Origin of the sequence: Enterobacter cloacae complex sp. IR5412, assembly GCF_049237385.1 — a bacterium.
GTDB classification, from domain to species: Bacteria; Pseudomonadota; Gammaproteobacteria; order Enterobacterales; family Enterobacteriaceae; genus Enterobacter; species Enterobacter intestinihominis.
The window spans coordinates 1-47,851 of the sequence record NZ_JBMKHQ010000021.1 but is presented as its reverse complement, the minus strand read 5'-3'; the positions used below and the strand labels follow the sequence as shown (position 1 = coordinate 47,851).

The 47,851-nt window shown below is 54.3% G+C and carries 45 protein-coding genes; 16 read left to right on the top strand and 29 right to left on the bottom strand.

The annotated features are described in order from the left end of the window. Positions 1 to 226: 226 nt before the first annotated feature. Complete coding sequence (gene gmhB, locus ACOTX2_RS23600; RefSeq protein WP_022647122.1) at positions 227 to 793, bottom strand: D-glycero-beta-D-manno-heptose 1,7-bisphosphate 7-phosphatase; 567 nt, start codon at positions 791 to 793, stop codon at positions 227 to 229. Between the two features lie 188 nt (positions 794 to 981). On the opposite strand from gmhB, the gene metN reads away from it, so the two are divergent. The 6 genes from metN (at position 982) to proS (ending at position 6,561) form a co-directional block, all read left to right on the top strand. Continuing rightward, the gene (gene metN, locus ACOTX2_RS23595; protein WP_006810022.1) at positions 982 to 2,013 is read left to right on the top strand and encodes a methionine ABC transporter ATP-binding protein MetN; all 1,032 of its coding nucleotides are present in this window, start codon (positions 982 to 984) and stop codon (positions 2,011 to 2,013) included. Further along, the gene (locus ACOTX2_RS23590) at positions 2,006 to 2,659 is read left to right on the top strand and encodes a methionine ABC transporter permease MetI (RefSeq protein ID WP_003856130.1); all 654 of its coding nucleotides are present in this window, start codon (positions 2,006 to 2,008) and stop codon (positions 2,657 to 2,659) included. The genes metN and ACOTX2_RS23590 overlap by 8 nt, the downstream gene beginning before the upstream one ends. Before the next feature lie 40 nt (positions 2,660 to 2,699). Beyond that, complete coding sequence (gene metQ / locus ACOTX2_RS23585) at positions 2,700 to 3,515, top strand: methionine ABC transporter substrate-binding lipoprotein MetQ (RefSeq protein ID WP_006810023.1); 816 nt, start codon at positions 2,700 to 2,702, stop codon at positions 3,513 to 3,515. Between the two features lie 106 nt (positions 3,516 to 3,621). Beyond that, positions 3,622 to 4,026, top strand: coding sequence for an Rcs stress response system protein RcsF (gene rcsF / locus ACOTX2_RS23580; protein ID WP_003856133.1), 405 nt, complete (start codon positions 3,622 to 3,624; stop codon positions 4,024 to 4,026). Continuing rightward, the gene (tsaA, locus tag ACOTX2_RS23575; protein ID WP_063148462.1) at positions 4,023 to 4,730 is read left to right on the top strand and encodes a tRNA (N6-threonylcarbamoyladenosine(37)-N6)-methyltransferase TrmO; all 708 of its coding nucleotides are present in this window, start codon (positions 4,023 to 4,025) and stop codon (positions 4,728 to 4,730) included. Before rcsF ends, tsaA begins: the two co-directional genes overlap by 4 nt. Positions 4,731 to 4,842: 112 nt before the next feature. Beyond that, on the top strand, positions 4,843 to 6,561 hold the full coding sequence (proS, locus tag ACOTX2_RS23570; protein WP_063148461.1) for a proline--tRNA ligase: 1,719 nt from the start codon (positions 4,843 to 4,845) through the stop codon (positions 6,559 to 6,561). Between the two features lie 46 nt (positions 6,562 to 6,607). On the opposite strand, the gene nlpE is transcribed toward proS, so the two are convergent. The 3 genes from nlpE to ACOTX2_RS23555 are packed head-to-tail and all read right to left on the bottom strand — an operon-like array spanning position 6,608 to position 8,304. Then, complete coding sequence (nlpE, locus tag ACOTX2_RS23565; protein ID WP_006810026.1) at positions 6,608 to 7,306, bottom strand: envelope stress response activation lipoprotein NlpE; 699 nt, start codon at positions 7,304 to 7,306, stop codon at positions 6,608 to 6,610. 39 nt (positions 7,307 to 7,345) lie between these two features. Then, positions 7,346 to 7,762: an alternative ribosome rescue aminoacyl-tRNA hydrolase ArfB gene (gene arfB / locus ACOTX2_RS23560; RefSeq protein WP_022647119.1), complete on the bottom strand. Its 417-nt coding sequence runs from the start codon at positions 7,760 to 7,762 to the stop codon at positions 7,346 to 7,348. After that, the gene (locus tag ACOTX2_RS23555) at positions 7,759 to 8,304 is read right to left on the bottom strand and encodes a YaeQ family protein (RefSeq protein WP_022647118.1); all 546 of its coding nucleotides are present in this window, start codon (positions 8,302 to 8,304) and stop codon (positions 7,759 to 7,761) included. Before ACOTX2_RS23555 ends, arfB begins: the two co-directional genes overlap by 4 nt. 195 nt (positions 8,305 to 8,499) lie before the next feature. On the opposite strand from ACOTX2_RS23555, the gene ACOTX2_RS23550 reads away from it, so the two are divergent. Then, a complete protein-coding gene (locus tag ACOTX2_RS23550) occupies positions 8,500 to 8,700 on the top strand; it encodes a YaeP family protein (RefSeq protein ID WP_003856146.1) in 201 nt (66 codons plus the stop codon). Continuing rightward, the gene (gene rof, locus ACOTX2_RS23545; RefSeq protein ID WP_023305471.1) at positions 8,687 to 8,947 is read left to right on the top strand and encodes a Rho-binding antiterminator; all 261 of its coding nucleotides are present in this window, start codon (positions 8,687 to 8,689) and stop codon (positions 8,945 to 8,947) included. Before ACOTX2_RS23550 ends, rof begins: the two co-directional genes overlap by 14 nt. A 26-nt stretch (positions 8,948 to 8,973) precedes the next feature. On the opposite strand, the gene tilS is transcribed toward rof, so the two are convergent. The 20 genes from tilS to rpsB all read right to left on the bottom strand — a co-directional run bounded on the left by tilS (position 8,974) and on the right by rpsB (position 32,454). Continuing rightward, positions 8,974 to 10,260 carry a tRNA lysidine(34) synthetase TilS gene (tilS, locus tag ACOTX2_RS23540; RefSeq protein WP_063148460.1) on the bottom strand — a complete coding sequence of 429 codons (1,287 nt, stop codon included), beginning with the start codon at positions 10,258 to 10,260 and terminating at the stop codon, positions 8,974 to 8,976. Between the two features lie 58 nt (positions 10,261 to 10,318). Continuing rightward, positions 10,319 to 10,708 (bottom strand): VOC family protein, encoded by a 390-nt coding sequence (locus ACOTX2_RS23535; protein ID WP_022647115.1) that lies wholly within the window; start codon positions 10,706 to 10,708, stop codon positions 10,319 to 10,321. 66 nt (positions 10,709 to 10,774) lie between these two features. Further along, positions 10,775 to 12,907 carry a lysine decarboxylase LdcC gene (locus ACOTX2_RS23530; protein WP_058677790.1) on the bottom strand — a complete coding sequence of 711 codons (2,133 nt, stop codon included), beginning with the start codon at positions 12,905 to 12,907 and terminating at the stop codon, positions 10,775 to 10,777. 100 nt (positions 12,908 to 13,007) lie between these two features. Further along, complete coding sequence (gene accA, locus ACOTX2_RS23525) at positions 13,008 to 13,967, bottom strand: acetyl-CoA carboxylase carboxyl transferase subunit alpha (protein WP_003856154.1); 960 nt, start codon at positions 13,965 to 13,967, stop codon at positions 13,008 to 13,010. Positions 13,968 to 13,979: 12 nt separating this feature from the next. Next, complete coding sequence (gene dnaE, locus ACOTX2_RS23520; protein ID WP_063148459.1) at positions 13,980 to 17,462, bottom strand: DNA polymerase III subunit alpha; 3,483 nt, start codon at positions 17,460 to 17,462, stop codon at positions 13,980 to 13,982. A 38-nt stretch (positions 17,463 to 17,500) separates the two neighbouring features. Further along, positions 17,501 to 18,097, bottom strand: coding sequence for a ribonuclease HII (gene rnhB / locus ACOTX2_RS23515; protein ID WP_022647112.1), 597 nt, complete (start codon positions 18,095 to 18,097; stop codon positions 17,501 to 17,503). Continuing rightward, positions 18,094 to 19,242: a lipid-A-disaccharide synthase gene (gene lpxB / locus ACOTX2_RS23510; RefSeq protein ID WP_063148458.1), complete on the bottom strand. Its 1,149-nt coding sequence runs from the start codon at positions 19,240 to 19,242 to the stop codon at positions 18,094 to 18,096. The genes rnhB and lpxB overlap by 4 nt, the downstream gene beginning before the upstream one ends. After that, entirely contained in the window at positions 19,242 to 20,030 is a 789-nt protein-coding gene (gene lpxA / locus ACOTX2_RS23505; RefSeq protein WP_045333698.1) for an acyl-ACP--UDP-N-acetylglucosamine O-acyltransferase, read from the bottom strand. The genes lpxB and lpxA overlap by 1 nt, the downstream gene beginning before the upstream one ends. A 3-nt stretch (positions 20,031 to 20,033) precedes the next feature. Continuing rightward, positions 20,034 to 20,489, bottom strand: coding sequence for a 3-hydroxyacyl-ACP dehydratase FabZ (gene fabZ / locus ACOTX2_RS23500; protein ID WP_003856165.1), 456 nt, complete (start codon positions 20,487 to 20,489; stop codon positions 20,034 to 20,036). A gap of 104 nt (positions 20,490 to 20,593) precedes the next feature. Next, entirely contained in the window at positions 20,594 to 21,619 is a 1,026-nt protein-coding gene (gene lpxD, locus ACOTX2_RS23495) for a UDP-3-O-(3-hydroxymyristoyl)glucosamine N-acyltransferase (RefSeq protein ID WP_063148457.1), read from the bottom strand. A 3-nt stretch (positions 21,620 to 21,622) separates the two neighbouring features. Beyond that, positions 21,623 to 22,117 (bottom strand): molecular chaperone Skp, encoded by a 495-nt coding sequence (gene skp, locus ACOTX2_RS23490; protein WP_006810039.1) that lies wholly within the window; start codon positions 22,115 to 22,117, stop codon positions 21,623 to 21,625. A gap of 123 nt (positions 22,118 to 22,240) precedes the next feature. Next, positions 22,241 to 24,658 (bottom strand): outer membrane protein assembly factor BamA, encoded by a 2,418-nt coding sequence (bamA, locus tag ACOTX2_RS23485; RefSeq protein ID WP_022647109.1) that lies wholly within the window; start codon positions 24,656 to 24,658, stop codon positions 22,241 to 22,243. Positions 24,659 to 24,689: 31 nt separating this feature from the next. Then, on the bottom strand, positions 24,690 to 26,042 hold the full coding sequence (gene rseP / locus ACOTX2_RS23480; RefSeq protein WP_022647108.1) for a sigma E protease regulator RseP: 1,353 nt from the start codon (positions 26,040 to 26,042) through the stop codon (positions 24,690 to 24,692). A gap of 11 nt (positions 26,043 to 26,053) precedes the next feature. Continuing rightward, positions 26,054 to 26,911, bottom strand: coding sequence for a phosphatidate cytidylyltransferase (cdsA, locus tag ACOTX2_RS23475; RefSeq protein ID WP_023299368.1), 858 nt, complete (start codon positions 26,909 to 26,911; stop codon positions 26,054 to 26,056). Positions 26,912 to 26,923: 12 nt separating this feature from the next. Next, the gene (gene ispU / locus ACOTX2_RS23470) at positions 26,924 to 27,682 is read right to left on the bottom strand and encodes a (2E,6E)-farnesyl-diphosphate-specific ditrans,polycis-undecaprenyl-diphosphate synthase (protein ID WP_003856176.1); all 759 of its coding nucleotides are present in this window, start codon (positions 27,680 to 27,682) and stop codon (positions 26,924 to 26,926) included. Between the two features lie 185 nt (positions 27,683 to 27,867). After that, on the bottom strand, positions 27,868 to 29,067 hold the full coding sequence (gene ispC, locus ACOTX2_RS23465; RefSeq protein ID WP_023299367.1) for a 1-deoxy-D-xylulose-5-phosphate reductoisomerase: 1,200 nt from the start codon (positions 29,065 to 29,067) through the stop codon (positions 27,868 to 27,870). A 92-nt stretch (positions 29,068 to 29,159) separates the two neighbouring features. Further along, positions 29,160 to 29,717 carry a ribosome recycling factor gene (gene frr, locus ACOTX2_RS23460; protein ID WP_003856180.1) on the bottom strand — a complete coding sequence of 186 codons (558 nt, stop codon included), beginning with the start codon at positions 29,715 to 29,717 and terminating at the stop codon, positions 29,160 to 29,162. A gap of 167 nt (positions 29,718 to 29,884) precedes the next feature. Next, entirely contained in the window at positions 29,885 to 30,610 is a 726-nt protein-coding gene (pyrH, locus tag ACOTX2_RS23455; RefSeq protein ID WP_008501910.1) for a UMP kinase, read from the bottom strand. 149 nt (positions 30,611 to 30,759) lie between these two features. Further along, positions 30,760 to 31,611, bottom strand: a complete 852-nt coding sequence (gene tsf, locus ACOTX2_RS23450; RefSeq protein WP_015572722.1) for a translation elongation factor Ts — start codon at positions 31,609 to 31,611, stop codon at positions 30,760 to 30,762. 117 nt (positions 31,612 to 31,728) lie between these two features. After that, positions 31,729 to 32,454 (bottom strand): 30S ribosomal protein S2, encoded by a 726-nt coding sequence (gene rpsB, locus ACOTX2_RS23445; protein WP_022647105.1) that lies wholly within the window; start codon positions 32,452 to 32,454, stop codon positions 31,729 to 31,731. 321 nt (positions 32,455 to 32,775) lie between these two features. Between rpsB and map the strand changes: the two genes are divergently transcribed. From map to ACOTX2_RS23425, 4 genes are all read left to right on the top strand, one after another. Then, positions 32,776 to 33,570, top strand: coding sequence for a type I methionyl aminopeptidase (gene map / locus ACOTX2_RS23440; protein WP_022647104.1), 795 nt, complete (start codon positions 32,776 to 32,778; stop codon positions 33,568 to 33,570). A gap of 62 nt (positions 33,571 to 33,632) precedes the next feature. Further along, positions 33,633 to 36,308, top strand: a complete 2,676-nt coding sequence (glnD, locus tag ACOTX2_RS23435; RefSeq protein ID WP_032676702.1) for a bifunctional uridylyltransferase/uridylyl-removing protein GlnD — start codon at positions 33,633 to 33,635, stop codon at positions 36,306 to 36,308. Positions 36,309 to 36,340: 32 nt separating this feature from the next. After that, on the top strand, positions 36,341 to 37,165 hold the full coding sequence (gene dapD, locus ACOTX2_RS23430; RefSeq protein ID WP_023299365.1) for a 2,3,4,5-tetrahydropyridine-2,6-dicarboxylate N-succinyltransferase: 825 nt from the start codon (positions 36,341 to 36,343) through the stop codon (positions 37,163 to 37,165). A gap of 111 nt (positions 37,166 to 37,276) precedes the next feature. After that, entirely contained in the window at positions 37,277 to 37,666 is a 390-nt protein-coding gene (locus ACOTX2_RS23425) for a DUF3461 family protein (protein WP_022647102.1), read from the top strand. Positions 37,667 to 37,755: 89 nt separating this feature from the next. On the opposite strand, the gene ACOTX2_RS23420 is transcribed toward ACOTX2_RS23425, so the two are convergent. The 3 genes from ACOTX2_RS23420 to dgt all read right to left on the bottom strand — a co-directional run bounded on the left by ACOTX2_RS23420 (position 37,756) and on the right by dgt (position 42,140). Next, the gene (locus ACOTX2_RS23420) at positions 37,756 to 38,913 is read right to left on the bottom strand and encodes a CdaR family transcriptional regulator (protein WP_003856217.1); all 1,158 of its coding nucleotides are present in this window, start codon (positions 38,911 to 38,913) and stop codon (positions 37,756 to 37,758) included. Between the two features lie 146 nt (positions 38,914 to 39,059). Next, positions 39,060 to 40,493 carry a serine endoprotease DegP gene (gene degP / locus ACOTX2_RS23415; protein WP_022647101.1) on the bottom strand — a complete coding sequence of 478 codons (1,434 nt, stop codon included), beginning with the start codon at positions 40,491 to 40,493 and terminating at the stop codon, positions 39,060 to 39,062. Positions 40,494 to 40,625: 132 nt separating this feature from the next. After that, on the bottom strand, positions 40,626 to 42,140 hold the full coding sequence (dgt, locus tag ACOTX2_RS23410) for a dGTPase (RefSeq protein ID WP_032625565.1): 1,515 nt from the start codon (positions 42,138 to 42,140) through the stop codon (positions 40,626 to 40,628). A gap of 82 nt (positions 42,141 to 42,222) precedes the next feature. On the opposite strand from dgt, the gene mtnN reads away from it, so the two are divergent. Genes mtnN through ACOTX2_RS23395 form a run of 3 tightly spaced genes read left to right on the top strand, consistent with a single transcriptional unit; the run spans position 42,223 to position 44,370 of the window. Continuing rightward, complete coding sequence (gene mtnN / locus ACOTX2_RS23405; protein ID WP_003856223.1) at positions 42,223 to 42,921, top strand: 5'-methylthioadenosine/S-adenosylhomocysteine nucleosidase; 699 nt, start codon at positions 42,223 to 42,225, stop codon at positions 42,919 to 42,921. After that, complete coding sequence (gene btuF / locus ACOTX2_RS23400) at positions 42,914 to 43,723, top strand: vitamin B12 ABC transporter substrate-binding protein BtuF (RefSeq protein ID WP_023299362.1); 810 nt, start codon at positions 42,914 to 42,916, stop codon at positions 43,721 to 43,723. The genes mtnN and btuF overlap by 8 nt, the downstream gene beginning before the upstream one ends. A 23-nt stretch (positions 43,724 to 43,746) precedes the next feature. Further along, positions 43,747 to 44,370 carry a TRIC cation channel family protein gene (locus ACOTX2_RS23395; protein ID WP_003856227.1) on the top strand — a complete coding sequence of 208 codons (624 nt, stop codon included), beginning with the start codon at positions 43,747 to 43,749 and terminating at the stop codon, positions 44,368 to 44,370. Between the two features lie 57 nt (positions 44,371 to 44,427). Here the strand turns inward: ACOTX2_RS23395 and erpA are convergent, their stop codons facing one another. Beyond that, entirely contained in the window at positions 44,428 to 44,772 is a 345-nt protein-coding gene (gene erpA, locus ACOTX2_RS23390; RefSeq protein ID WP_003856230.1) for an iron-sulfur cluster insertion protein ErpA, read from the bottom strand. A gap of 85 nt (positions 44,773 to 44,857) precedes the next feature. Further along, positions 44,858 to 46,258 carry a H(+)/Cl(-) exchange transporter ClcA gene (gene clcA, locus ACOTX2_RS23385; protein WP_022647097.1) on the bottom strand — a complete coding sequence of 467 codons (1,401 nt, stop codon included), beginning with the start codon at positions 46,256 to 46,258 and terminating at the stop codon, positions 44,858 to 44,860. Positions 46,259 to 46,435: 177 nt separating this feature from the next. Here clcA and hemL point away from each other — a divergent pair, with 177 nt between their 5' ends. Further along, complete coding sequence (gene hemL, locus ACOTX2_RS23380; protein WP_063148456.1) at positions 46,436 to 47,716, top strand: glutamate-1-semialdehyde 2,1-aminomutase; 1,281 nt, start codon at positions 46,436 to 46,438, stop codon at positions 47,714 to 47,716. Positions 47,717 to 47,851 lie beyond the last annotated feature (135 nt).

The window sequence follows — 47,851 nt, the reverse complement described above, 5'->3', positions numbered from 1 at the left end:
CAGTTGCGACGCGCTTCAGCGCTCTGTCGCGAGGTGGCGTATATTACGCTTTCCTCTTTCAGAGTCAACCCGTTATTTCAGGATTTTTTCTCTTCAACCGACCGGGTAGTCTGTGAAGTGATTCACATCCGCCGTGTCGATGGAGGCGCATTATAGGGAGCCGCCGAGGAATGACAAGCGGAAAAATGCATTTTTATTTCAACCGCTCACCTTTTCACCAAAACGTCTATTTTTGGTGCTTTTTAATCTCTTTTGGCAGATCTGCCAGACTAGTTATCACCCAGTCAGCTGCATTTTCTGCTTCTGGGGTGACTGGTTTACCGGTCCGCACTAATACTTTGGTTCCCACACCTGCCGCCGCCGCTGCCTGCATATCCTCCAGTTTATCGCCCACCATAAAAGACGCGGCCATATCAATGTGCAGGAATTCCTGTGCAGAGATAAACATGCCCGGGTGTGGCTTACGGCAATCACATGTCTGACGATACGCTTCTACTGTTCCCTGTGGATGATGCGGACAATAATAGATGCCATCAAGATCGACGCCACGATCGGCCAGAGACCAGTCCATCCATTCCGTCAGCGTCTCGAACTGCGCTTCGGTGAATTTACCCCGGGCGATACCGGACTGATTAGTTACCACCACCAGCGCATAGCCCATCTCTTTCAGCTGGCGCATGGCATCTATTACGCCCTCAATAAATTCGAACTCATCAATCTCATGGACGTAACCGTGATCCACATTAATTGTGCCGTCACGATCGAGAAAAATTGCGGGTACAGATTTTGCCACCGGTTTGCTCCTGAAAAAGGCTTGTTCAGCTAGTATCTCATGAATCGCAGCGCAATAAAGTGCTCATCGCACAGAGGTGGATTGATTTAGACGTCTGGATGCCTTAACATCCATTTTGTTTACGGTCATTCCCCGTATCTGGCAGAAGAAAATGCCACGGCTAACTTACATACGATAAAAATAATCTAATGATTAAACTTTCCAATATCACCAAAGTGTTCCAGCAGGGGAACCGAACCATTCAGGCGCTGAACAACGTCAGCCTGCATGTGCCTGCTGGTCAGATTTATGGCGTCATTGGCGCATCGGGTGCGGGTAAAAGTACGCTGATCCGGTGTGTTAACCTGCTTGAGCGCCCGACCCAGGGCAGCGTAGAAGTTGGCGGCCAGGAGCTTACCGCTCTCTCAGAAAAAGAACTCACCAAAGCGCGTCGCCAGATTGGCATGATTTTCCAGCACTTTAACCTGCTGGCCTCACGCACGGTTTTTGGAAACGTGGCGTTGCCGCTGGAGCTGGATAACACACCAAAAGAAGAGGTTACCCGACGCGTCACCGAACTGCTGGATCTGGTTGGGCTGGGTGATAAACATGACAGCTACCCGGCCAACCTCTCAGGCGGGCAAAAGCAGCGTGTAGCAATCGCTCGCGCGCTGGCAAGCAACCCAAAAGTGCTGCTGTGTGATGAAGCCACCAGCGCGTTAGATCCGGCCACCACGCGTTCTATCCTGGAACTGCTGAAAGACATTAACCGTCGTCTGGGCCTGACTATCCTCCTTATCACGCACGAAATGGACGTGGTGAAGCGTATCTGTGACTGCGTCGCCGTCATCAGCAACGGTGAGCTGATTGAGCAGGACACGGTCAGCGAAGTCTTCTCGCACCCGAAAACGCCTCTGGCTCAGCAGTTCATTCAGTCCACACTGCATCTGGATATTCCGGAAGATTATCTGGAACGTTTAAAAACAGACGCAACGCCTGACAGCGTCCCGATGCTGCGCATGGAGTTCACGGGCCAGTCCGTTGACGCACCGCTGCTGTCCGAAACCGCGCGTCGCTTTAACGTGAATAACAACATTATTAGCGCGCAGATGGACTACGCCGGTGGCGTGAAGTTCGGCATTATGCTGACGGAAATGCACGGCACACAGGAAGAAACCCAGGCGGCAATTGCCTGGCTGCAAGAACATCACGTAAAAGTAGAGGTGCTGGGTTATGTCTGAGCCGATGATGTGGCTACTGGTTCGCGGCGTTTGGGAAACGCTGGCAATGACCTTCGTATCGGGCTTTTTTGGTTTTGTGATTGGGCTGCCGGTCGGCGTACTGCTGTACGTCACGCGCCCGGGTCAAATTATTGAAAACGCGAAGCTGTATCGCACGCTCTCTGCGCTGGTGAACATTTTCCGTTCTATACCGTTTATTATCCTGCTGGTGTGGATGATTCCCTTTACACGCGTTATTGTCGGGACGTCGATTGGTTTGCAGGCGGCAATTGTCCCGCTAACCGTAGGCGCCGCGCCGTTTATCGCCCGTATGGTGGAAAACGCCCTGCTGGAAATCCCAACAGGCCTGATTGAAGCTTCCCGCGCTATGGGTGCGACGCCAATGCAGATCGTTCGCAAAGTTCTGCTGCCTGAGGCGCTGCCTGGGCTGGTGAATGCAGCAACCATCACGCTTATCACCCTGGTCGGTTATTCCGCGATGGGCGGCGCCGTGGGTGCTGGCGGTTTAGGCCAGATTGGATATCAGTACGGCTATATTGGCTATAACGCTACCGTAATGAATACCGTTCTGGTATTGCTGGTTGTGCTGGTTTACTTAATCCAATTCTCTGGCGATCGTATCGTCCGGGCTGTTACGCATAAATAACGTTACAAACAACACAAACTCGACGAGTTAAGGATATAACATGGCGTTTAAATTTAAGACCTTTGCAGCAGTAGGCGCACTGATTGGTTCGCTGGCACTGGTGGGTTGCGGTCAGGACGAAAAAGATCCGAACCACATCAAAGTAGGCGTTATCGTCGGTGCAGAGCAGCAGGTTGCTGAGGCCGCGCAGAAAATCGCGAAAGAAAAATATGGCCTGGACGTTGAGCTGGTGACCTTCAACGATTACGTTCTGCCGAACGAAGCGCTGAGCAAAGGCGACATTGACGCTAACGCCTTCCAGCATAAACCGTACCTGGATCAACAGATCAAAGATCGCGGCTACAAGCTGGTTGCTGTCGGTAACACCTTCGTTTACCCGATTGCCGGTTATTCCAAGAAAATTAAATCTCTGGATGAACTCCAGCCGGGTTCACAGGTTGCCGTCCCTAACGACCCAACCAACCTTGGCCGTTCGCTGCTTCTGCTCCAGAAAGTGGGCCTGATTAAACTGAAAGAAGGTGTTGGCCTGTTGCCGACCGTTCTGGACGTGACCGAAAACCCGAAAAATCTGAAAATTGTTGAGCTGGAAGCCCCTCAGCTGCCACGTTCTCTGGACGATGCACAGATCGCGCTGGCCGTTATCAACACCACTTACGCCAGCCAGATCGGTTTGACCCCTGCGAAAGATGGCATCTTTGTTGAAGACAAAGATTCCCCGTACGTCAACCTGATCGTGACTCGCGAAGACAACAAGGACGCGGAAAACGTGAAGAAATTCCTGCAGGCATATCAGTCTGAAGAAGTTTACCAGGAAGCCAATAAGGTGTTTAACGGCGGCGCGGTTAAAGGCTGGTAATCTCACCTCAGTGTAATATCATCAAGACGGGCATTTGCCCGTCTTGTCATTTGTGCGGTCAACTGCTTCAATATCTGACGTTTTGATTATCCACTGAGGAACTATTATGCGTGCTTTACCGATCTGTCTTTTAGCACTGATGCTGAGCGGCTGTTCTATGCTAAGCAGATCTCCTGTTGAACCCGTTCAAAGCACTGCAACCCCGCCAAAAGCGGAGCCAGCAAAACCGAAAGCGCCTCGCGCTGCGCCGGTACGTATTATTACCAAAGCCGACGAGCTGGTCGGTAAGCCATTCCGTGAACTGGGCGAAGTGAGCGGCGAATCCTGCCAGGCAACGAATCAGGACTCCCCTCCAAATATCCCAACAGCCCGCAAGCGTATGCAAATCAACGCGTCGAAAATGAAAGCCAACGCGGTGCTGCTGCACAGTTGCGAGGTCACCAGTGGTACGCCGGGCTGCTACCGTCAGGCGGTATGTATCGGTTCTGCGCTTAACATCACGGCGAAATGAGTTCATTTCAGTTCGAGCCGATAGGCGTGATCCGCTCCCCTTATAAAGAAAAGTTCGCCGTGCCGCGTCAGCCGGGACTGGTCCTTAACGGCGGCGGCGAGCTGCATCTTGTCGCGCCGTATAATCAGGCCGATGCAGTGCGCGGGCTTGAGGCATTCAGCCATTTATGGGTGGTGTTTGTGTTTCACCAGACCATGGAAGGCGGCTGGCGTCCTACCGTGCGTCCTCCTCGTCTGGGCGGAAATGCCAGAATGGGAGTTTTTGCCACCCGCTCAACGTTCCGACCGAATCCAGTCGGGATGTCGCTGGTCGAACTGAAAGGGATACGCTGTCAGAAAGATCGGGTGATCCTGGAGATAGGTAGCCTTGACCTGGTTGATGGCACGCCGGTCATCGATATTAAACCTTACCTGCCCTTCGCCGAAGCGCTGCCGGATGCCCGTGCAAGCTATGCTCAGGACGCCCCACAGGCAGAGATGCCGGTTTACTTCACATCTGAAATAACGACGCAAATCAGCCAGCTGGAAAAGCGCTATCCTCGTCTGCGTGACTTTATCGTCGAAGTCCTGGCGCAGGACCCTCGTCCCGCCTACCGCAAAGAGGAAGACGCAGGAAAAACGTACGCCGTCTGGCTGCTGGACTTTAACGTGCGCTGGCGCGTAACTGATGCAGGTTTTGAAGTGTTTGCCCTGGAACCCAGGTAATTTTGTTCTCCTCTCTTTTGGCATCTTTGCCACACTGGTAAACTAAACCACTTTTTTTGTGTCAGGCTGGTGTTTCAGCCTGTTCCAATCGTCGAAATGGAACCGTAACAACATGCGTACTAGCCAATATCTGCTCTCCACTCTGAAGGAGACACCTGCCGACGCCGAGGTGATCAGCCACCAGCTGATGCTGCGCGCCGGGATGATCCGCAAGCTGGCCTCCGGGTTATACACCTGGCTGCCGACCGGCGTGCGCGTCCTGAAAAAAGTCGAAAACATCGTGCGTGAAGAGATGAACAACGCCGGTGCTATCGAGGTGTTAATGCCGGTCGTTCAGCCTTCTGAACTGTGGCAGGAGAGCGGTCGCTGGGAGCAGTACGGTCCTGAACTGCTGCGTATTGCCGATCGTGGCGATCGTCCATTCGTCCTCGGCCCAACGCATGAAGAAGTGATCACCGATCTGATCCGTAACGAGCTGAGCTCTTACAAACAGCTGCCGCTGAACTTCTTCCAGATCCAAACCAAGTTCCGTGACGAAGTGCGCCCACGCTTTGGCGTTATGCGCTCTCGCGAATTCCTGATGAAAGATGCCTACTCTTTCCATACTTCTCAGGAATCACTGCAAGAGACCTACGACAAAATGTACGTGGCCTACAGCAAAATCTTCTCCCGCATGGGGCTGGATTTCCGTGCTGTACAGGCTGATACCGGTTCAATCGGCGGTAGCGCCTCTCATGAATTCCAGGTTCTGGCGCAGAGCGGCGAAGACGATGTAATTTTCTCTGACTCCTCTGATTACGCCGCCAACATTGAGTTCGCAGAAGCGCTGGCACCAAAAGAACCACGCGGCGCGGCAACGCAAGAGATGACGCTGGTTGATACGCCAAACGCGAAAACCATCGCCGAGCTGGTTGAACAGTTTAATCTGCCGATCGAAAAAACCGTGAAAACCCTGCTGGTGAAATCGGCTGAAGGCAGCGCTTACCCGCTGGTAGCCCTGCTGGTCCGTGGCGATCACGAGCTGAACGAAGTGAAAGCCGAGAAGCTGCCGCAGGTTGCCAGCCCGCTGACCTTCGCGACGGAAGCCGAAATCCGCGCCGTGGTGAACGCAGGCCCAGGTTCTCTGGGTCCGGTGAATATGCCTATTCCTGTAGTGATTGACCGCACCGTTGCGGCGATGAGCGACTTCGCTGCAGGGGCAAACATCGACGGTAAACACTACTTCGGCATCAACTGGGATCGTGACGTGGCGACGCCGGAAGTGGCTGACATCCGTAACGTGGTCGCAGGCGATCCAAGCCCGGACGGCAAGGGTACCCTGATGATTAAACGCGGTATCGAAGTAGGCCACATCTTCCAGCTGGGCGATAAGTACTCGCGCGCAATGAACGCTGCCGTTCAGGGCGAAGATGGTCGTAACCAGGTTCTGACCATGGGCTGCTACGGCATTGGGGTAACGCGCGTTGTTGCGGCCGCTATCGAGCAGAACTATGACGAACGCGGAATCGTCTGGCCGGATAACATCGCGCCGTTCCAGGTGGCGATCCTGCCAATGAACATGCACAAGTCTTACCGCGTGCAGGAGCTGGCAGAGAAACTCTACGCTGAGCTGAGCGCGAAAGGTATCGACGTGCTGATGGATGACCGTAAAGAGCGTCCTGGCGTGATGTTTGCTGATATGGAACTGATCGGTATTCCACACACCATCGTCATCGGCGACCGTAACCTCGACAGCGACGAGATTGAATACAAGTACCGTCGCAACGGCGAAAAACAGATGATCAAGACGGGCGACATTCTTGATTACCTGGTGAAAGCCATCAAAGGCTAAGAAACAAAAAAACCCCGCCAGTGCGGGGTTTTTTAATGGCTATAACTTATTTGCTTTCGCAGTCTTTACCCGCAGCAAACTTCGCGTCTTTATCTGCCACCAGCGTTTTCACCAGCTCACCGCTATCGGGGTTTGGCTCCAGCGTAAAATGCCCTTCAACCGTCAGCAACACTGGTTTGCTGTCGTTACCGCGCGCGACGGCATAGTCACGCTCCAGCTGGGCATTGTTCGCCACGCTGACTTTCTTCCCGGTCGCACAGTCCGTGAAGATCGCCGCATCCGCCATGTAGAAATACATCCCTCGCATCGCCATTGGGGTTGCAGGCAGGGTCGCTTTTACCGGGGCCAGCGTGTAGTTGAACTGGGATTCAATCGGATTGCCTTCGCGATCGAGCATCTCCATCCCCTCGCCTTTGGCGCGGAAATACGTTTTATCGCCCGTGGTATCAGTCAATACCAGCTTTTCAGCCGTACGCGCCCATGTTCCGTATGTTGCAAAAGAAGACGGCTCTTTCGCCCCCTGATAGCGCTGGTTCATCACCCAGGTGCCATCTTTTTGCAGGAACAGAGAGGTTTCGATGCCTTCACAATCTGCACATGGCAATACGCCGCGCCAGCTCTGCTGCATCGGCTTCAATTCTTCGTTTTGCGTTGGCTGTAGTACCTGTGTTTCTGAACGGTTGTTACAGCCAAAAAGCGCGAACAGGCTTGTCACGGCCAGCGCTGATAATAATGCTTTTTTCACAATACATTCCTTATGAAAAAGTGTGTCCCTTTCGTCACATTACGGATGACGGACTTTGCCACGCAGTGACTTTACGGTGGATTTCTGCGCCTTCGATGACAACCGACGTTCTTTCGATGCCCGCGTTGGACGTGTTGCCCGGCGACTTTTTTGTACAGCCGTCAGCTCTTTTATGACCGCCGCCAGTCTGGAAAGTGCCGCTTCCCGGTTCATTTCCTGGCTGCGATATTCCTGCGCTTTAATCACAATCACACCTTCACTGGTGATCAGATGATGGCTGGCGGCGAGCAGGCTTTCTTTATAATACTCTGGCAGGCTGGAGGCCCGGATGTCAAAGCGCAAATGGATAGCCGTTGAGGCCTTGTTAACGTGCTGCCCCCCTGCGCCCTGAGCACGGATGGCGGTGATCTCCAGCTCGTGATCAGGGATGCTGACGTTTCGGGACAACTCAATCATGATACGGGCTGCCAGGCCGTGAGATGAATTTCCAGATTATTCTGAGAATCGGAAAGCCAGATGGCGCCGTCCTGAATCGTTGCCTGAAGCGCCATTGTCCGGCTGGCGAATGCGCTCAGCTGTGCCAGTTGTTCATCATCCAGATACCAGACGGTAAGATTTTTGAACTGCGCACATTTATTTTTGTTTTGCTGCCACCAGATCTCCGCCGCGCGCTGGTTATAGGCAAACAACGCCACTTCAGCTGACTGGGTGCACGCCTTTTTGATCCGGCGTTCATCCGGCAGGCCAAGCTCAATCCATAAATCGATACCCAGATGATCGTTGCGCAGCCAGGCTTCCGGTTCATCTTCCGCGCTTAAACCACGGGTAAATTGCAGACGCTCGTCGGCATACTTAATCCACGCCAGCAGGCGCAGCATCATGCGCTCCTGGGTTTCAGAAGGGTGACGCGCCAGCGTCAATGACGCATCCAGAAACTGGTTACGGTCAAGATCCGCCACATTGACCACAGCTTTATAAATTGTCGCTTTCAGCGCCATGAGAGAACTCCTTTCGAATCAGGCGTACATTGTAGCGAAAACCGCAGCAAAAGGCTGTTACGAGGTGGTGGCACCCCGTTATCAAGGCGCTGATATTGCTTAAATGAGTATGGTATAGTCACCTTGCTAAACCGAGTTTAACTTCGTAGGCTTAATGATATCTCACAGTAAGTCAGTACGCTGGCAGGAGGTGATGTGAATAATTATTGTGAGTTGATTCGCAGACGGTATGCGGAAATTGCCAGCGGAGATCTGGGGTACATCCCGGATGCGTTGGGCTGTGTATTGAACGTGCTGAATGAAGTGGCCTCTGATGAGAGCCTTTCTGAATCGGTCAGGGAAAAAGCAGCGTATGCTGCGGCGAATTTACTGGTGAGCGATTATGTCGATGAATGATATCTATCAACCCATCAATTGTGATGACTATGACAACCTCGAACTCGCCTGCCAGCATCATTTAATACTGACGCTGGAGCTAAAAGATGGCGAAGTGCTAAAGGCAAAGGCCAGCGATCTGGTTTCCCGTAAAAATGTGGAATACCTGGTTGTGGAAGATGCAGGTGCAACGCGTGAGCTACGCCTCGACAAAATTGCCAGTTTCAGCCATCCGGAAATCGGCACCGTCGTGGTGAGCGAATCCTGATAACCAACGGGCAGCCAGGCTGCCCGTTACGCTTTCCATTCAAAATTGACACCCGCTTCAGCCCACCCTTCCTGGGTAATAAACACACCTGCCGCCGCGATGAGCGTGTCGCCGTAAAACAGAAGCGGCGTGGTATCACGTCGCCAGGGCGGAACGTTCTGTTCCTGCCAGATTTTCTTCAGTTTACGCCCGCCGTTACGCCCAACGATATGCAGCATGCCGCTGGCCCTGAAGCGTATGGTGACGTTCTCGTCCGGCTCAGGTAGACGCACATTGCCCGAATGGCTTAACGCAACGACACCGGCATTCAACGGTAGCGTTAATGCTTTTTCCGGCGACGGCCAGTCAAGCACAACGTCAGCCAGCGACGGCACAGATTTCACCCACCAGAGTTGCTCTTTATAGCGCCTGACGTCATAACCATTCAGGCGTATACACGGTGCGGCATCTTCCCGCGCCTGTGCAACTTCTTCCCAGATACGGTTGAGCATCGCCCGGGACGGCATAACCGCACGGTGGGAAGCCAGCCAGCGACGAATCAGAGCAGCCCGACGCACGGGGTTCATCACTTTCAACGGCGCAATGTTCAGGGCACCGTCAGCGGTAGTCAGCGTATTCAGCTCCCCGCTCAGCAACTCATCCAGCAAGCTTTCCTGTTCAGCACAAAGCATGGCACTTCTGGCCACCGCTTCGGAAAAATGGGCCCAGCGCTCACTCAGCAGCGGTAAGACGCGCAGGCGCAGGAAGTTACGGTCGTAACTGTCGTCCTGATTGCTTTCGTCTTCAATCCAGCGCAGATGATGTTGCTGCGCCCAGGCTTCCAGTGATGCGCGCGTCTCACCCAGTAGCGGGCGGATGAGCTCTGTTTCAGCAAAACCAGCACGCTCAGGCATGGCGGATAAACCCGCAGGCCCGCTGCCCCGCTTGAGCGCCAGTAAAAACGTCTCGCACTGGTCGTCCAGATGCTGCGCGGTGACCAACGCTTCTCCAGGCTGTAACGCGCCGGAAAACGCGGCGTAGCGGGCTTTGCGCGCCTGCGCCTCAATACCCAGCCCTTCATCCTCAAGCGTGACGCGTTCAACGATTAGCGGGATCGCCCACCCTGAGCACACCGCTTCGCAGTGCGCCACCCAGTCGTCGGCATGGGGGCTTAAGCCGTGATGGATATGCATCGCCCGCAGCTGGACGTCAGGCTCACGGTCGCGCCAGAGCTTAAGACGGTGCAGCAAAACGGTGGAATCCAGGCCACCGCTGAACCCCACCAGCAGCTGGCGGTAGGGTGAAACGGCGTGCGCGATAGCGGGTAAGGTCATAGGAAATTACACATAAAAAATGCCCGAACTGAACGGGCATTATCACACATGACGGCGATTACTGCTGATAAAGCTCCAGCGGCAGACCGTCCGGATCGTTGAAAAAAGTGAAACGTTTATCGGTGAAGGGATCGATGCGAATTGCTTCACAGGCCACGCCGTGGGCTTCCAGATGCTTTACCGCGCTGTCCAGGTTATCGACGCTGAAGGCCAGGTGGCGCAGGCCGCAGGCTTCCGGGCGCGAAGGACGCGCTGGCGGGAAAGGAAAAGAGAACAGTTCAATCACATATTGTCCGTTTAACGCCAGATCGCCTTTCCAGGAATCGCGCTCCTCGCGGTAGGCCTCGCTCAACAGCGTAAAGCCGAGAATGTCGCAGTAAAAGGCCTTACTTTTCGCGTAATCGGTGGCAATGATCGCAATATGATGAACAGCTTTTAAACCCAGCATAGTTTCTCCTTTTTATGGTGCCCTGAACGTTACAACCGACAACCCGCCCCTGGCAAGCGGCCCCTTTTATTTTAGGACTCTCACCCAGTACACGCCGTTATCATCGCGTTTCGCACCGTGAATATCCGTCTCAAAGCCCGGATAGTGGCGCCCTATCGAACAGAGCATCAGCAGGAAATCGAGCACCGCCCGGCTCTCCTCGGTGATCATCTCGCCCGGCATCAGCAGCGGTACGCCCGGCGGATAAGGCAGGATCATGTTGGCTGATACCCGCCCGACCAGGTTCTCCAGCTCAATGGTTTCAACCTCCCCTTTCACCTGGCGCTGCCACGCCCTGTGCGGCGTCAGCTTCATTTCAGGCAGAACATCAAATGCCTGCAGCATCAGGCGCGGCAGATCGTGCTGGCGGATCAGCCTGTGGATCCCCTGGGCCAGATCCTGAATACGCATATTGCGGTAGAAGTCAGGATCTTCCGCGTAGAGATCCGGCAGCATATTCTTCACCCGCAGGTTAAGATCGTATGCGCGCTTAAACTCCATCAGTCCGCGCAGCAGCCCCATCGCGCGGGTTTTATCGATCCCGATACTGAACAGGAACAGCAAATTATAGGGGCCGGTTTTCTCCACCACCACGCCGCGTTCATCAAGGAACTTCGCCACCAGCGCAGCCGGGATCCCTTCCTCACCCATCACACCCTGCTCATCCATACCCGGCGTCAGGATCGTCACCTTAACCGGATCGAGGAACATGTGGTCTGCATCAGCATCCCGAAAACCGTGCCAGCTCTCCCCCGGCGCGACGGGCCAGCATTCTGCTTCATCAATCTCTTCCGGCTGCCAGATATCAAAGAACCAGCCGTCCGCTTCATCTTTAAGTCGCTGAACCTCTTTTCGGAAATGCAGCGCCCGCTCCACCGAACGATTAATAAGGCGTTTCCCGGGATTGCCGCGCAGCATCGCCGCCGCCGTTTCGATGGACGCCACCAGCGGGTAGCTGGGCGACGTGGTCGTGTGCATCATGAAGGCTTCGTTGAAGGTGTCCTCGTCGTATTCGCCCTTGATGTGAATGAGAGACGCCTGGGAAAACGCGGCCAGCATTTTGTGCGTCGACTGCGTCTCGAAGAACACCTTGCCCGGCACCCGCTCGCCGCTCATCCCACTTTTACCCGAGTAAATCGGGTGGAAATTGGTGTAAGGCACCCACGCGGAGTCAAAGTGAATCGACGGCACGTCCAGCGTCTGCTTGATCCAGTTCGTGTTGTAAAGCAGCCCGTCATAGGTGGAGTTGGTGATCACCGCATGCACAGGCCAGCTTGCCTCGGGGATCGCCGCGATCTTATTTTCAATGGCTTCATGCGCGAACTCACGGCGAGGAATGCCGCCGAGGATCCCCAGCGCATTACGCGTGGGAGACAGCCAGAGCGGCACGACGTCACTCATCATCAGCAAATGCGCCAGTGATTTATGGCAGTTCCGGTCAATCAGCAGGGTGCTACCGGCAGGCGCGGCATACATCCCGACGATCTTGTTCGACGTCGAGGTTCCGTTGGTCACCATGTAGCTCTGCTCGGCACCAAAGGTCCGGGCGATGTACTCTTCGGCTTCCAGATGCGGGCCGGTATGATCCAGCAGCGAGCCCAGCTCGGTCACTGAAATCGACACGTCCGCCTTCAGCGTATTGCCGCCAAAGAAATCGTAGAACAGGCACCCTACCGGGCTTTTTTGATAGGCCGTTCCCGCCATGTGGCCTGGCGTACAGAAGGTGTACTTCCCTTCATTCACATAGGTGAACAGCGCACGCGTAAACGGCGGGGTGATGTTATCAAGGTATTCACCGGTGTACTGCTGAATGCGGGTCGCAATGTCCTCGGCAACGCCGAGTGAGTATTCGAAGAACCACAGCGCCATACGCATATCGTGTGCGCTGACGTCCATGGTCGAGTGAGTGTTGATAAAGGCGTACAGCGGAAGATATTCGTTGAGCTTATTGATCTCGCTGCACAACTCCATGTCGTATTCGTCCCAGTCGAATATCACGCCACAGATGCGCGGATTGTGTTCGATGAATTTCAGCAGGTCGGCGCTGTTTTGCGGCCAGATTAGCTGATATCCGCGTGCTTTAAGGGCTTGCTCCAGCTCCTTGATGGGTTCGTCTTTATAAAAGACGCCGTGTGGCCCCATGATGGCAATGATGTTCATGGTTTACCTCCTTGAAAAACATCAGATAAGCATAGTTAAGGTAAACGGCAGGTATAAAAAAAGCCGCAACAATGTGCGGCTTTTAGGATAATTGTGAGGCTTACGCGTAACCGTAGGTCATCAGGCGCTGATAACGACGGTTGAGCAGATCTTCTGTGCTCAGCACGTCCAGATCCGCCAGATCTGCCAGCAGCTGCGCTTTCAGGGAAGCAGCCATCACTTCCGGCTTACGGTGCGCGCCACCCAGCGGTTCAGGGATAACGGTGTCGATCAGCTTCAGCTCTTTCAGACGTGGAGCAATGATGCCCATCGCTTCCGCAGCCAGCGGCGCTTTATCGGCACTTTTCCACAGAATGGAGGCACAGCCTTCCGGAGAGATAACGGAATAGGTGCTGTACTGCAGCATATTCACTTTATCGCCCACGCCAATTGCCAGCGCACCGCCGGAACCACCTTCACCGATAACGGTACAGATGACCGGCACTTTCAGGCGAGACATCTCACGCAAGTTGCGTGCGATGGCTTCAGACTGACCGCGCTCTTCTGCGCCAACACCCGGGTAAGCACCCGGTGTGTCGATGAAGGTGATGATTGGCATATTGAAACGCTCAGCCATCTCCATCAGACGCAGGGCCTTACGGTAGCCTTCTGGTGCTGGCATACCGAAGTTACGACGGATCTTCTCTTTGGTTTCACGGCCTTTCTGGTGACCAATGATCATCACCGGACGTCCATCCAGACGCGCGATACCGCCGACGATAGCTTTATCGTCAGCGTATGCGCGGTCGCCTGCCAGTTCGTCAAATTCGTCAAACGCCAGGCGGACATAATCCAGGGTGTACGGACGCTGTGGATGACGCGCCAGCTGGGCGATCTGCCATGCGCCGAGATCGGCAAAGATTTTGCGCGTCAGTTCTACGCTTTTTTCACGCAGACGATGCACTTCTTCGTCGATGTTAATATCCAGTTTTTCATCCTGACGGCTTACGGCTGTCAGAGAATCGATTTTCGCTTCCAGCTCTGCAATCGGCTGTTCGAAATCAAGGAAATTCAGACTCATAGTATTCCTGTATTAGTCAAACTCCAGTTCCACCTGCTCCGAACCAATGAGGCCACGGAGATCGTTCAGTAAACGATCGCTCGGAGAGACACGCCACGTTGCACCAAAGCGCAACCGCGCACGTGCATCCGCCCTCTGATAGTAGAGATGTACTGGAATGGTCCCCGAGCGGTGGGGTTCCAGAGACTGACGGAGTCGGTTTAAAAGCTGGTCATCAATTTGCCTGTCCGTCAGCGAGATAGCAAGCCCGCGAGCATATTTTTCCCGGGCTTCGTCAATGTCCATCACTTCGCGGGCGGTCATTTTAAGCCCCCCGCTGAAGTCATCAAAGCTGACCTGTCCGCTGACGATAAGTATGCGGTCTTTTTCCAGCAATTGCTGGTATTTATCCAGCGCGTCGGTGAACAACATCACCTCCAGACGCCCGGAACGGTCATCCAGGGTACAGATGCCGATACGATTGCCGCGCTTGGTGACCATTACCCTTGCAGCAATCACGAGCCCCGCAGCCGTGGTGATTTTACCACGTTCTGTCGGATGCATGTCTTTAAGCCTGTGGCCGCCGACATAGCGCTCAATTTCTTTCAGATATTGGTTGATCGGGTGTCCCGTCAGGTACAGGCCTAACGTCTCACGCTCCCCATCCAGCACCACCTGTTCTGGCCACGGCTGGCAGTTGGAATAGGACTGCTCGATCTGCTCTGGCTCTTCCGCCAGCACACCGAACATATCCGCCTGACCAATGGCTTCCGCTTTAGCATGCTGATCGGCCGCTTTCAGCGCATCGCCGAGCGAGTTCATCAGCGCGGCGCGGTGTGGCCCCAGCCGGTCAAACGCACCGGACATGATCAGTTTTTCCAGCACGCGCCGGTTCAGTTTTTTGGTATCGGTGCGGGCGCACAGGTCGAACAGCTCGCGGAAATAGCCGCCGTTGTTACGCGCTTCGATGATCGCCTCGATCGGCCCCTCACCCACGCCCTTGATCGCGCCGATCCCATAGACGATTTCCCCGTCATCGTTGACGTGGAAATGGTACAGGCCCGAGTTAATATCCGGCGGCAGGATCTTCAGCCCCATGCGCCAGCACTCGTCCACCAGGCCAACCACCTTTTCGGTGTTGTCCATATCGGCGGTCATTACCGCCGCCATAAACTCAGCGGGATAGTGAGCCTTCAGCCACAGCGTCTGATACGAAACCAAAGCATAGGCGGCGGAGTGGGATTTGTTAAATCCGTACCCGGCGAATTTTTCCACCAGGTCGAAGATTTTCATCGCCAGTTCGCCATCGACGCCGTTTTTCTTCGCCCCATCTTCAAAGATGGAACGCTGCTTGGCCATCTCTTCCGGCTTTTTCTTACCCATCGCACGACGCAACATATCTGCGCCGCCAAGGGTGTAACCAGAAAGCACCTGGGCGATCTGCATGACCTGTTCCTGATACAGGATGATGCCGTAGGTTGGCTCCAGTACCGGCTTCAGGCTTTCATGCTGCCACTGCACATCCGGATAGGAAATCTCTTCGCGCCCGTGCTTACGGTCGATAAAGTTATCTACCATCCCCGACTGCAACGGGCCCGGACGGAACAGGGCCACCAGCGCGATCATATCTTCGAAGCAGTCTGGTTGCAGACGCTTAATCAAATCTTTCATGCCGCGGGATTCAAGCTGGAAGACGGCTGTCGTCTCGGAGCGTTGCAGCATGTCGAAACTTTTCTTGTCATCAAGCGGGATAGCCGCAATATCCAGCGGCGGCTCGCCGTTCTTCTCACGGCGGGCGTTGATCATCTCCAGCGCCCAGTTGATGATGGTCAGCGTACGCAAACCAAGGAAGTCGAACTTCACAAGCCCGGCGTATTCAACGTCGTTCTTGTCGAACTGGGTGACCGGATGCTGGCCCGCTTCATCGCAGTACAGCGGCGCGAAGTCAGTGATTTTGGTCGGGGCGATAACCACGCCCCCCGCATGCTTACCGGCGTTACGCGTGACGCCCTCCAGCTTGCGCGCCATGTCGATCAGCGCTTTCACCTCTTCGTCGGCTTCGTAGATTTCCGGCAGCTGAGGTTCAGCTTCAAAGGCTTTCGCCAGGGTCATGCCCGGATCGGGCGGCACCAGCTTAGAGATTCGATCGACAAAACCGTAGGGGTGGCCCAGAACGCGGCCCACGTCGCGGATAACCGCTTTCGCCGCCATCGTACCGAAGGTAATGATCTGTGAAACCGCATCACGACCGTACATATCGGCCACGTGCTCAATCACCTGGTCGCGTTTTTCCATGCAGAAGTCGACGTCAAAGTCGGGCATGGAGACACGTTCCGGGTTGAGGAAACGTTCGAACAGCAGGTCGAATTCCAGCGGATCGAGGTCGGTGATTTTCAATGCGTACGCCACCAGCGAGCCGGCACCTGAACCACGGCCCGGGCCAACCGGTACGCCGTTATCCTTCGACCACTGGATGAACTCCATTACGATCAGGAAGTAGCCAGGGAACCCCATCTGGTTGATCACCTGGAGTTCAATATCCAGACGCTCGTCATATTCAGGACGCTTCTCTTTACGGACCGCTTCATCCGGGAAGAGGAATTCCAGACGCTCTTCAAGGCCCTCTTTCGATTTCATGACCAGGAAATCTTCCGTGGTCATGTCGCCCGTCGGGAACTGCGGCAGGAAATATTCGCCGAGACGCACGGTGACGTTGCAGCGCTTGGCAATCTCTACGCTGTTTTCCAGCGCTTCCGGGATGTCGGAGAAGAGCTCACACATTTCCTCTTCGCTGCGCATGTACTGCTGCGATGAGTAGTTGCGAGGACGTTTCGGATCGTCGAGGGTGAAGCCGTCGTGGATAGCGACGCGAATTTCATGCGCGTCAAAATCGCCCGGCTCAAGGAAGCGCACATCGTTGGTGGCTACCACAGGCAGGCCACGCGCTTCCGCCAGGGCGACGGCCGCATGCAGATAGCTCTCTTCATCCGCACGCCCGGTACGGATTAGCTCCAGGTAATAGCGATCCGGGAAATACTCTTCGTAGAACGAGACGCACTGATCCACCAGCACGTTGTTCCCGCGTAGCAGACATTTGCCGACATCACCCATACGGCCACCGGAGATCAGCAGCAGACCTTCGTTCAGCTCCGCCAGCCAGTCGCGGTCAATCCATGGACCCAGCGCGCTGTAGCCGCGCTGGTAGGCTTTTGAGATCAGCAGAGTGAGGTTCTGATAGCCCGTGTTATTCATGGCTAACACGGAAATTTGCGTCATCTCATCGCCGAGCAGGTCGCTCTGCACGTGGAAATCCGCGCCGACGATGGGCTTTAATCCTGCTCCATGCGCCGTTCCGTAGAACTTCACCAGGCCACACAGGTTGGTAAAATCGGTGATCGCCAGCGCAGGCATGCCAAGCGAGGCCGCCTTCTTTACCAGCGGCCCGGTCTTTGCCAGCCCATCGATCATGGAGTAGTCGCTATGCACCCGCAGGTGTACGAAACGTGGTTCAGCCATCTTCAGATCCCGCGTTACTTAATTGCTTGCGTCTTGATTCAGGACACCAGTCCCAGCGCGCGTTTCACCGGGCCAAAGCTGCGCCGATGATGTTCAGTTGCGCCATGTTCAGCCAGCTTTTCCAGATGGAAAGCCGTTGGATATCCCTTGTGCTGGGCGAAACCATACGCGGGATAAGTGAGGTCCAGCGCGGCCATTTCGGCATCGCGCGTCACTTTGGCAATGATTGACGCCGCACTGATTTCTGCGACGCGGCTATCGCCTTTAACAACAGCCATTGAAGGCATCGGCAACGCCGGGCAACGGTTACCGTCGATCAGCACATACTCAGGCACAATCTTCAGGCCAGCAACGGCACGCTGCATCGCCAGCATGGTGGCGTGCAGAATGTTCAGATCGTCGATCTCATCCGGCTCTGCGCGCCCGAGACTCCAGGCCAGCGCCTTCTCTTTAATTTCATCGAACAGCGCCAGGCGGCGCTTTTCGCTCAGTTTTTTCGAGTCGTTCAGGCCAGGGATCGGGCGGGCTGGATCGAGGATCACCGCCGCGGTCACAACGGCACCCACTAACGGACCACGACCGACTTCATCCACACCGGCAACGAGGTGGGTATGGGGATAAATAAATTCCATCATTGTGCTAACTCCAGCACCGCATCGGCCGCCTGCTCATCAGCATTACAGCGGATCAGTTGATGCAGTTCACGGAAAGTATCATGCATCTGGTGGCTGGTTTTACCGTTGGCCAGCAGCGGCAGTAATGCATCAGCCAGTGCATGCGGCTGGCATTCATCCTGCAAGAGTTCTTTCACCAGCTCGCGACCTGCAAGCAGGTTTGGCAGGGATACGTAGTCTGTTTTTACCAGACGTTTTGCCAGCCAGAAGGTAAACGGTTTCATGCGATAACCGACCACCATTGGGCATTTTGCCAGCATACACTCCAGCGCAGCCGTGCCGGAAGCCAGCAGTGCGGCATCGCTCGCAAACATGGCTTGCCGCCCTTTCCCGTCCAGCAGGCGGACGTGAAGATCCGGGGCAACCTCGGCTTTGATACGCTCAAACTGCTCGCGGCGTTTGGCATTCACCAGCGGCACGACCACTTCAAGGTCTGGGTACGTCTTGCGGAGAATTTGCGCCGTTTTCAGGAAATCGGCACTGAGCATTTCAACTTCCGCACCCCGGCTCCCTGGCAGCAGCGCCAGACAGTGCACATCATGCGGGATGCCCAGTTCGTCACGCGCCGCATTTTTATCAGGGTCCAGCGGCATGGCATCCGCCATGGTATGACCGATAAAACGGCACGGGACATTAAACCTGTCGTAAAACGCTTTTTCGAAAGGCAGAAAAGCCAGCACCAGATTGGTGGACCGTCCGATTTTGAAAACGCGTTTCTGTCGCCACGCCCACACGGACGGGCTGACGTAATGGATAGTTTTGATCCCCTGCTTTTTCAGGTTCCCTTCAAGGGTAATATTGAAATCAGGTGCATCAATGCCGACAAAGACATCGGGCTTGAGGTCGGTAAAGCGGCGGGTAAGATCGGCGCGAATATGCAGCAGGCGACGCAGGCGGCCCAGCACCTCGACGATGCCCATCACAGCCAGCTCTTCCATTTCATACCAGGCTTCACAGCCTTCGGCCTGCATCAGCGGCCCAGCCACGCCCACAAAGCGGGCATTGGGTACACGGGCTTTAAGCGCGCGGATAAGACCTGCACCAAGAATATCGCCGGAGGTTTCTCCGGCGACCAGGGCGATAGTAAGCGGACGACTGTCGACCATTAACGAATCAGACCACGGGTTGAACGTTCAAAGAATTCCATGAACGTTTTCACTTCAGGGTGCTTATTCGCCAGCTCGGCAATTTCCGGCTTCGCCTCTTCCAGCGTTTTACCGCTACGGTACAGCAATTTGTACGCGTTGCGGATCGCGGTAATCGCTTCGCGGCTAAAGCCACGACGCTTAAGGCCTTCAATGTTCACGCCAAACGGCGTGGCATGGTTGCCCTGCGCAATCACAAACGGTGGGACGTCCTGCGCCACACCGGAGCACCCGCCAACCATCACGTGTGCACCGATGATGCAGAACTGATGGACTGCGGTCATGCCGCCAATAATTGCGAAATCATCGACCGATACGTGCCCCGCCAGCGTTGCGTTGTTGGCGAGAATACAGCGGCTACCCACGGTACAGTCGTGCGCAATATGCGCATTAACCATAAACAGGTTGTCGCTGCCCACCTTCGTCAATCCACCGCCTTGCGTTGTACCACGATGAATGGTGACGCTTTCGCGAATGCGGTTACGATCGCCGATTTCCACGCGGGTCGGTTCGCCAGCATACTTAAGATCCTGGTTAACTTCGCCGATGGAGGCGAACTGATAGATCTCATTGTTGCAGCCAATGGTGGTATGACCATTCACGACAACGTGAGATTTCAGTACTGTACCCTCACCAATTTCGACATGGGGTCCAACAATACAAAACGGGCCAATGTGGACGTTTGCGCCAATGATGGCACCCGTTTCCACAATGGTGGTAGGATGAATAAAGGCGGATTTATCAATCACGTATCAGGCCTCCCGGCTACGCGCACACATCATTGTCGCTTCGCAAACAACTTTGCCGTCAACCATAGCTACGCCTTTGAAGCGAGTCAGGCCGCGACGCGTTTTTTCAAAAGTGACTTCCATGATCATTTGATCACCAGGCACGACCGGACGCTTGAAGCGCGCCTCATCGATACCCGCGAAGTAATAGAGTTCACCCGGCTCCAGTTTACCTACGCTTTTAAACGCCAGAATACCGGTAGCCTGTGCCATCGCTTCCAGGATCAACACACCCGGGAAGATAGGTTTACCAGGGAAGTGCCCCTGGAAGAATGGCTCGTTAACGGAGACATTTTTCACTGCGCGCAGAAAACGACCTTCTTCAAAATCCAGCACACGGTCTACCAGTAAAAACGGGTAGCGGTGCGGCAGAAGTTCTAAAATCTCTTCAATATGCAGAGTATGAGTGTCAGTAGTCAAAATACTCTTCCTGTCAAATGTACTAAGTAGCAATAATAACACGGCCTGCCGGTTTATAAACAAAGCCGACAGGCCGGGAAATTTAGCGTTAAACGGATGAACGCTTAGTCTTGTTGATCGATTTTGCGCTCAATCGCTTTGAGTCGCTTGCTCATATCATCAATATTCATCACCAGTGCAGCTGTTTTACGCCATACCTTGTTCGGTTGCAGCGGGATACCGGAGGAATAAACGCCGGGCTCAGTGATGGGACGCATCACCATACCCATCCCCGTCACCGTGACTTTGTCGCATATTTCCATATGGCCATTGATCACGCTGGCACCGCCTATCATGCAGTAACGGCCTATTTTCAGGCTGCCTGCCATGATAACACCACCCGCAACTGCGGTATTGTCGCCAATCACAACGTTATGTGCAATCTGGCACTGGTTGTCTATGATAACACCGTTACCAATAATGGTGTCGTCAAGTGCACCACGGTCAATGGTTGTGCAAGCGCCGATCTCAACGCGATCGCCGATAATCACGCGACCCAGCTGCGGGATCTTAACCCAGTTACCCCGATCGTTGGCGTAACCGAATCCGTCAGAACCAATCACCGTGCTGGACTGTACGAGGCAATTCTCGCCAATCTCAACCTCATGGTAGACAGAAACATTGGCCCAAAGACGAGTCCCTGCGCCAATTTTCGTATTTTTTCCAACAAAGCAGCCTGGCCCAATCACCACGTTATCACCCAGCACAACGCCGGATTCGATAACGGCGTTTGCGCCGACTGCCACGTTGTTACCCAGCTGAGCCGTTGGATCAATCGCAGCGCTGGCTGCAATGTTCTGCGCCGGCTGCGGCGTGGTATCAAGAATTTGGGCGATACGTGCATAGGTCAGGTAGGGATTTTTCACTACCAGTGCAGCGTTAGTGGCAAACGGAAGATCGTCCTGCGTCAGAACAACGGCAGACGCCTGGCACTGAGCCAGGTGTTCACGGTACTTAGGGCTTACCATGAAGGTAATAGTGCCTGCTTTAGCAGATTGCATGGACGCAACAGCGGTGATGACGATATCGCCATCACCGTGTAATTCTGCATCCAACTGCTGAGCTAAATCAGCCAGTCGAATTGAAGGCATTACTTATTTAACCTGTTTCAGAACATCAGCGGTGATGTCTTTAACATCGCTGCTGTTGAATGCAACGGCGTTCGCATCAACAACCAGATCGATGCTCTGATCGGCTGCTACTGCTTTAACGGCAGACTGAATACGCGTCACCAGCTTGCCACGCTCTTCGTTAGAACGACGCTGACGATCCTGCTCGAAAGCCTGCGCTTTCTGAGAGAAGGTCTGGCGCTGAGACATGACGTCTTTTTCCAGTTTGCTGCGCTCGCTCGCTTTCATGGTAGAACCATCACGCTGTAAACGCTGCATCTTGGACTGAAGATCACCTTCCATACGTTGCAGTTCGCTCGCACGGCCTTTGAATTCGTTTTCCAGCGTTGCAGAAACGCCCGTTTTCTGTGCAACTTGCTGGAACAAATTACCCATGTTGACGATTGCAATTTTGTCCGCTGCCTGAGCAGAAGTTGCCATCGCTAAACCGAGACCTGCAGCTAATAACCACTTTTTCACAATTAACTCCTTACCATCCCATTGGCACCCGAGGGGTGCCGTTCTTTGCGTGGCAAGGCGACCGTTTTACCGATCGCCGGTTGTCAGCGCTACACTGCCAACGCATTCCATTGCAGCGGATTATTACCAGGTTTTACCAATGTTAAACTGGAACTGCTCCGCTTTGTCTCCATCGTATTTCTTGAACGGCTGGGCGTAGGAGAAGACCAACGGCCCCAGCGGTGACATCCATTGTAATGCGATACCTGCGGACATGCGAATGTTGCCCGGATCGCTGTAGTCCGGAACGCCCGCTGCACGCATCTGGGCGGTATTCTCCCAGTTGGTATCCCACACCGTACCTGCATCCATAAAGAAGGAGGTACGGACAGAGTTCGCGTACTTATCACTGATAAACGGCGTCGGCGTGATGAACTCGAGGCTCGCCACGGCCATGGCGTTACCGCCTACCGCATCATCAGAGCTACAGACTTGTTTTGAATCGCGGCTTGCGCAGTTATCTTCGTCATTACCGCCGTAGTAAACCGCTTTCGGACCAATGTTATTGGACTGGAAGCCACGAACGGTGCTTGAACCACCGGCGTAGAAGTTCTCATAGAACGGCAGCTCTTTGCTTCCGATACCGTCACCATAGCCCCAGCGGGTACGACCCAGTACGACCCACTTGTGGTCGTCATCAATTGGGAAGTAGGACGCCGTATCCAGAGTGACCTTGTAGAACTCGTTATCCGAGCCCGGGATCGTCACCTTACCGTTCAGGTTAACGCGTGAACCTTCCGTCGGGAAGTAGCCACGGTCAAGACGGTTGTAGGTCCAACCGTAGTTGAAGGTGAAGTCATCCGCGGCGAAACCGTTGTCATCGCTGGACGTACTTGCAGACTGACCGATGGAGTCCAGGTAACGCCACATCGCCACCTGCGGTTGCATGTTAGACAGGTCGTTATGCACGTACCCTAAACCTGCACGCAGGGTGTTGTATTCGTTAACCGGGAAGCCGAGCGTACCATCCAGACCGTAACTCTTGTTGGTATACGAGGAGAGGTCCGCGTCGTCCGCTTTAAAGTCGTTATAGAAGATACGACCACCCAGGCTTACACCGTCCACGGTGAAGTATGGGTTGGTAACGGAGAACTCAGAGTAGGTCTGGTAGTCGTTTTTCGTCCCGTTGATACCGACAGAGTAACCCGTACCCAGCCAGTTATCCTGCTGAACGCCGACCTGGAAGCTCACGCCACTTTCAGTACCGTAACCAATACCGAAGTTGAAACTACCGGTATTACGTTCTTTAACTTTATAAACAACATCCACCTGATCCGGACGACCTGGTACACGCTGAGTATCGGTATCGACCGTTTCGAAGTAGCCCAGACGGTTCAGACGCTCTTTACCCTGGTCGACCAGATCGCTTCCCAGCCATGCCCCTTCCATCTGGCGCATTTCACGGCGCAGAACGGAGTCTTTAGAGGTATCGTTACCTTCGAAGCGGATTTTACGCACGTAGAAACGGTTGCCCGCATCAACGTTAACGTGAAGCTTAACAGTCTTATCCGCGTCGTTAATTTCCGGCTGCGTTTGCACACGCGGATACGCATAACCATAACGGCCGAGCAGCTTCTTAATGCTGTCTTCCATTTTGGTGACTTTAGATCCGCTATACAGATCGCCCGGCTGAATTTTGGTCAGAGATTCAATTTCAGCAGAATGTCCTGCCAGGTTGCCGCTGACTTCAACACCTGAAAGCGTGTATTTATCGCCTTCTGTGATGTTAACGGTAATGTAGATACCTTTCTTGTCCGGAGTCAGACTCACCTGAGTTGAATCGATGTTGAAACGGGCGTAACCGCGATCCAGATAGTAGCTGCGCAGGGTTTCAAGGTCACCCGCCAGTTTCTGTTTCTGGTATTTACGATCGCCTACCACGTTCCACCACGGCACTTCGTCACGCAGCTGGAAGTTGGAGATCAATTCGTCGGTGCTGAACGCGTGGTTACCCACGATGTTGATCTGCTGGATCTTCGCAGAAACACCTTCCTGGAAGACCAGTTTCAGGTCAACACGGTTACGTGGCAGCGGTGTAACAACCGCTTTAACGCTCGCGCTGTATTTACCGACGCTGTAATAGAAATCTTCCAGACCTTTTTCAATGTCTGCAAGGGTTGTGCGGTCCAGAGATTCCCCCACACGAACCCCCGATGCCTCAAGGTTCTGCTTGAGCATGTCATCTTTCACCGACTTGTTGCCGGAGAAAGTGATGCTGGCAATCGTTGGACGTTCTTTTACCTGAACCACCAGCGTATCACCATCGCGCAGGACGCGGACGTCCTCAAAGTTGCCAGTGGCAAACAGAGCACGGATGGTGTTACTGATATCTTCATCATTAACCGTATCGCCGGGGCGCACAGGCATACTGAGGAGGGCCGCACCAACGGCGACACGCTGAAGGCCTTCGAAATGAATATCTTTCACTACGAACCCGTCAGCACCGTATACGGTCGCGCTGCTAAACAGCAGCGACGCTATGAGCAACTTTTTCATCGCCATCGTTATTATGCGTTCTTCCTAACTAACTCTCTTACAACCGAGAGAAATCATTGAAAAGTGCAAGCCCCATTAACAGCACCAGCAAAATCGAGCCAATGCGATAACTAAAGTCTTGAACTCGCTCGGATACCGGTCCGCCTTTTAGCTTTTCAATCGCTAAAAACAGCAGATGGCCCCCATCTAATACGGGAAGCGGGAACAGGTTGATTATCCCCAGGTTCACGCTAATCAGCGCAAGGAACATGAGATAGTAAATCACCCCGAACTCCGCTGACATCCCAGCCCCCTGAGCAATCGAAATTGGCCCACTGAGGTTGTTCAGTTTCACATCACCGGTTATCAATTTCCCCAACATGTTGACCGTAAGCTTCATCAGCTGCCATGTTTTATCCGTGGCCTCAACGATGGCGCTAAACGGCCCATACTGGCGTATTGTCTTGTACTCATCTGGCAGTGGGATCACTTTCGGCACAACGCCGGCAAACCCTTCCGCCTTACCGCCGCCCGATTTGGTATCCGGGGTGAGGGTCAGTGAGAGCGAACTCCCCTGCCTTTCCACTTCCAGCGCGAGCGGCTTGCCTGGATTATCGCGCACCAGAGTAACAAAGGTCATCCATTGTGTTAATGGCTGACCATCGACTTTAACGATCCTGTCACCCGCTTGTAAACCTGCTTTACTCGCTGCCGAATTAGACTGTACTTCGGCTAACACCGGCTCGATCTGCGCGCTGCGCGGGCGAATCCCCAATGTAGCGACTGGATCCTCTTTGTCTGGCTCAAAGCGCCAGTGGCGTAAATCCAGCACTTTTTCCTGCCGCTGGTCGGAACCAAAAGGCGATACGCTGACGGTTGTCTGCTCATCACCGATTTTCGCAACCAGTTGTAACCTCACGGCATCCCAATCAGGGGTTTCGATACCATCAATCGCTTTAAGTTCCATTCCCGGTGTAATTTGCGCCGTTGCCGCAATGGAACCCGTGGTGATTTCACCCACAACCGGGCGTACGCCAGGCACGCCGATAATAAACACCAGCCAGTAGGCGAAGATAGCGAAGATGAAATTGGCTACCGGTCCGGCAGCGATGATGGCAGCACGTTGGCCAACAGTTTTATTGTTGAACGCGCTATGTCGAAGTTCCGGGGCGACAGGCTCAACGCGTTCGTCGAGCATTTTGACATAGCCGCCCAGGGGTATCAGAGCAATGACAAACTCGGTGCCATGCTTATCGGTGCGCTTCCAGAGCGATTTGCCAAAGCCAATCGAGAATCGCTCTACCCGCACACCACAGCGCCGGGCAACCCAGAAATGGCCAAATTCATGCACGGTAATCAGTACACCCAATGCAACAATGAACGCCGCCAGATTCCAGAGAATGCTCAGCATAAAACCTTCCGTTATATCGTCCCAAACACCAGTAAAAGCAGGCAAGCAAATACGGGAACAGCCGCGGTAAGGCTGTCAATGCGATCCAGTATTCCGCCATGTCCTGGAATCAGGTGACCACTGTCCTTAATCCCTGCTTCACGCTTAAACATGCTCTCGGTTAAATCACCCAGTACCGATGCCAGCGCCGCGAAAATCGAACATATCAGCAGCGTGGAGGGGGCAACCTCAAGATTCGCCCAGACGCCATAGCCCCAGGAGATAATCGCTGCCGTAAACAGGCCGCCGATGAAGCCTTGCCAGGTTTTGCCCGGAGAAACCTTTGGCGCCAGTTTATGTTTGCCAAACAGTTTACCAAACATATAGGCTCCGGAGTCAGCCCCCCAGACGAGAATCATCACATAAAGCAGCCATATTGCGCCGCTGTAGTGGTTTTCGTCATAGTGCCAGGCGCGCAGCGCAACCATACCCCAGAAGAACGGAACAATCGTGAGCAGACCAAAAATAAGGCGCAACACTTTAGAGTTACGCCAGATCGCCGCAGAGCCCGGGTAGAAAAGCACTAAAACAAGCGCAGCAATCCACCAGGCCAGCGATATCCATAAGGATCCGGCAACCAGCGGCTGGTGAACATCGTGATGATATTCAGGCAAGGTATACAGCATCAGGGCCAGTAAAAAACCACAGAGTACCGCCAGCCATACCCGCTGAGTGCGCGAGGTAAAGCCGCTAAGCTGCCCCCATTCCCACGCGGCGAGCATACACACCACCAACGTAACAATAGCGAATCCCACCGGAGGCAGTAAAAACAGCGCTGCGATAACGACGGGTATTAATACAAAAGCGGAAATCAGGCGATACTTCAGCAAAAGCTACCCCCATCAGGCGTTATCGCCACCAGGCTCGGTGCCGCCGAAACGACGCTCTCGATTGGCAAAGGCATGCAGCGCACCTTCAAAGTCTTGTTCATCAAAATCTGGCCAAAGAACATCCGTAAAGTAAAGTTCAGCGTAGGCAATTTGCCACAGCAAAAAGTTACTTATGCGATGCTCCCCCCCTGTCCTTATAACCAAATCCACGGGAGCCAGTTCATTCATGCAGATTTGCTGACTCAGCGCCTCTTCATCAATCTGGTCGGGTCTTAACAGCCCTTCCTGAACCTGCTCAGCCAAATGCCGAACCCCCTGGATAATATCCCAGCGTCCACCGTAATTCGCCGCGATATTGAGCGTCAGGCCGGTATTATTTTCCGTCAGCGCTTCAGCTTTGCGAATCCGTTCCTGCAAACGTGAGTTAAAACGACTGGTTTCGCCAATAATACGCAAGCGGACGTTGTGGCGGTGCAGGCTTTTTACTTCACTATCGAGCGCCCACACGAACAGTTCCATCAACGCAGTCACTTCTTGCGCAGGTCGATTCCAGTTTTCACTGCTAAAAGCATAGAGCGTTAACGCATCAATGCCGTTATTGGCGGCAAAAGAAACGGCGCGGCGAACAGATTTCGCCCCGGCTTTATGCCCAAAGGCTCGTATCTTCCCTTGTCTTTTCGCCCAGCGGCCATTGCCATCCATGATGATTGCAACATGGCGACAGCCATGTGCTGGCAAGTTTTCGCTTATTGGTTGATTCGCAGACAACATAACGCGTTTTTAGTCCCTGAAAGGATTTAACGGTACACAGGAATACTGAAGCCTATACATAAAAAAGCCGTGTCATACCACGGCTTACCTGACCACTTAAAGCCAAATACCTGCGATCAGGTGGCGCAGACTATATCACTGAAGCCCAACGCTAACAAATAGCACGACGACTAGTGCTTGCTTTATCACCAGCTTGCGAGACGTGTCACCTGTTTACGCGCAACAATACGTGCCTGTTCATCCACGGCCAGCACCTCTTCCACACTCTGCGGCTCACGCAAATCCATCATCTCCAGCACGGATAAATTCAACGCGGCGATATCAGTAAAGCGGATCTGCTGATTCAGGAATGCTTCAACGGTCACTTCATTGGCTGCATTAAGCGCCGTTGTCGCCGCCTGCCCCTGATCGAAGGCCGTCATCGCCAGTTTCAGGCAGGGATAACGGTCGTAATCAGGCTCGCTAAACGTCAGTGAACTCAGCTTGCAAAAATCGAGAGGCTTAACGCCCGATTTTACGCGGTTTGGCCACGCCATCGTATGAGCAATAGGCGTACGCATATCCGGCTCGCCCAACTGGGCCAGCACGCTGCCGTCCTGATAGCGCACCATCGAGTGAATCACCGACTGCGGGTGGATCAGCACTTCCATCTGTTTCGCCGACGCATTGAACAGCCAGCGAGCTTCAATGTATTCCAGACCTTTGTTCATCATGGTGGCCGAATCGACAGAGATCTTACGCCCCATTGACCAATTCGGATGACGACACGCCTGATCCGGCGTCATTGCGCTCAATTCAGACAGTGGCGTTTCACGGAACGGGCCACCAGACCCGGTAAGCAGAATCGACACAACGCCATTCTGCTCCAGGTCAGCGTACCCCAGGTTTTGTTGAAAAGGTTGGGGTAAACTCTGAAAAATCGCGTTGTGCTCGCTATCGACCGGCAAAAGACGCGCCCCACGCTGTTTTACCGCCTCCATAAAAAGGCGTCCGCAGGTGACCAGCGACTCTTTATTTGCAAGCAGAACATCTTTTCCCGCATCAATAGCGGCAAGCGTCGGCAGAAGACCCGCCGCCCCGACGATTGCCGCCATTACCTGATCAACTTCATCAAGCGAGGCCATATCGCAAGCCGCCTGTTGCCCGCTGAGCACTTCGGTACGACAGCCCTTCTCCTGCAACAGCGCTTTCACCTGGCGGGCGCTCTCTTCATCATCCATCACCGCAAAACGAGGGGTAAACTCCATGCACTGTTCGACCATTCGCTGCACGTTTTTTCCGGCCACAAGTGCGGTCACGGTGTAGCTGTCGGGATTATGACGTACGACGTCGAGAGTGCTGCAACCGATAGAGCCGGTCGAGCCGAGGAGAGTGAGATGCTTCATGAGATGCCCAAAAGTTAGACCAGATAAAAGCAAAACGCCGCCAGCAAGACTCAATGTCCTTCTGAACGGCGTTTATCAGTGTATAGCGAAAATCAGAACTGCATCAGTTCCGCTTCTTTTTCTGCCAGCGCCGCATCAATTTTCTTGATCGCCGCGTCGGTCATTTTCTGAATGTCGTCCTGAGAACGACGATCGTCGTCTTCGCTGATCTCTTTTTCTTTCAGCAGGGCTTTCACTTTATCGTTCGCATCGCGACGCACGTTACGCACGGAAACGCGACCCTGCTCTGCTTCACCGCGAACGACTTTGATCAGGTCTTTACGACGCTCTTCCGTCAGCGGAGGCAGTGGAACGCGAATATCCGCGCCCGCTGAGCTTGGGTTCAGACCCAGGTCAGATGCCATGATCGCTTTTTCAACGGCCGGGCTCATTGAGCGATCGAACACGTTGATTTTCAGGGTACGGGTATCTTCTACCGTCACGCTCGCCAGCTGACGCAGTGGCGTAGGCGTACCGTAGTATTCTACGATGATGCCATCCAGCAGGCTTGGGGAAGCACGGCCAGTACGGATTTTGCTGATTTGGTTTTTGAACGCTTCTACGCATTTGTCCATGCGTACTTCAGCATCTTTTCTGATGTCGTTAATCACGATACGAATCCTTGAAAACTTGTCTCAGGCAGACTATCCGCCAGCACAGCGCTACAGGTGTGCTAAGTATAGTCGCGTTTAATTCATGACAGCGCCAAAGGCGCGTCCAGGTAAGATACCACTACAAAGTAAAGCGGAATCTTACCTGTATTTATCGCCGACGGAAATTATTCCGTGATCAAAGTGCCTTCTTTTTCGCCCATCACGACGCGACGCAGCGCGCCAGGCTTGTTCATGTTGAAAACACGGATCGGCAGTTTATGGTCGCGAGCCAGCGTGAAGGCGGCAAGATCCATCACTTTCAGCTCTTTATCCAGCACTTCGCTGTAGCTCAGCTGATCGTACATGGTCGCTGAAGGATCTTTTGCCGGGTCGGCAGTAAACACGCCATCTACTTTGGTCGCTTTCAGCACCACATCGGCTTCGATTTCGATACCGCGCAGGCAGGCTGCGGAATCGGTGGTAAAGAACGGGTTACCCGTACCGGCGGAGAGGATCACCACGCGGTTGTTGCGCAGCAGGCTGATAGCCTCTGCCCAGCTGTAGTTATCGCATACGCCATTCAAAGGAATAGCGGACATCAGGCGAGCGTTCACATAGGCGCGATGAAGCGCATCACGCATCGCCAGGCCATTCATCACGGTTGCCAGCATCCCCATGTGGTCGCCCACTACGCGGTTCATCCCCGCTTTCGCCAGACCAGCACCACGGAAAAGGTTGCCACCGCCAATGACCACGCCAACCTGAATACCCAGTTCGACCAGTTCTTTGATTTCCTGTGCCATGCGATCAAGGATGCTTGCGTCAATACCGAAGCCTTCCGATCCTTGCAGCGCTTCGCCACTCAGCTTAAGCAGAATGCGTTTGTACACGGGTTTTGCATTGGTAGCCATGTTTCTTTCCTGAGACTGTCAACGATTAAGATGGGGTTAATTCTGGCGACATGATATGTCGCAAATCAGCACAGCGATACTGGAGCCTGTCTGATTTCGTGAGACGGGTGACAAAAAGAAGCCGCCCTCAGGCGGCTCCTTTTCAATCATTAAGACTGCTTGGACATGGCAGCAACTTCTGCTGCGAAGTCAGTCTCAACTTTCTCGATGCCTTCGCCCACTTCGAAGCGGATGAAGCCAGTCACGTCAGCGTTGTGCTCTTTCAGCAGCTGAGCAACAGACTTGCTTGGATCCATTACGAAAGGCTGGCCAGTCAGAGAAACTTCGCCGGTGAATTTCTTCATGCGGCCTTCAACCATTTTCTCTGCGATTTCTTTTGGCTTACCAGACTGCATCGCGATGTCCAGCTGAACCTGGTACTCTTTCTCTACCACTTCAGCAGACACGTCTTCTGGCTTAACGAATTCTGGTTTGCTTGCAGCGATGTGCATTGCCAGCTGTTTAACCAGCTCTTCGTCAGCGCCTTTAGCCGCAACCAGAACACCGATACGCGCGCCGTGCTGGTAAGAGCCCAGAACATCGCCTTCCAGGGAAGATACGCGACGGATGTTGATGTTCTCACCGATTTTAGCAACCAGCGCAACACGCTCTTCTTCGAACTGTGCTTTCAGCACTTCAACGTCAGTGATTTTGCCTGCAACCGCTGCGTCCAGAACTTTGTTAGCAAATGCCTGGAAACCAGCATCTTTAGCAACGAAGTCAGTCTGGCAGTTAACTTCCAGAATGATGCCGTAGTTGCCGTCGATTTTGGTGATGATCACGCCGTCAGCAGCAACGTTGCCTGCTTTCTTAGCTGCTTTGATCGCACCGGATTTACGCATGTTTTCGATTGCCAGCTCGATGTCGCCGTTCGCTTCGGTCAGCGCTTTTTTGCAATCCATCATGCCTGCGCCAGTACGCTCACGCAGCTCTTTTACCAGGGATGCGGTAATTTCAGCCATTCTTAAATCCTCGGGAGATGTGAACTGCCCGGCCGGGAGCCAAACAGTATAAATTGAAAAAAGGGGCCGATAATGGGCCCCTATTCATACACGGTACTAATAAGGGGTAAAACCTTATTATTCAGCTTCTACGAAGCTTTCTTCCGCCTGAGAAGCCAGATCCTGGGAACGGCCTTCACGAACGGTAGCAGCTACAGCGCTCAGGTACAGGCTAACAGCACGGATTGCGTCGTCGTTACCCGGGATAACGAAGTCAACACCGTCCGGATCGGAGTTGGTATCAACGATAGCGAATACCGGGATACCCAGGTTGTTAGCTTCTTTGATTGCGATGTGCTCGTGGTCTGCATCGATTACGAACAGCGCGTCTGGCAGGCCGCCCATATCTTTGATACCGCCCAGGCTGTTTTCCAGCTTGTCCAGTTCACGAGTGCGCATCAGCGCTTCTTTCTTAGTCAGCTTATCGAAAGTACCGTCCTGAGACTGGGTTTCCAGATCTTTCAGGCGCTTGATGGACTGACGAACAGTTTTCCAGTTGGTCAGCATGCCGCCCAACCAGCGATGGTTCACGAAGAACTGGTCGCAGCTGTTAGCAGCATCTTTCACAGCTTCGCTTGCAGCGCGCTTAGTACCAACGAACAGAATCTTACCTTTACGGGAAGAGATCTTGCTCAGCTCAGCCAGGGCTTCGTTGAACATTGGTACAGTCTTCTCAAGGTTGATGATGTGAACTTTGTTACGTGCGCCGAAGATGAAAGGCTTCATTTTCGGGTTCCAGTAACGGGTCTGGTGACCGAAGTGAACACCAGCCTTGAGCATGTCGCGCATGGAAACAGTTGCCATGTTTAAAACCTCTATATTGAAAGTTGGGGTTATGCCTCCACGTATCCCATATTACCGACCCCGAAGGGCACCCCGGAATATGTGCCGATACGTGTGTGTTGTTACACAAAGTGAGATTTGTCGCTCCCGTCCAGCCTGTGTATCTGAGATGGATCGGAAGTCCGGCGCGCTTTATATCACAAAACACGGCCAGAAACCAATAATTGTTGGCGGAGTGTGCTGTTAATGATTCTCAATTTGGCACGGGGTGCGCCTGACTGATACCATTGACAACACTTACACTAGTATTGTCGAAAAAATCGACACCGATGGACAGATTACATGGCTATCTCTATTAAGACACCTGAAGAAATTGAAAAGATGCGCGTCGCCGGTCGTCTGGCCGCTGACGTGCTGGAAATGATCGAACCGTTTGTGAAACCGGGCGTCAGCACTGGCGAACTGGATCGCATCTGTAACGACTATATCGTCAACGAGCAGCACGCGGTCTCCGCCTGCCTTGGCTATCACGGTTTTCCAAAATCCGTCTGCATCTCTATCAATGAAGTGGTTTGCCACGGCATTCCGGATGACGAGAAGCTGCTGAAAGATGGCGATATCGTCAACATCGACGTGACCGTCATTAAAGACGACTACCACGGTGACACCTCTAAGATGTTCATCGTTGGCAAGCCAACGATTCTGGGCGAGCGCCTGTGTAAAGTCACCCAGGACAGCCTCTACCTGGCGCTGAAAATGGTGAAGCCAGGCATCCGCCTGCGCACCATCGGCGCCGCAATCCAGAAGTTTGTGGAAGCGGAAGGTTTCTCCGTGGTGCGTGAATATTGCGGTCACGGTATTGGTCGTGTGTTCCATGAAGAACCGCAAGTTCTGCACTATGATGCAGACGACGGTGGCGTAGTGCTGCAAAAGGGCATGACCTTCACTATTGAGCCAATGGTCAACGCGGGCGATTACCGCATCCGTACCATGAAAGATGGCTGGACGGTAAAAACCAAAGACAGAAGCTTGTCTGCCCAGTACGAGCATACTATTGTGGTTACAGACAACGGCTGCGAAATTATGACGTTGCGCAAGGATGACACCATCCCGGCGATACTGACGAACATTGAGTGATAAGAAGCCGGCGAATGCCGGCTTTTTTAATGGCGATAGCTTTTTCTTATGGGTGGCGCACGATGAGTAATCTCTTACCCGAACAGTATGCTAACACAGCACTTCCCACCCTCCCCGACCAGCCTGACAACCCGGGCGTCTGGCCACCGCATGAGCTGACCTGCGCACATATCAAATCCCATATGGCGGTTTTCCATCGCTGGCTGGGTAGCGCATTTGATGCAGGCGTCTCAGCCGAACAGCTCATTGAAGCGCGCACCGAATTTATCGACCAGCTCCTGCAACGTCTGTGGATCGACTACGGTTTCGGGCAGGTGAGCGACGTCGCGCTGGTTGCTGTCGGCGGATATGGCCGGGGTGAACTGCATCCGCTCTCTGATATCGACCTGCTAATCTTAAGCCGTAAAAAACTGCCGGACGATCGGGCGCAGAAAATCGGTGAGCTGTTGACCCTGCTCTGGGACGTGAAGCTGGAAGTGGGTCACAGCGTGCGCACGCTGGAAGAGTGTCTGCTGGAAGGGTTATCTGACCTGACCGTCGCCACCAATTTAATTGAAACCCGCCTGCTGATTGGCGACGTGGCGCTGTTCCTCGAACTGCAAAAGCACATCTTTAGCGACGGCTTCTGGCCTTCAGAAAAATTCTTCGCCGCGAAAGTCGAAGAACAAAACCAGCGCCACCAGCGCTATCACGGCACCAGCTATAATCTCGAACCGGATATTAAAAGCAGCCCCGGTGGCCTGCGCGATATCCACACGCTGCAATGGGTCGCCCGTCGCCATTTTGGGGCCACCTCGCTGGACGAAATGGTCGGTTTTGGTTTTCTGACCGAAGCCGAACGTAACGAACTCAACGAGTGCCTGCATCTGCTCTGGCGCATCCGTTTTGCGCTGCACCTGGAGGTCACCCGCTACGATAACCGCCTGCTGTTTGACCGGCAGCTTAGCGTGGCGCAGCGCCTGAATTACCAGGGCGAGGGCAACGAGCCGGTCGAGCAAATGATGAAGGATTTCTTCCGCGTCACTCGCCGCGTCTCTGAGCTGAACCAGATGCTGTTACAGCTGTTCGATGAGGCGATCCTCGCGCTGACGGCAGACGAAAAACCGCGTCCGATTGATGACGAATTTCAGCTGCGCGGCACGCTGATCGATCTTCGCGACGAAACGCTGTTCATCCGCGAGCCGGAAGCGATCCTGCGAATGTTCTATACCATGGTGCGCAACAGCACGATCACCGGGATCTACTCCACTACCCTTCGCCATTTACGCCATGCGCGGCGTCATCTGAAGCAGCCGCTGTGTTACATCCCGGAGGCGCGCTCGCTATTCCTGAGCATGCTTCGTCATCCGGGCGCCGTCAGCCGCGGTCTGCTGCCGATGCACCGACACAGTGTATTGTGGGCCTATATGCCACAGTGGTCGCATATTGTCGGGCAGATGCAGTTCGACCTGTTTCACGCCTATACGGTGGATGAGCACACGATCCGCGTCATGCTGAAGCTGGAAAGTTTTGCCAGAGAAGAGACGCGATCCCGCCATCCGCTGTGCGTTGATTTGTGGCCACGCCTCTCTCACCCGGAACTGATCCTGATCGCCGCCCTGTTCCATGATATCGCCAAAGGTCGCGGCGGCGACCACTCCGTACTCGGTGCCCAGGACGTGCTGAAATTTGCCGAGCTGCACGGCCTGAACTCACGTGAGACGCAGCTTATTGCCTGGCTGGTTCGCCATCATCTGCTGATGTCGGTTACCGCTCAGCGTCGTGATATTCAGGATCCGGAAGTGATCAAGCAGTTCGCCGAGGAAGTGCAAACGGAGAACCGCCTGCGCTACCTGGTCTGCCTGACGGTAGCCGATATCTGCGCTACCAACGAAACCCTGTGGAACAGCTGGAAGCAGAGCCTGCTGCGCGAACTGTACTTCGCCACCGAAAAACAGCTGCGTCGCGGGATGCAGAACACCCCGGATATGCGCGAGCGCGTGCGCCACCACCAGTTGCAGGCGCTTGCCCTGTTGCGCATGGATAACATTAACGAAGAGGCACTACATCAGATTTGGGCGCGCTGTCGCGCCAACTACTTTGTGCGCCACAGCCCAAACCAGCTTGCCTGGCACGCCCGGCATCTGCTGAAGCACGACCTGACGAAACCAATGATTCTGCTCAGCCCGCAGGCCACGCGTGGCGGAACGGAGATCTTTATCTGGAGCCCGGACCGGCCTTATTTGTTTGCGGCGGTCTGCGCCGAACTGGACAGGCGTAACCTGAGCGTTCACGACGCGCAGATTTTTACCACCCGCGACGGCATGGCGATGGACACCTTTATTGTACTGGAGCCGGATGGCAGCCCGCTGTCGTCGGACAGGCATGAGGGGATACGCTTTGGCCTCGAGCAGGCGATTACGCAGCGCAGCTGGCAACCTCCGCAGCCGCGACGTCAGCCAGCAAAACTGCGCCACTTTACCGTCGATACCGAGGTCAATTTCCTGCCGACCCATACCGACCGTAAATCGTTCCTTGAGCTGATTGCGCTCGACCAGCCAGGGCTGCTCGCCCGCGTCGGCCAGGTTTTTGCCGATCTGGGAATTTCGCTTCACGGCGCCCGAATTACAACCATTGGCGAACGAGTAGAAGATTTATTTATAATCGCGACGGCCGACCGGCGTGCCCTTAATAATGACCTGCAACTTGAAGTGCAACAACGGTTGACAGCAGCCCTCAATCCAAACGATAAAGGGTGACGTGTTTTTTAGTGAAATGGAAAGAGTAAACAATGCAGCAGTTACAGAACGTTATTGAGTCCGCTTTTGAGCGTCGCGCCGACATCACTCCGGCAAATGTGGATACCGTGACCCGTGAAGCGGTAAACCAGGTTATTTCCCTGCTGGATTCCGGCGCGCTGCGCGTGGCAGAAAAAATCGACGGTCAGTGGGTTACTCATCAATGGCTGAAGAAAGCTGTGCTGCTCTCTTTCCGTATCAACGATAACCAGGTTATCGACGGAGCAGAAAGCCGCTACTTCGATAAAGTGCCAATGAAATTTGCGGATTACGACGAAGCGCGCTTCCAGAAAGAGGGCTTCCGCGTAGTACCACCGGCAGCCGTTCGTCAGGGTGCATACATCGCACGCAACACCGTGCTGATGCCATCCTACGTGAACATCGGCGCCTACGTTGACGAAGGCACCATGGTGGACACCTGGGCTACCGTCGGCTCCTGCGCGCAGATCGGTAAAAATGTTCACCTGTCCGGCGGCGTCGGCATTGGTGGCGTTCTGGAGCCACTTCAGGCTAACCCAACCATCATCGAAGACAACTGCTTCATCGGCGCACGTTCCGAAGTGGTTGAAGGCGTGATCGTCGAAGAAGGTTCTGTGATCTCCATGGGCGTGTACATTGGCCAGAGCACCCGTATTTACGATCGCGAAACCGGTGAAATTCACTACGGCCGCGTTCCAGCCGGTTCCGTTGTGGTTTCCGGCAACCTGCCGTCTAAAGATGGCAAATACAGCCTGTACTGCGCGGTCATCGTGAAAAAAGTGGATGCGAAAACGCGCGGTAAAGTGGGCATCAATGAACTGCTGCGCACCATCGATTAATCGGGTATAACAAAAAGCGGGGGCAACCCCGCTTTTTTTATATCCGAAGGTGGCGAAAATAGATTTTTTCGTTAATTATTCATAGGTTATGTTGAGATCAAGGGTACCGCTATGTACGATAATCTGAAAAGTCTGGGCATTACCAATCCTGATGAAATTGATCGTTATAGTCTCCGCCAGGAAGCCAATAACGATATTTTGAAAATCTATTTTCACAAGGACAAAGGAGAGTTCTTCGCCAAAAGCGTGAAATTTAAATACCCACGCCAGCGTAAGACCGTTGTCGCTGACGGTATCGGTCAGGGATATAAAGAAGTACAGGAAATCAGCCCTAACCTGCGCTACGTTATCGACGAACTCGATCAAATCTGCCAGCGCGATCGCAGCGAGGTCGATCTGAAACGTAAGATCCTCGACGACCTGCGTCACCTGGAAAGTGTTGTTACCCATAAGATCAGCGAAATTGAAGCTGATCTTGAGAAATTGACGCGTAACAAATGAGCCGTTTTATTGCCCGGTGGCGCTTCGCTTACCGGGCCTACGAACGCATGTAGGCCGGGTAAGGCGAAGCCGCCACCCGGCAAAAAGCATCATCTTTGTTCATCCAGCTGCAACGCCACATACAGCAGTAGCCGGTCGTCAAAATTCCCTAAATCCAGCCCCGTCAGTTCCGAGATCCGGTTTAACCTATACTCCAGCGTATTACGGTGAATAAACAGCGCTTTTGACGTTGCCAGCGGCTGCACGTTATGCCGGAACCACGCCTGCAACGTACGGCGCAGCAGCCCGTTGTTGTCCATCGCTTTCAGACGCACCAGCGGGCGCGCCAGCTCGTTGGCCTGCCAGCCGCCGCGCAGGCTGTCGAGCAGAACCGGCAGCATCAGATCCTGATAGAAATAACTGCGGCTCTCCGGCATGCGCTGTTTACCCACCATCATGGTAGTGCGCGCCGTTCGCCATGAACGGGCGATACTTCCCGGCCCGGTAAAGTAATTTCCCAGCGCGACGCGAAAACGGAGCTGTCCGTTCTCCTTCATGCGCTCGATGAGCAGCTCAACGCGGCGACGATGATCTTCCGCGTCCCAGCGGCCAAACTGATTAAGCGCAGGCTTGAGCACCACCATTTCCGTCAAAGAGACGATTGCCACCAGGTTGTTACGCTCCGGCGTCGCCAGCATATTTTGCAGCTGCTGTAGCTCCACCATGGCGCTGTCCACGCCAAGCTGGCCGCTATCCACCTCAATAACGGCGACCACGCGCGGCTGATTCAGGTCGATACCCAGACGCTGCGCCCACTCGCTCAGGGCAGGCGTGTGCTCCTCCGCCTGGATCAAATTCATCACCAGCTCTTCACGCAGGCGGCTGTCCTGGGCGAGCAGGTGCATCAGACGCGACTGCTCCAGCATCATCTCCGCCGTCATGCAGACCAGCTCGCCGTATTTACGCAGCGATTCAGGATCGCCGGTCAGACCGATAACGCCAACAATCTCTCCTTCCAGACGCAGCGGCAGGTTGATCCCCTGACGGACCCCGTGCAGATGTTTCGCCACGGCGTCATCAATGTCGACCACGCGCCCCTGAGAGAGCACCAGCAACGCCCCTTCGTGCAATTCACCAATACGCTCACGATCGCCGCTGCCGATAATGCGCCCTCGGGCGTCCATTACGTTGATATTGGTATCGATGATTCGCATGGTGCGCGCCACGATATCCTGCGCCATTTTGGTATCAAGATGCCAGCCAGCCATATAACCCTCCCGTGAGCAGAGCTCAAGCATAGGGAAGTTCAGCTAAGGCTGCATTGTGCAGATGCCCAAAGGCAGAGAGAGATGTATGGAGTTGTGGGAAAGGTCACAGAAAAGAGAAAGCCCCTGCGAACAGGGGCTTAAGAAGATTACTGCATCAGGAGATAAATAGAGGTATCACCACGCTGAATATTCAGTGCCAGCACGGACGGCTTGCTGTCGAGAATTTTGCGCAGTTCAGCGATGTTTTTCACCGGCTGCTGGTTAGCGCCCATGATCACATCACCTTTTTTCAGGCCGATACGGGCAGCAGGTGAGTTCGCTTTCACGTTGTTCACCACCACGCCTTTATCTGCCCCTTTGTTGCTCATCTCAGCACCTTCAATACCGCTGAAGATGGTGCTGGAATCCACCTGATTCTGACTGCTCTGTTGCAGTTCCAGGCTCACGTTAACTGGCTTACCTTCACGCAGCAGGCCGAGGGTCACTTTACTGCCGATTGGCATAGAACCCACTTCCGCACGCAGGGCGGCAAAGCTGCTGATCGGTTTACCGTTCAGAGAGGTGATCACGTCACCCGCTTTAATGCCGGCTTTCGCCGCTGAAGAGTTCGGCATGACCTGGCTCACGAATGCGCCGCGCTGAGCGTCCACTTTCATCGCTTTCGCCAGCTCGGAGTTCAGCTCGGTCCCCATGATACCCAGCTCACCGCGTTTCACCTGTCCATATTGCACCATCTGCGCAGTCAGGTTTTTCACCATGTTGCTCGGGATAGCAAAGCCGATACCGATGTTGCCACCGTCCGGTGCCAGGATAGCGGTGTTGATACCGATCAGTTCACCGTTCAGGTTAACCAGCGCACCGCCGGAGTTACCGCGGTTAATGGCCGCATCCGTCTGGATGAAGTTTTCATAGTTTTCCGCATTCAGGCCGCTACGTCCCAGCGCGGAGACGATACCCGAGGTCACGGTTTCGCCCAGACCAAACGGGTTACCGATGGCGACAGTGTAGTCACCCACGCGCAGCGCGTCAGAGTCGGCAAGCTTAATCGCCGTCAGGTTCTTCGGATCCTGAATTTGAATCAGTGCGATATCGGAGCGCGGGTCTTTACCGACCACTTTGGCATCGAATTTACGGCCATCGCTCATCTGAACCTTAATGGTGTTAGCATTATCTACCACGTGGTTATTGGTCACCACGTAGCCTTTCGCTGCATCAATAATAACGCCCGAGCCGAGTGCCATGAATTTCTGCTGCTGGCCGCCGCCCTGACCGTCATCCCCTGCGCCGCCGCCCTGACAGAACGGGGAGCTCTGGAATGGCGAACCGTCCTGGCAGAATGGCGAATTGTCGCCGAAGAACTGCTGGAAATTACGCGGCATACGCGGCGTATTGACGGTTGTGCTGCCCTCAACGTTAATACTCACCACCGATGGCATCACTTTTTCGAGCATCGGGGCCAGGCTTGGCATCTGCTGTGCAGTCGCTGCCGAGGAAGCTGTCTCGGCCGCCGTCGCCAGAGGGGACAACGCTAAACCTAAACTCAGAGCCAGTGCACTCATTGCTAATGTGGTTTTTTTCATGTTTCTCAATCTCGATTTACCAGATAACGCAAAATTGCTGTGTAACTCAGATTCGTTTTATACCGCTTAGTTCCGGGATTAAGTTTATGGAAAAAGTAAAAATTTATTGGTCGTCTTTACAAAACTCATGGCTTATTCAACGGCCATAAGCTTGCGGTATTCATCCCAGGCATACAAATCTGTCATCCCGCTGATATAGTCCTGGATAAGACGACAGCGATAATAATATTCCATGACTGGCCATTGGGAAGAATGACGATCTATTTTACTGACGGCCTCAATGTATGCCAGCCGGTGACGGGTTGAAAGCTTCTGATAGAGACGAGATTCAATCGGCAGGCGGCGAACACGTTCATTTTCGACCAGCTCGCAAAACTCATCGACCATCAGCTGGAGCAGCGGGCCATAAATTTCCAGCAAACCGCTGATAACCCGGTATCCTTGCAGCTCCAGCTGTTCGACATCCGGGTGGCTGAAAACATGGCGAACAGCCACGTTTTTATATAATTCAAGCAGCTGACTAAAACTGCTCTCATCTTCCAGCAGGGCGTGATTAAATTCCCCGCTAAATATCATCGGCAAATTATCAATGAAACGGGCGGCCGCATACGGCACCAGTTTATTCAGCGTATTGACCCGCAAATACATAAAGAACTGATCTTCGGTACTGCGGCTCAGCGAATTTGAACGCGATTTATCCCAGGCATTCTCGACGACCTGTGCAAACAGAGAACCTTTTTCATGCTCTCCCCAGGCATCGTGAAGATGCTGATACAGCTCCTCGACGCTGAATATTCTTTTTTCCACTGCGTCTTCCAGATCGGCCACGCAATAAGAAATGTCATCAGCCGCTTCCATAATCCACGTCAATGGAAAACGGCCATTCGGCGTTAGCGAAAGTTCTTTACGCAACCGTTCAATGTACGCTTCTTCCGACAGGTAATAGCCCGGTTTTTTCATCAGGTAGCTATGGGTGGCAGGCGTTTCCCCCATCCACCACGCGGGACGCGTGTATTTGAGAATACAGCCCACCTGCGCCCAGGTCAGATTCATGCGCATCAGGGAGTGCACCAGACGGATCCCCTGCGCGTTACCTTCGAAATGACACAGATCCTGACGCACCTTGCGGCGCAGATCGTTCAGGCTATCTTCGCCCTCACGCAGGCGTAAATCGCGTACCACACAGCGGTCATCGCTGAGCGGCTGGCTTATGGCGTCAGAGGGAAAAAGCCGCTGTTTAAACCAGTCATTGATGGCGGCCTCGCCGAAATGACCAAAGGGAGGATTGCCGATATCGTGCATCAGGCAGGCCATCTCAACGATGCTTTCGAACGGCCCGGTCAGTTCATCCAGCCCGTAGGTTTCCAGCAGACGTTGCTCTTTGAGACGGCTGAGGATCTCTTTTGCAATGTAGCGCCCCACCTGCTGCACTTCCATGGAGTGCGTTAACCGCGTACGCACCGCGGCGTTACGCTCCAGCGGGAACACCTGGGTTTTTTGCTGTAACCGGCGGATGGCGGGCGAATTGATGATGCGTCCGCGATCGCTTTCAAAAATGCGCAGGATCTCATGTTCGCTCTTATCGCCCTGTGGCGAACGGAAACGTCGGTGCCAGTTAATTTTGGTGCGAAAATCGATTGGTGCCATGTGCTCCCCCGCGTGAGAATGCGTTTCCCCTTAACCGCATGATAGACTATGCATCTTAACAAGGCACATCGCGAGTAAATCTATGAAAATCGGCATTATTGGTGCAATGGAAGAAGAAGTTACGCTGCTGCGTGACAAAATTGAGAACCGTCAGACCCTCTCCCTTGGTGGCTGTGAGATCTACACCGGCCAGCTGAACGGCGTTGACGTGGCTCTGCTGAAATCAGGCATCGGTAAAGTTGCAGCGGCACTGGGCGCGACCCTGCTGCTTGAGCGCTGCAAGCCTGACGTTATCATTAATACAGGTTCGGCGGGCGGTCTGGCGCCGACGCTGAAAGTGGGCGATATCGTGGTTTCCGACGAAGCGCGTTACCACGATGCAGATGTCACCGCATTCGGCTACGAATATGGTCAGCTTCCGGGCTGCCCGGCCGGGTTTAAAGCGGATGATAAGCTGATTGCCGCCGCTGAAAGCTGCATTAACGAGCTGAACCTCAATGCGGTGCGTGGCCTGATCGTCAGCGGCGATGCCTTTATCAACGGCTCTGTTGGTCTGGCGAAAATCCGTCATAACTTCCCGCAGGCTGTGGCCGTTGAGATGGAAGCCACGGCCATTGCGCACGTGTGCCATAACTTCAGCGTGCCGTTCGTGGTCGTTCGCGCGATCTCTGACGTGGCGGACCAGCAGTCCCACATCAGCTTCGACGAGTTCCTGGCCGTTGCGGCCAAACAGTCCACCGTGATGGTGGAAACCCTGGTGCAGAAACTGGCGCGTGGGTAAGGTGTCATTCAGGGCGCTGGTCGCCCTGCTTCTGCTCGCCCCGGCCTGGCTCATCGCCGCGCCGCGGGTGATCACACTCTCCCCTGCCAATACGGAACTGGCGTTTGCCGCCGGGATTACGCCCGTTGCGGTGAGCAGCTTTTCCGATTATCCACCGCAGGCCGCCCATCTCGAACAGGTTGCCACCTGGCAGGGAATGAACCTGGAACGCATCGTGGCGCTGAAGCCCGATCTGGTTCTTGCCTGGCGCGGTGGTAATGCCGAACGACAGGTGAACCAGCTCTCTTCGCTGGGAATAACGGTAAAATGGGTAGATGCGGTGAGCATCGAACAGGTGGCGCAAACCCTCCGTGACCTCGCGCCCTTCAGCCCTACCCCCCAACGCGCCGAGCACGCTGCACAGCAGATGCTCAACGACTATGCTGCGCTAAAAACCCGATACGGCACGCAACCGAAACAACGCGTTTTTCTGCAATTTGGCAGCCAGCCGCTGTTCACTACCGGGAAAGGTTCGATCCAGAACCAGGTGCTTGAGATCTGTGGAGGTGAAAATATCTTTGCCGAAAGCCGGGTCCCCTGGCCGCAGGTCAGTCGTGAGCAGGTTCTGGCGCGACAACCGCAGGCCATTGTGGTGGTCGGAAATGCGAGCGAGATTCCTAAAATAGAACAATTCTGGCATCGGCAGCTTAAAATTCCGGTCATCGCACTCAACAGCGACTGGTTTGAACGCGCCAGCCCGCGTATTATCCTCGCCGCAAAACAACTCTGCGCCGAACTGGCAGAGAGTCACTCAAACAGATAAATACCCTATTCGAGGATTTAACGATGCTCGTGTATTGGCTGGATATTCTTGGCACAGCCGTTTTTGCTATCTCCGGCGTTTTGCTTGCCGGAAAACTACGCATGGATCCTTTTGGCGTACTGGTGCTCGGCGTCGTTACGGCGGTAGGCGGCGGAACGATTCGCGATATGGCGCTGGCAAACGGCCCGGTATTCTGGGTAAAAGATCCAACGGATCTGGTGGTGGCGATGGTCACCTGCCTGTTAACCATCGTGCTGGTTCGTCAGCCTCGCAGACTACCAAAATGGATATTGCCGGTGCTGGATGCCGTCGGTCTGGCGGTCTTTGTGGGAATAGGCGTGAATAAAGCCTTTATTGCCGGGACTGGCCCGCTGGTGGCGATCTGTATGGGCGTGTTGACCGGCGTGGGCGGAGGGATTATTCGCGACATTCTGGCGCGAGAAGTCCCGATGATCCTGCGAACGGAAATCTACGCGACGGCCTGTATCATCGGGGGGATTGTTCACGCCACGGCGTATTACACCTTTGCTGTCCCGCTGGAAAACGCGGCGATGCTGGGGATGGTGGTAACGCTGGTGATCCGTTTAGCGGCGATACGCTGGCACCTGAAGCTGCCGACGTTTGCACTGGATGAAAATTCAAGATAGGTATCGTTTATAAGCCCGGTGGCGCTTCGCTTACCGGGCCTACAATTTGCATTCAGGTTAAATACTGAATGAAGAACCACACCCGCAGGTGCTGGTCGCATTCGGGTTAGTCACCACAAAGCGCGAACCTTCCAGACCTTCAGTGTAGTCCACTGAACCGCCCACCAGATATTGCAGGCTCATCGGATCAACCACCAGCGCGACGCCCTGTTTCTCGATAGTCATATCACCATCGTTAACCTGGTCGTCAAAGGTAAAACCATACTGGAAGCCACTACAGCCGCCGCCGGTAATATAAACACGCAGTTTCAGATCCGGATTGTCCTCGTCGGCAATCAGGGTTTTCACTTTTTTCGCTGCTGCTTCGGTAAATTCCAGCGGCAACGCTACGTCATCACTCATCTTATGCTCCCATGAATACTGCGACTGCTATTGGGTAAAAATCACCCAATTCTTTTTGTCATTATCTAATACCCTGGTAATTCATTCAAGTATTCTGCTTCAGGGCCTGTTCAGCTTCCTGTTTCGCCAGGGTACGGGCAAGAATGGTGGAGTATAGCGGTTTTCCACCCAGGAATTGGGCTAATAGTGTCGCGCCGAGGCAGGTAATGATCATTGGCAAAATGAGCTGGTAATTGTCGGTCATTTCCAGCACCAGCACGATCCCGGTCAGCGGCGCACGCAGGGAGGCCGCCAGCAGCGCCCCCATTCCCGCAACCGCAAACGTCCCCGCATCCAGATGGTAGGCCGGGAAGCCTGCCGCCGCCGCCATCCCGAACGCCGTACCCAGCAGCGTCCCCAGCGCCAGCATCGGGGCGAAAATGCCGCCCGGGGCACCAGAGGAGAAGCACAATACCGTGGTGATGACGCGTGAAATAAACATAAACAGCAGCAGGCCTACGCTGAAATTCCCCGCCGCGGCAATGGGAATCAGACCGAAACCGCCGCCCGCCGCATTCGGTTCGATAAAACCGAGGATCCCGCACACGCCACCAAGCAGGCCCCCCACCAGCACCCATTTCGTGGTATTTCCGCCATGGATGCGCTGAAACATATCCTGCGCCCGTAAAATCAGGGTGTTAAAAAGCGGGCCAACGACGCCAAAAATCATCCCAAGAATCAGATACAGCCACAAAGTATTGACCGGCGCATTAGTTAGCTTGCCAACTTCAATCACCGCCCCTTCGCCGTTAAAGACGCGAAAGACAATGCTCGACATAATCACGCCGGTAAACACCGCTTTAATGGAGATCAGGTTGTAGCGGAACTGGGCGCGCATCTCTTCAATGATAAACAGGATACCTGCCAGCGGCGCGTTAAACGCGGCAGACAGCCCGGCCGCCGCCCCCGTTGCCAGCAGCGTATGGCGCGCTTCGGCGCTGCGCATACGGAACAGATCGCCGACCATGCGCCCGACGTTACCGCCCAGCTGTACCGTTGGTCCTTCCCGACCGAGCACCATGCCCGCCCCGAGCGTTCCCATCCCGCCGATAAATTTCACAGGAAGCACGCGCCACCAGCGAACCGGGCGTAGCTCTTCCAGCGCCCCCTCAATTTCAGGGATCCCCGAGCCGCCTGCTTCAGGTGCGAATTTACGCACCAGAAAATAGCCCACCATGGCAAACAGCGCCGAAAGGCCAAAGGCCCACACCCAGACCAGCCATTCACGATCCGCGAAGCTGGCGACGGTACCTATGCGCCAGTTGAGCACCGCATTGACGGCTTTCTCAAACGCGACGCCTACCAGCCCGGCCAGCGTGCCCACAACGGCGGCTGCCACCAGAATGGCTAACGGGGTTTTGTCACGGTTGAGCAGTCGCCGGATACTGACCCGGTGCTTCGCGCGCGTAAACTGTTGTTGTTCAAAAGAAGGCGTGTTCTCGTTCATTACCTGTTCTGTTTCGTCATACAAAAGGCCGCAGGGATTCTACCAGAGACAATCCCCTCGTCCCCTGAAAAATACTTAACAATTGTTAAGCCTTCTATGGGGCAAAAATTTTATAACCTCTTCCGAATCACTTAGAATAGTTGCCTTAACTCATTTCTACGAACCAGGAACGACGCCATGAGCAAGTCTGAAAACCTCTACAGCGCAGCCCGCGAGCTAATCCCAGGCGGCGTAAACTCACCCGTGCGCGCCTTTACCGGCGTGGGTGGCACCCCGCTGTTTATCGAACGTGCGGATGGCGCATATCTGTATGATGTGGATGGTAAAGCCTATGTCGATTACGTCGGTTCCTGGGGTCCGATGGTACTGGGGCATAACCACCCGGCGATCCGCAACGCGGTGATTGAAGCCGCTCAGCGCGGCCTGAGCTTCGGTGCGCCAACCGAGATGGAAGTCAAAATGGCGGAGTTGGTCACCGAACTGGTGCCAACGATGGACATGGTGCGTATGGTGAACTCCGGTACCGAAGCGACCATGAGCGCTATCCGTCTGGCGCGCGGTTTTACCGGCCGTGACAAGATCATCAAGTTCGAAGGTTGTTATCACGGCCATGCCGACTGTCTGCTGGTGAAAGCCGGTTCCGGCGCGCTGACCCTCGGACAGCCAAACTCTCCGGGGGTGCCGGCTGATTTCGCGAAACACACGTTGACCTGCACCTATAACGACCTGAGCACCGTTCGCGCCGCGTTCGAGCAGTATCCGCAGGAGATCGCCTGCATCATCGTTGAGCCAGTTGCGGGCAACATGAACTGTATCCCACCGCAGCCGGATTTCCTGCCGGGCCTGCGCGCCCTGTGCGATGAGTTCGGCGCGCTGCTGATCATCGACGAAGTGATGACCGGCTTCCGCGTGGCGCTGGCGGGGGCGCAGTCATACTACGGCGTGGAGCCGGATCTGACCTGCCTCGGCAAAATCATTGGCGGCGGCATGCCTGTCGGCGCGTTTGGCGGGCGTAAGGACGTCATGGACGCGCTGGCGCCAACCGGTCCGGTTTACCAGGCGGGTACGCTCTCCGGTAACCCGATTGCGATGGCGGCGGGCTTTGCCTGTCTGACCGAAGTGGCGCAGCCGGGTATCCACGAAACCTTGACGGACCGGACGACGCAACTGGCAAACGGTTTGCTGGAAGCCGCAGAAGATGCGGGTATTCCACTGGTGGTGAACCACGTGGGCGGGATGTTCGGGATTTTCTTCACCGATGCGAAAACCGTGACCTGCTATCAGGACGTGGTGAAATGCGACGTGGAACGCTTCAAATGCTTCTTCCACCTGATGCTGGAAGAAGGCGTGTATCTTGCCCCGTCAGCGTTTGAAGCGGGCTTTATGTCCGTGGCGCACAGCGAAGAAGATATCAATAACACCATCGACGCAGCGCGTAAGGTATTTGCGAAGCTGTAAAATGTGCGGCTTGATGCCCTCACCCCAACCCTCTCCCACAGGGCTGAGGGTTCCCCACAAATTAATGCGAGCACTGAGCAATCCCCTCGCCCCTCCGGGGAGAGGGTTAGGGTGAGGGGAACATACGGCGGTGGT

Bases quoted from the DNA above. Each gene is read 5' to 3' on its own strand.
- erpA (WP_003856230.1), bottom strand. From the start codon at position 44,772: ATGAGTGATGACGTAGCGTTGCCGCTGGAATTTACCGAAGCAGCAGCG.
- dapD (WP_023299365.1), top strand. From the start codon at position 36,341: ATGCAGCAGTTACAGAACGTTATTGAGTCCGCTTTTGAGCGTCGCGCC.
- tilS (WP_063148460.1), bottom strand. From the start codon at position 10,260: ATGACCTTACCCGCTATCGCGCACGCCGTTTCACCCTACCGCCAGCTG.
- glnD (WP_032676702.1), top strand. From the start codon at position 33,633: ATGAGTAATCTCTTACCCGAACAGTATGCTAACACAGCACTTCCCACC.
- dnaE (WP_063148459.1), bottom strand. From the start codon at position 17,462: ATGGCTGAACCACGTTTCGTACACCTGCGGGTGCATAGCGACTACTCC.
- pyrH (WP_008501910.1), bottom strand. From the start codon at position 30,610: ATGGCTACCAATGCAAAACCCGTGTACAAACGCATTCTGCTTAAGCTG.
- ACOTX2_RS23395 (WP_003856227.1), top strand. From the start codon at position 43,747: ATGCTCGTGTATTGGCTGGATATTCTTGGCACAGCCGTTTTTGCTATC.
- bamA (WP_022647109.1), bottom strand. From the start codon at position 24,658: ATGGCGATGAAAAAGTTGCTCATAGCGTCGCTGCTGTTTAGCAGCGCG.
- arfB (WP_022647119.1), bottom strand. From the start codon at position 7,762: ATGATTGAGTTGTCCCGAAACGTCAGCATCCCTGATCACGAGCTGGAG.
- lpxD (WP_063148457.1), bottom strand. From the start codon at position 21,619: ATGCCTTCAATTCGACTGGCTGATTTAGCTCAGCAGTTGGATGCAGAA.
- accA (WP_003856154.1), bottom strand. From the start codon at position 13,967: ATGAGTCTGAATTTCCTTGATTTCGAACAGCCGATTGCAGAGCTGGAA.
- clcA (WP_022647097.1), bottom strand. From the start codon at position 46,258: ATGAACGAGAACACGCCTTCTTTTGAACAACAACAGTTTACGCGCGCG.
- degP (WP_022647101.1), bottom strand. From the start codon at position 40,493: ATGAAAAAAACCACATTAGCAATGAGTGCACTGGCTCTGAGTTTAGGT.
- ACOTX2_RS23530 (WP_058677790.1), bottom strand. From the start codon at position 12,907: ATGAACATCATTGCCATCATGGGGCCACACGGCGTCTTTTATAAAGAC.
- ACOTX2_RS23420 (WP_003856217.1), bottom strand. From the start codon at position 38,913: ATGGCTGGCTGGCATCTTGATACCAAAATGGCGCAGGATATCGTGGCG.
- map (WP_022647104.1), top strand. From the start codon at position 32,776: ATGGCTATCTCTATTAAGACACCTGAAGAAATTGAAAAGATGCGCGTC.
- mtnN (WP_003856223.1), top strand. From the start codon at position 42,223: ATGAAAATCGGCATTATTGGTGCAATGGAAGAAGAAGTTACGCTGCTG.
- rof (WP_023305471.1), top strand. From the start codon at position 8,687: ATGTCGATGAATGATATCTATCAACCCATCAATTGTGATGACTATGAC.
- dgt (WP_032625565.1), bottom strand. From the start codon at position 42,140: ATGGCACCAATCGATTTTCGCACCAAAATTAACTGGCACCGACGTTTC.
- ispU (WP_003856176.1), bottom strand. From the start codon at position 27,682: ATGTTGTCTGCGAATCAACCAATAAGCGAAAACTTGCCAGCACATGGC.
- ACOTX2_RS23535 (WP_022647115.1), bottom strand. From the start codon at position 10,708: ATGCTGGGTTTAAAAGCTGTTCATCATATTGCGATCATTGCCACCGAT.
- metN (WP_006810022.1), top strand. From the start codon at position 982: ATGATTAAACTTTCCAATATCACCAAAGTGTTCCAGCAGGGGAACCGA.
- rseP (WP_022647108.1), bottom strand. From the start codon at position 26,042: ATGCTGAGCATTCTCTGGAATCTGGCGGCGTTCATTGTTGCATTGGGT.
- tsaA (WP_063148462.1), top strand. From the start codon at position 4,023: ATGAGTTCATTTCAGTTCGAGCCGATAGGCGTGATCCGCTCCCCTTAT.
- proS (WP_063148461.1), top strand. From the start codon at position 4,843: ATGCGTACTAGCCAATATCTGCTCTCCACTCTGAAGGAGACACCTGCC.
- tsf (WP_015572722.1), bottom strand. From the start codon at position 31,611: ATGGCTGAAATTACCGCATCCCTGGTAAAAGAGCTGCGTGAGCGTACT.
- rcsF (WP_003856133.1), top strand. From the start codon at position 3,622: ATGCGTGCTTTACCGATCTGTCTTTTAGCACTGATGCTGAGCGGCTGT.
- metQ (WP_006810023.1), top strand. From the start codon at position 2,700: ATGGCGTTTAAATTTAAGACCTTTGCAGCAGTAGGCGCACTGATTGGT.
- hemL (WP_063148456.1), top strand. From the start codon at position 46,436: ATGAGCAAGTCTGAAAACCTCTACAGCGCAGCCCGCGAGCTAATCCCA.
- rpsB (WP_022647105.1), bottom strand. From the start codon at position 32,454: ATGGCAACTGTTTCCATGCGCGACATGCTCAAGGCTGGTGTTCACTTC.
- rnhB (WP_022647112.1), bottom strand. From the start codon at position 18,097: ATGATGGAATTTATTTATCCCCATACCCACCTCGTTGCCGGTGTGGAT.
- ACOTX2_RS23555 (WP_022647118.1), bottom strand. From the start codon at position 8,304: ATGGCGCTGAAAGCGACAATTTATAAAGCTGTGGTCAATGTGGCGGAT.
- ACOTX2_RS23590 (WP_003856130.1), top strand. From the start codon at position 2,006: ATGTCTGAGCCGATGATGTGGCTACTGGTTCGCGGCGTTTGGGAAACG.
- ACOTX2_RS23425 (WP_022647102.1), top strand. From the start codon at position 37,277: ATGTACGATAATCTGAAAAGTCTGGGCATTACCAATCCTGATGAAATT.
- lpxB (WP_063148458.1), bottom strand. From the start codon at position 19,242: ATGGTCGACAGTCGTCCGCTTACTATCGCCCTGGTCGCCGGAGAAACC.
- ispC (WP_023299367.1), bottom strand. From the start codon at position 29,067: ATGAAGCATCTCACTCTCCTCGGCTCGACCGGCTCTATCGGTTGCAGC.